Origin of the sequence: Desulfotruncus arcticus DSM 17038 (assembly GCF_900113335.1) — a bacterium.
GTDB classification, from domain to species: domain Bacteria; phylum Bacillota; class Desulfotomaculia; order Desulfotomaculales; family Desulfallaceae; genus Desulfotruncus; species Desulfotruncus arcticus.
This window is the reverse complement of the sequence record NZ_FOOX01000021.1, coordinates 57672-102913: the sequence shown is the minus strand read 5'-3', so window position 1 is coordinate 102913 and position 45242 is coordinate 57672. Positions and strand designations below refer to the sequence as shown.

The following is a 45242-nucleotide window of genomic DNA, read 5'->3' as shown; positions in this document are numbered from 1 at the left end:
ATATAACAGCCATTTAATTTTTCAATTTCTTTACAATCAATTTGCTTTAAAATTTGATATAGTTTATCTTCCTCATCGAAATTTTTAACTAAAACTTCAAAGGAAAAAAGCATTCCACCAAGAATATACATGTAGGGTTTCACCTCGCTTGTGTTTTTTGTTGTGGGAATGAAAAACACTTCTATAGCAATCGGGTGAAACCTTTTATTTTTGGCAGCTTTATTGAGATATTTTAACTTTTTTGGCTAGGGTAAATTTGTCTTCCTATGTTTAATGAGCCCTTGTGTTTTATGGGGTTAGAATTATGCAATTGGCTCATAGGAAAGAATATGGTCCTGAGTTAGTTTAAGGGCTTCAATTTGCTGCCTTTCGCTATCCTGGGGTTTATTTTTTGTAATAAGTTGTGAAGCTGTATCAGTAAAAATTCCAATGGCGGTTCCTTCTGCGTTACGTAAAATTTCGCCTCCTACTGGGTTAGAAGTGGTAGTGCCATTGGCATCAATATTTGCTATCTCCATAGCTTTAGAATTAACCCAAATAGCATGTCCGCAAACACGGGTTAATACTACAGGGTTATCAGGGGCAATTGCATCTAAATCCCAACGTGTTGGCCATACATCAGGATCCCATACTTCTTGATTCCAGCCACGACCAATAATCCATTCGCCTGGTTCTGCTTTAGCAACTGCTGCTGCTACAGCATCTAAAATTTCTTGTTTTGGTTTCCAGAAACAATCAATTTGCTGCATTACACGACCAACTCCGGAGTAGTGCAAATGTGAATCAATTAAACCCGGTAAAACTGTATTACCCTTTAAGTTAATAACCTTAGTACCTTTACCGATATAGTTGCCGATCGTAGCGTTAGAATCAACGTATATAAATTGACCATCCTTGATTGCAAAAGCAGATGCCTTACTAAAATCTTTATCAACAGTGTAGATATTACCATTAATATAAACTATGTCTGCAACGTCTTTACTGGGTTCTGCGGTTGCTACTGTTCCAAAAGAAATTATTGTAATTAATAAAATTAACAAAATTAAAGTCTTAGGTAATCTTTGTTTTGTAAAATGCATAAAACTTATCCCCTCCCCTTATTAAATATAAATTTCATTACCAATCTATTTTTTTCTATATAATCACCCCATTTCATTAATTAAATTGGATATTATTAATTCTATTACTCAAATTTAAAACCTTTGGCTTTTATTTACATGTGCAAATAAATTCTCCTACTTATTTCGACATCTACCTTTAGAAAACTTATAATTTCTATCGAAAAGACCTCCATCTAATATGGAGGTTACTCATAGACTAAATCTGGACTTAAAACTCCCAACTTAAAAACAAATATTAATACACGATAAAACATATTATTCAATTCTGCGCATACCTTAAACAACAAATTTTTCAGAATATTTTTGCTAAAATATAACATACGCCCCAAATTTAACAAAGGAGGTGTAAATTTTTCCTTTAATATGGGGTTATAATCCAATATTTGGAGGTATTGTTGTGAAAAAGTGGTTTATTTTATCTTTAATTTGTATAAGTTCCCTAATGCTACTTGCGTCAATAGCCTTTGCACAACCGCAGTCAAATCCCAATGGACCGTGGATAGAAGATAATCAAAATGTGTCTCTTAGCAGTGTTATGACTAACGCAGAACTATATAAAACACTTGAAAAGATACAAAGCGTATCAAAAGGAAGAATGACTTTAGAAATTGCCGGGTATTCTGATGCCCTAAATGGAGACCTAATGGAAGAAGCCGGCTATCCTCTTTATGTAGCAAAATTTGGACAAGCTGACCCCGATAAAAAAAGAGTACTAATCACGAGCCAAATTCACGGCAACGAAGTTCTCGGAACCGAAGCCGCAGTTGAATTAATGCAACAGTTAGCTGCTGGTGGCAATCAAGTTGATGAAATTTTAGATAACGTAAGCATTTGGTTTATGCCTAGAATTAACCCCGATGGAGCTATGCATCAAAGTGATGGCCAATGGCATCCCATTAGACAATGCTCTCAATTATGGGATCCTAAAGCTATCGGATTACCAGAAGGAACAAATGCGCCCTGGTACTACAATAGTCGATATGAAGGATACGACGAAAACAGGGACTATAATCCTAACCTAGACTTTAGAGTTGATAACTATCCAGCTGAGGAGGTTGCAGCTTTCTTAAATGACCGTACAGTTAATAATAGTGTTTATGGCGGTTTCTATGTAACCCCGGAAGCCAGAATCGTAACAAAAGTTTTCAAAGAAATGGACCCCTGAGGAAAGGAGTCGGCTTTTCATCATACAGGAGCTTGAAAACCGGCTTCACTTCAGCGGTCGTTTTGGTTATCTCAAATAATTTGAGGGATACCCGGCTGAGATTGCTTGAAACATCTTCAGCCATAATCTCGGTCCTGGCAACCTGAAACTTGTTCAAAGCGGTTATCAGCGCTTTATTATAAGCAATATCGCTTTCATTCTGGGCCATCTCGATCTCGATCCCGGCCAGAATTTTACCGGATTCACGGTACCCGGCAGCCCTTTCGTTAATCAGTTTTGCCTCATTTAATTCATTCCGCAGAGTATCAATATTGCCATACTAATAACAGATAGCTGCGGATACTTTTCACCATTCCGGCGGCTGTTTGGCGACTCTGAGGGGCCACACTTGCTAAGCTAAAGTAAAAATTTATAGTCTCTTTTGCCGCTAATAATACGCCTGATTTCGACCGTCCCGCTGTCCATCAGCAATTCTAGTATCCCATTGCCTTCTGTCCTTAAGTCTAGAACCTTCACGTTTTTATTGATTATTAAAAGCTTTCTAAGACATTTCTTCTTCTGTAAATACTTGATATTATGCCTATTGCTGCGCCATTAAAAATCAATTGCGATCCGCCAAAACTGATAAAAGGCAGCCCTACCCCGCTCACCGGCGCAAAACCTAAATTCATTAATATGTTCCACAGGAACTGAACGGCAAAGATGGCCGTAAAACCGCTTATGAGCACCCTGGCATAGCTGGTTTTAACTGCCGCTACAATACGCATCATGCGCAATATAAAAATAATTCCCAAAGCCGCTAATAGACCCCCTGCAACCCAGCCCAAACTTACAGTTATATAAGAAAAAATAAAATCGTTATGAACGTTAAAGCCGCTGCCCAAGTTATTATTTTCAGGATTAATAAATGCAATAAACTGATTATACCTATGAGGGGCGCTTATAAATGGCATCATAATCATGACTGCCATTAAACCTGTCATCAGCAGGGAATACCTGTGTTTTGCCCCTGAAGCCACTAACAGTGTAATGCAGGTTATGGAATAAATAAACTCCGCAGTCAATGAATTGCTTGCCACCAGAAGTATTAACGGCACCACACACAACAAAAAGCCCTGTAACCATTTTATAGGCTGGCTCCAATTCCAATTATTTAAAACTCCGGCCAAAGCCAAGCAAAGCAGCAGGGGACTGATTTCCGTAACATCTAAATAAATTCCCCCTAAACTTAAATAATGTTTACCATTAAAATTCTGGCCGAAAATAGTTGCCAAAACCAGTGCTGACACGGTACCCCAATATATGTGTCTGGAATAGGGCTCGAGTTTTTTATAATCAAATATATAGAACCCGGCTGCGATAACTGCTCCGATAACAGTGAAAACCAAACTTTTAGTGAAAATATGAATGGAGGACACAGTAAATAATGCTTGTCTTTCAATAAAATACATAGCTAGCAAACCGACGCAAGCAAAAAGAGTGCCTGGGCTTATGAATTCTGTTAAGCTGCTTTCCTACAACATCAGCACTCCCCATCTGATTAATTGCTTTGTTTACGGCCTCATTTTTAGATAATCCTTCTGACACATATTCTTCAACAATATCTTCAATATGGGCTTTTAGTTCAAGTTTAATTTCTTGGTGAATTTCGCGGAATTTAATCTGTGAACATACGTCATCGACATATGCTAGTATTCTTGTAGTCTGATATTCGAACATCTATACTCCCCCTGCGAGAACTTCATCTACTGCAGAGCGGAAGGTTTCCCATTCCTGTTGTTTTTCTTTTAAAAAAAGATTTCCTTTTTTAGTAATCCGATAATATTTTCTTTGTCGGCTGCCTTCGCTTCCCCACCAGTAGGATTCAATCATGCTATCGGCTTCCAGTGAGTGTAAAATTGGGTAAAGTGTTCCTTCCTTGAACATAAAAACCCCGTTGGATTTCTTTTCGATTTCTTTGATCATTTTGTATCCATACATCGGCTCACGATCCAGTAGACTTAAAACAAGTATGACTGTACTTCCCTTTAACAACTCTTTATTTACTTTCACGGCCATCCCCCTTTGGAATAAATTCCACATCAATATGTTGTATATCTAGGCAAAAGTGTATTCTGTATCCGTTCAAAAATTAATTCTCAAATAGGTAATCTATTCCATTCCCTGACTTCTCTTTCTGTGGATGTTTTTTCCACCTCTCACTTGTTATTTAAAATATCCAGTATCTCAGCGTTTATCACTTCCGGATGACTCCAATGAACGGCGTGCCCTGCTCCTTTGACAATAATTTGTTTGCTGTCGGTGGACCACTTCTTTAAATTCAGTTGGTTTTCTTTACTCTCTTTGTAATTATTCAGTTCTTCAGATGTAATTATTCTAAGAGGAATGTCTTTTATATAACCATTCGACAGTACTTTCAAAGCATTCTTCTCTTTGTTATTCCCCTCATCAACCTGGTTGCTGTTAAGACAAGTTCTTAAAAACATTGCTTCATCAAGCTTCACAAAACTGTCCGGCGCCAATGACAAATTATTTCTTGCGGTAGACAGTACTGTTGAAGAATAATTATACACTGTATTAAACAACAACCTGGAAATCCCGCTTTTATTAAGAAGAAAAATTGTCTTGTGGAATATTGAAGCACGTACGAAAGCAAATGTTGACGGCTTTACCCGATTCGAATACATGTCAGGGTTTGACCCGTCTATCAAAACAACACCCTTAACTTCATTTTTATAGATTTGGGCAAATCTTAACATTTCAAGTGAGCCTATAGAATGCCCGACAAGGATGTATGGTGGTTTTTCGCCTGACTTCTCCAGTAATTCATGAATTTCTGTTGTGATAGTATCAATATCTCTGGGAGTATCGGCCACATCACTCCACCCGTATCCCGGCCTGTCATAAACTGCTATTCTCGTACGCTTTGATATTTCATTATATAGTGGATAGAAGTCAACATATGGGCTTGGTACTGCCCACCCGGATGCAAAAACTACCGTTGCACGGCCCTCTCCTTCCGCAAAAATATGCATGTTATGTCCGTTTACGTTAATTAATTGCCCGACTGGTTTATATTTTATTTTGTCAGAATATTCTCCGGCTTGTTCACATACAACTCCCATCAATAATATTATAAGAATCCCTAATATTATTTTTTTCTTCCTGCTTATGGTTTTCTTATATTTCCTATTACCGTTTCTTACCTGTGCCTCCATAACTCAATTCACCCCTTGACTGATATGAAGTAACCCTACTGAAAACGCTCTTATTAACTTTTACGGCAATCCTCCTCTTGTAGTAGATTGTATATCTATGCATCGCGTAACTAGGTATCATCATATACTTGAATTGCATAAAAATCAATGGTTTTCGGTGTACTTGTTTATCTTATTGAAAAATTCTTTCCGTCGACCACCGTCGGCTGTGGCCAGAATCCACTCACAAAATCAACAAGGGCTTCTCACCTTTATCAGTGAGAAAGCCCTTGTCTTTCATGCTTTCTGGCGGAGAGTCAGGGATTCGAACCCTGGAGACCGCTCATCACAGCCTACTCGATTTCGAGTCGAGGGTGGTTTAAGCAAAATTATATATTATTGCCAGAACTCATCATTATGTTCTGGCATCACGTTAACGAATAGTATTAAAAAAATATCGTACATCATCACTATAAAGGGCCATTTTCTGTATTTCATGATCCGGGTGCACAAGACACTCCAACAAAAACTCCCAGTACGGCAAGTTTATGCACCAGGGAATCAAGCCGATTATATGCCTCCCACCCGCCAACGGCCAGCGATCTTTCGGTTGTGCGCACCAGCAGGGATAATATCCGGTTCGCTTCATCCACTCTTTGCCGAAGTTCCCGTTCGGCCTTACGCTTATTTTCCAGACGCGCCAAACTTTTTCTTACCGATGGTGTCAGGGATTCATTGTACAGGCCGCACAATCCCGGGCTATCATCCTGGCTGCTTGCAGGGGGGATACGTCAAGAATTCCGGCCAGAAAATCCGTAACATCACCATATGCGCCGCACCCAAAACACTTCCATCCATCACGGTACACAACAAATGAGGGGTAACTGTCTTCATGAAACGGGCAGCAAGCCATCCACCGTGAGCCACGTTTGTTAACTTCAAGTAGATCGTACTTTCTAATAACCGCCAACATGGGGATCTGTTTGACCAGCTGAAAAATATATTTTTATACTCCTTTCTTACCCTGGATGTCCGGGTAAATAAAGACAGAAAGGTCGCATCCAACAAACAGTTGAACACGACCCTCTTACGGTGTATGCAATTACCATTTACAATCGTTTACCAAACCTATTTTTTTACCGGTCAATTCTCTCCAGCTTTCCTTCACAAAAAGGACATTTAAATTTTGATTCTGATAAATTATCTAATATCTGCCCGCATGACTGGCATTTCTACTTCCATAGTTCAGGAGTTTGAGTAAAAGTAGCAACGGGCATACCGGATTGTGTGTAACGCAGTTCTGGGTCGGCAGTGAGACGCCCGATCAATATAACCTTGTTCAACATGTTATTCTCCTCCTTATTCCAGGGACACAGTCTCGGAGCCGTTCCCGCAAATTCTGATGATACCGGCTTTTCCTTCAATAGCTGCCTTGACAATCCTTCGGCAGATCCATGGAAGGGTTTCTGACCTGGCCATCTTCAAAGACAACGTCAAGGCGAACATACGCAATCCGTTCAGATATCTCAAAGCTTGTTTTTGCTGGCCGGGCCTTACATGGGCCACATAAGACATAATGGTCATCTTTCCCCTCCTTGTAAGCTCGTCAAGAGCGCCCCGGCACTTTAAAGCCCCCGGGGCAGGGCGTTTTTCATCCCATCCCGTTCAGAGCAAATATTTAGCAGAACAATATTTTTGCGTTTTCCTTTTCAAACGCAAAATTGATAAAGTCCACCACATCCTGCGCTTCATTTTTAATAACATCCACCGCTTTACTCCAGTCCCCGAAATATTTCTTCAAGGTTTCCGGGGGTAAGACCGGTTTCCGTATAAAAGCAAGAAGCAGGTCCCGGTTTTTGGTCAACCGTTCCCGCTCCTTCTTATCCGAAAGGTCAGGTCCTTCCCCATCGTTACCACCGTCCCAAGCAGGGAAAAGCATTTCGGACCAGCTGATTCCGAATACTGTCTTAAAAACTTCATCCCCAGGCTCCGAGGCTACCCCAACTTTGCCTGAGGTAACCGGCCTTGCCTACGCTTCTAAATCCGGTGATTTGCGCTTTTTGGTCCTGCTCCGACATGCCGGGCCATTTTATGTAAACATCCAAACCCATGATTTACTCCTTTCCCACTCACCGGGCATGGCGGCTAGTGAGTGACCGTCGTTTGTCCCCAGCGCGGGAAAATAAGAAACCGGCAAAAAACAAACTATATCTGATAATCAGTTTACTACCTGAGCATGTTCCTGCGCCTGATTACCGTTCATGAATCGCACATGCATACGGTTTTGTTTTGGAGCATCCGCAGGGCTGACACACTAACCTTCCTGGATGCCGCAAGTTTAATATTCAGTGCGGCAATTTCATTTTCCAGATCCGAAATCAAATCGTGGAGTCCGGTTACCCCAGCGAAACAAGCCCTTCAGCCGGCGGGCTAATTATCATACCTGTTTTGCCGGGTTCGGACCACTTTACTTTTTCGGAACCGTGCGCATTATCTTCAAATACCAGTCCAAAAGAAGCCAGCCTCGGATGAATGTAAAGCCCTGACATGGAAAAATTATCTTATGCCGGGCGGCAGCACCTTGCCGTTAACCCTGCGCCTGTCAAAGTTAAGACTCCTCCTGACCACAACGCTGACTCCCGGCTCAATGGAAATATCCCGAAAAGTTTTTTTGTCGCAGAGGCACGTAACCCCATCGGTAAACTTTACAAAAGCGCCCGAATGGTTTTCCCCGGTGACCGTCCCCCGGTGAATACTGCCGGGCACGTAACGTTCCGGGATAATCTTGAACGCTGACCAGTAAAACCCTACTGGTCGCATTTTCATTTTTAAACTCGTTTTTCTTCAGTACCTTCACCCTGATAATATCGCCCCGCCGGTAGTCCACGTCCTCGGTGTAATTGTGGGATACCTCTCCGACAGGCAGGATGGCGCGTATTGCCTCGATGTCAAGATATACCCTGTTTGCCAAACCGTTATCGGAACGGTCAACGCCGGTAACCACACCGTCCACAATGTCGCCTTCGTTGATATTCTTCCAGGCCCGGGAAGCATGGATCGCTTCCGCGCGGTCTCGGCGCAGGATTACAATATTGTTCTCCCGGTCCACGCTGACAGGCAGGACGCGCAGGAAGGGATAGTTCATCAGTGATTCGAGCTTTTCCCGCTCCCGGAGTCCGGCGTATTTTTCAGGTAGGATGCCCTTGACACCGGTAAGCGGGTCGGGAATATAGATTACTAAGCACTTCTTGTCCGCAATTTCTTCTATCGACATGGCCGGGTAATCCGTCAAGGGGTTATTGTTGCGAAGCGCGACGTAAATGAGCCGCCAGGCGTCGTCATCCGCCTCATGGGTATAAGTATTCTCCGTCTTACTTACGGTAGTTTCGGCATTCAGGTTTTTTGTTTCTTCGGGCTGCCGAGTTGTAATGACACTTCCGTTACCTTCTTCTCTAGGTTCATTAACAAGAAGCGTATCCTGCTTTGTTTCCTCCGTTTCAATATTAATGCAAAGTTCATCTTGCATTTATAAAACCTCCTTTGATAGATTTTTATCCCTATAAAATAGAAAATGGACCGGGAATCCGGCCCAAAATAAAGAAATAATTAGCGAAAAAATAATTTAATTTAATATGATGTATTTTGGGTCAAATTACCCACCGCCTACGCCCCTTATCATCTACATGAATCTTACCAATTGAGTTTACGGTAAATTGTTCCATAAGACACAGCCCTGCTCTTGTAAATAGAGTACAGGGCTGTGTCTTTATAGGGCTAGGCAACATGGCTTTACAAAAGAATTCCAAGGGAGCCCAGCCTCTCCTTCTCCCGCAGGGCCTCCAAATTTAGAAAACCAGCTTTTTTAACCACTAAGTTAATTTTGCTGGTGGGCTTAGTTAATAAGGCGTCCTAAATATATTCATCATCCACTAAATGTTGAAAATATACTGTTAGCTAATTTCAGACACTCATATATTCAGAGTCAGTCATGGAGGCTGCCCCTCAGTATGTTAATATAAAATTAAACTCAGGATAATCCGTATCCCCCTTCAACAAGTTTAGTTAGTTTAGAGAGAGCTCTCACTGCTGGGGCACCATCAATAACATCATGATCAACCAGAACTGTAATATAAAGATATTCTCTTACTTCTATCTTATCATTTACAATACCTGGTTTCTTAAAGATTGAACCGATTGCAAAACATAGTGGATGAATACTTACCGGTATCACCCATCCATTTATTTTGCCCACCATGCCTACCGAGGTTATCATAACAGTTCCCATGTTTTGTTTTATCAACATAGGGCTTCTCATTATACATTTCCATATCAAGTTCCTTATAAAGCCTGGCAGGTAATAATATATTTTCATGAAAATTCTATTCTTTTTTTCCTGGCCTAAAACATAATCTTCTTCACCCTCAATTGACTGTTTCTGGCCATTTTTTATTTCGTTACTAATATCAGAAATACTTTTTTCATTTGTTTTTCGAATAACATAAGGTAACGGTACTTTCTTTCCGTCAATTTCTCTTTCTATAACAATCGAAATGTCTATATCATCAAAGATAATTAATTTTCTCTTTCCTTTTCTTATACCTTGAATCTGCTTAAATTCTTCCACTGCATGACTTATACACTTGATTAACCATGAGTTGAAATTAATCTTTTCTTTTAGTTTCTTCTTTTCACGAATTAAGTTTCGAGGTTCTGTTACATCTAATTCGATTAATGCCTTAATATGGTGTTTCTTTAAGCCAGCTACACCAATATCAATGGTAGATATTCTGCTCATTGGAAACTCTTCTATCTGATACTCACCAATATTTTTCATAATAAACCCTCATTTACCCATTTCTTTGAAACCATTATATCTTAATTCAATCGCGGGCGAGCGGCTATTACATCCAAATCAGTCAACTTCTTATTACCGAAATTAGTTGGGTAAAAAATTCATCATAAGTAGTATATACGAAGCAGGTTCGCATTTATAACTTCTTTTAACGGAACGCTTTCGCTATAAGGCGATATAATGACGTAACGCTTCTTTTGAACCTCTGCTAATAGCATAAAAATTCAGAAGGGATTTGATTTATTATTCAATTTTTCTCACCAAATGTTCCAGTTAATTAACAAAGTTTTTATTTCCACCGCCCGGCCTTTTCGCTCACTAGCATCGCTTCCATCGCAAACCTCGAAGGCATTCTGTCCTCATTATGGTACCCTGTCACATAAAGCCTGGCCCTGGTCAGCGCCACGCAAAAGATACGCCTCTCTTCCTCGACATCGTCAGCCTTCACGCAAACAGCATCACCCTAGCCACCACGGTCATGGTCTTGCCGGAGCCCGCCGGGGCCAGCACCAGGGCGGGACCGGTAAAATGCGCAGCTCCCCGGTTCTGGTCCGGGTCGAGCGGCGGCGGTCAATAGCACGGATAAGTCCGGGAAATCCGGCATGTTTGTTTGTACGTGTTTGTTCAGACATTTTGGTCACCGAGACGCCGCCCCAGAAATCCCTGGCTTTAACCATGGGAAGGAAAGCGGAGGCGAGCATTGGCTCGCTATTTCCTTTCTTTCGTATTGCCAGCCGTTTTTTTTACTAGCACATGCATTTATCACCAGGATAGGTGCAGGCACCGTCTGCAGAAACTTCGCAATAAAAAAAGCAATTCACTCTGGCATGTGACAAGTGAGTTGCTTTTCATAACTTCATTTGAAAAACATATAAATATAATCTTCTTAAATGATTTCTCTGTTTTTAAAAACTTCCTTCGCAACGGCTACCGCATTTAATACTCTTGGAAATCCTACATAAGGAATACATTGTATAAATACCTCAACAATTTCATCAGGAGTTACACCTACATTTAACGCGCCATTAATATGCACGCGCAGTTGATTTTCTGTTCCGCCTAATGAAGCAAGACTGCTAATAGTAATAAGTTCTCGTTGTTTCAGATCTAAAACAGGCCGGGTATAAATATCCCCGAAGGCAAATTCGATAATAAATTTTCCCAGGTCAGGCGCTATGTCGTTTAATGATTTAATGACCTTATCTCCTTGCTCACCGTCTACTTCGGACAGTTTTTCAAAACCTGATTCGTAACGGCTTTTCCCCAAATCTTTCATCCCCTTTTTTTGATATAATCAAAGTGTAAATGCTAGAGTATACTCTATGTCAAACAGGTAACAGGAGTTGTTTTTATGTTTTATTCTATCGGAGAGTTTTCCAAAGTAACCGGACTGAGTATCCATACGCTTCGCTATTACGAAAAAGAAAAGTTAATTTATCCTGTGAGAGATAAAAAAAATAAACGTCAGTATACAGAAAAGGATAGAGCCTGGGTCGCCTTTATTTTAAAGCTTAAAGAGACAGCTATGCCAATTAGGGAAATTAAAAAATATGCCAAGTTAAGGTATGAGGGAAATTCCACTTTAAAAGAACGATTAAGAATGCTTCAATCCCACCGTTTGTTCATGCTTGAAGAGAAAAAAAAGCTTGAAAAGAATATTAAACATTTGGATGAAAAAATTAAAATCTATGAAAAGAACATTCTTCTTTATGAAAAATAATGATGCTTTTAGTTTTAATTCTTCCCCATGGCTTTAGCCAGGGGCTTAACGGCGCTTTCCGGTAAAAGCCGGTTACGCGGCTTGCGCCTTCTCTCCTGGCCAATGCTAACTTGTCATACCGGCACACTGCTCGTACAACCCCTACCTGCGGACTATCACCTCGGCACCGGAATTCCATCTTCGATTACAAAAACATTGCAGCCCTCGTGTGGCTGCATCAGGATATAGGTTATTTTGCTTTTATGCCTGAATTTCCGGTCCAGTGTTTCCGCTATCTCATCAAGCCGGGCCTTATCCCTGACCTGCATCAGGGTCTCCCCCGGCTTGCCGTATCTCGACCCCAGGCAGCTGCCGTAACGGTACACCCGCAGCAGCTCGGACACATTGCCGTCACTGCAGTCCGCCAGGTAATACGAATGCTCCCCGGCAGCCGCAACCAGCGGGGTTACCGGGTTGGGGTGCGCCGCCTGCCCGACGCGGTGTCGTTATAGGTTGAGGTAAGCGCCTCGGTCAACCAGGCGTAAGGTTTATGACCGTTGAAGCGGCGCGAGAGGTAATTCCTGCCGTCATTGTTTGTTAAAACATAAACGTTTTCAGGCAGGTCGTCCATGCTTCCGACAAGATGTTCAACCACGGGGCGGCGATCATTGTCCGTATGGCATAAAACAAGAAAGTCATTAAGACCCCTGGCCACCATGTTACTCATACTGGAGCGCAGGTAGTTCACCTCGTACTTTCCGGGGCGCGGGTCAAGCTGGCATATACACACGCCGCCAGCCCTGGCGTCCACCTTGGTATTGTGCGGCAGCCGCCGCTGTTCCCGTAGTTCCCTGCCGTAAAGCCACGGGACGTTGTTTTCATGTGCCATAAGGCGCAGCTCGCCAAGCCGCCAGCTATTCAGCACCTCATCCCGGCCGGGCTTGGCTTATGCGTACACGGGACTGCCTGGGCTCTTTACCCAGTAATTTTTCATAAACCTGTATGCCGAATTCAGTCAGCCGGTACAGCTTACCGATTATGCGGGGATTTTTTCTGCCTCGCTCCCTTACGGCGTATGTTTCGATATCCACAAGGTCCCGGCGGCGGACAAGGCCCATACGCTTTATCCTGTAGCTGGTGTGCCCGGGGAAATACAGTTTTTTGATGACGTGAACGGGAACCGTGTGACCGTAGTGTATCTCTCCGAGAATTCGCTGCTCCCTTTTGCCGAGCCTGAACCGCCTGACCCGCTCCTCGACCACGGTGGTGCGAAGCTCGACGACCGAGTTTCCACTGGATCGCAGTTCGAGGGCGGATTCCGGTTCTGTTATGTCTTTCAGCAATGTACTCACTCCTCTCTTAATATTCAAGAAATATTTATGTATTAAAAGAAGTTATATATAATGGCTATGTTTTTACCTTTCAGCCTTTATGGTTCGGAAAGAAGCCGGTTGATATTAAGGGAACAGAAAATGACAATAGCAGACTCATTTACGCTACCATCTTTGACAAAAACTATAGAACAGCTCTCTATGCGTTCAAGAGCAATGAGAGCTGTTCTTATTAGTTAAAACTATTTGATATATGTAATGAGGTTAGGCTTCCTGTCCGGTACATTAACAACGGCATCTTTCTTATACCCAAACACAGCAGAGTAGTAAGGCTTATAGCCCTCAGGTATTTTCAGTTCCTTTCGCAATTCTGAACCCTGTGGCGAATTAAACGCTAACATGACAAAGAATATCCAGCATGACCCCAGCCCGAGTGACTCAGCAGCGAGCAGTAAATTTTGTGTAGCCGCTGCGCAATCCGCTTCGAGAGGTACTGGGACCTGAACATTGCCAGAGACTATAATTAGTACCGGTGCACCATACAAACAATTAAACTTCTCATTATTCCCCAGTTCCCTTAAATGTTCCATATCCATATGTTTCGCGGCTTCTTTAGCTGCAAGGTTTAGTCTGTCCAGCAGTTCCTTGTTTTGTATTACTGTAAAATGCCACGCCTGGCCCCCGGCGTTGGGAGCATATAACCCCGCTTCCAGTATCGCCCGTAATTCTTCCTCCTTGATCTGTTCATCTTTATAACTTCTGATACTCCTACGCTGTTTAATGATTTTTAAAGCATCATTAACAATCATCAAATCATCCCTCCTATAGTTTCGATTCCTAAGAATATACCAGCCTTTGGCAGAATTATACGTTATTCAAGTATTTACCTTCTACCACAATGGATACCCTCTCAGACGGTGCGTCGTTCAGTTCTACACATAGGTTAATGCTTTTGAGCCCATGGAAGCATCCCACGCGAATTCTCTGGAGAGGTTTTTACCATTTCTTATAGGCAGCCGGTCTTTTCATGCGGGCCTCTTTGGAACTGGCCGGGTGACTTAAAAGGCGTCCGTGAAATAAGAGGGGGGCGAAGTGTTTAGGGGCAAAAGGTAACCTCTTTTGCCCCCAAACACTTCTGAAAGCTCATCGACCAGGTCGGTTCATGCGGCAACCACCAGGTTGTGCCCCAAGCCTTGAAAACACTGATTTTTATTCGGATACCAGGATATCCGTTTTCCGCTGTAACGGGATACTTTTTTGGTATTCATTAATGGTTATCAAAAGCCGGACCGTTTTTTTATGAGCTGTAGTTTAAAAACCGGCTGACCGTAGCCGTTATTTCAGGATTAATATTTACTTCAGGCGGGTCTTTGCTGCTTGCGCAACCGTTCATAAAAATAATTAGAACAACAGTAACGAGTAGTTTTTTCAAGTAAATCACCTCTAAAAAAGAAAACCCCGGGAAGTGTTTTTCCCGGGACAAGATGTTAATTGAGTTTCCAGACAGTTTTTGTCTTCGAGCCGACGTTGCCGGCCTCATCTTTTACGCTAACCGTGATAGCGTTAGGCCCAGAACTTGTTACCGGAGCTGATACTTTACCCTTTGCGGGTAGCGCCGCATATGTGCTGCCGTTAATACTGTATTGAAGGCTTGAACTAACATTATCCGTAGCAGTTATGACAATACTTATGCTTGAGCCGCCGGTTGCAGTGGCCCCAGAAACAGTAGCCCAATCAACGGCTGGAGGCGTTGTATCAGAAGCAATAGTGTTATTTATATTTGTTATGTTGGCTTCAAGGTTGGCTATTTTGTTAGATAGGTCAGGTAATTGCTGATTACGTATATAGGTTGCATCAGCAGCAGCGTTTGCCTTGTCATAGGTTGCAGAAAGGGATTTGCCGTTGTTGTTATATCCGTTGTTAACCGTAGTTTTTATATCCCTTGCTGTTTGTAATACCGTTCCATCTTTATCTCGTACTGCATCATAGATTTTTGTATCTATAGGCATATAAACACTGCTCGACGAAACTTTAGGTGTTCCATAAGAAAACCCATATTCTACCCTATATCAATTAACTGTACCTCTCACTGGTGCCATATCATTTACAGAAAAAGAAGAAGTAGTTATTCCTGATTTTGTAGCAATTACCCTGCCATCGTTATTATTTATTACTTTATAACTCAAACGGGAATTAGGGCTACTCTGGGTTACGGTAATTTTTATATAACCATCTTCGGTATTACTCACACTTACACTATCTATCGTAAATACATCAATTATTACAGAGTTCAATGTAGCGTCACCATAACCAAGAAATGCCTTTGCACTCACAGTCAAATTTTTTAAATATATATCAGAAACATCAAAACTCTGATGATCGTTATTAACAGTTAATCTAACACAAACATATTACTCATCAAACTATAAAGCCTGCTTATTGCAACATATGAATGTGAGCCACATTAACTACCCTCTCACATTGGCAATCACCCCCATAAAAAGTAGAAAACTTCGAGCGTTATACCCGAAGTTTTAAACAACTAGATTTCTTTTATTGTACGCGGAGGACAAATCTCGAGGTCCAGCCCACTGGTCGGACCATGTTTACCAGTAACAACTTAGTCCATTAGAATGCTCAGTTCTTTCCAACTTCCCCTACTGTTTAATCATAAACTTTCTACTAAATAACATCTATACAACTATAGCCCCGTTAGCTGAAGAAGTCTACTGCACAGTATCCTTATGATACGCAACAAAATTCACTTCTTCTTTCACCACCCTTTCGCCAATCATACAACTAAAAACGTTGCACTACAGATACATTTAGGTAACACTGTAAGTTCATGACATAAGCCCATGCAAGAATCTGTTAACCACCATTTACTGCCGACAAAGAGAATAATACCTTTCCGTAAAGGGATTATAGATAAGGTCTAGAACTAATTCTAGACCTTGTAAAAACTAATTAAGAAGATATAATTTAGCTACCTCTCTTCAAATTCATATCTTTTTAGTTAATATCTTGAAATGCATTTTTTAGGACAAGTAAGTTGACATGCACCGCAGTCAACACATCCAGATTCATTAATTAATCTTTTTCTATTTTCTTCTTGAGTTATACACCCAATAATACATACTCTTTGGCAGGTTCCACAACCTATACAATCTGATTTATTGATTTTTCTTGGCATAGTTTTTCCTCTTGAGTTTAATATTCCTTATAGTGTTTGTTTGCATGAGCTAACTGTAACTTCTAATGTTCTTGTAAGGAATGGACACTTTTCTTTCATCATCTTAAAGTTATCTCCATCTTTTAGGAATTTGGCAGTTCCTTCAAGTAAAAATCCAGTTCCCATATATTTGTAGCCCATTACTTCCTTACTACCAAGAGTCAATTTAACTTTAGGGTTAGCATTAATATTTTCCTCTGTTTTAATCATGGCAGCTGCAGGAATTAAGATCTTATTTTCTTCTACAACAATTAAATAACTGTTCCATGTATTAACGACATGAGCTTCATTATTTGCACAAGTTACAATAGAAACTACTCCTTCATGATTTAGTACCTCAAAAAATTGTTCTGTAAACATTTTACATTCCTTCTTTCTTTTGAATTATAGATAATAATTATCGTCGATAAAATCTGTCTTTAATCAAGAATATATTTTTTTTCCCCTTCTGTCAATAGAAATATTTTATAAAAGAGTATATATTTAATGATGTATGGATTATCTTGAATGAGAATAAATTAATAGGTTATTATTAATAAAAGAACGATAATATATCAAAGGAGTACGAAAAAATGAAATTTTCAGTAGGAGTAGAATATGCAATACATTGCTTATTATACATGGTAAACTCAGAAGAAGGTAAATCTGTGGGAATAAGGGATTTAGCGACATTTCAAGGTATCTCGGAAACTTATTTATCAAAAGTATATGCAAAATTAAGTAAGTCAGGAATTATAAAATCTATACCAGGTGTAAAAGGTGGTTATGCACTAGCTCGTAGTGCAGAAGAAATAACATTTTGGGATGTTGTTGAAGCAGTAGAAGGAAGTGAACCATTCTTTCAATGTGCAGAAATTAGACAAAATAATATATTATTAGACAAAGATAATTTGCCAGATACACATACCAAATGTCCTTGTTTAATAAAAGTTGTAATGTTAGAAGCAGAAGATGAAATGAGAAAATATTTAAGTAATAAAACATTGGCATGGCTATATGATGAGGTATATAATAAAATACTTCCTAAGGAAATGAAAAATGCAACAATTAAATGGTTTAATAATATAAGAAAGTAGTGATAAGGTGAACTACATCATAATGAGTTTCCTTATCGTAGATCTTTTTAATCAAATATTCCACAAAAAGTATATGGCTAGGATATAGATAAAATTAAATTACTTCTTATTAATAAATTGATTAACTAGACCTTTATGTAAAGCATTACATATTGAAAAGCGTCAATAATTTTATGCTTGTTGTCATAACGTTGCTTATAATAAGAAACTTAAGATTAAATAATAGTTTATCCAATAAATTGTGCCAGTTCCTTATTAAATTCATCACGTTGGTCATAGAACAATCCATGACCGCTATATTCAAACGGCACCAGCTTAGATTTCTTAATTCCTTCATTTTGAGCTACAGCCAATGGGAATGGACAAACTTTATCATGAATACCATGAAGAATTAAAGTGGGAACACGTATTGTTCCAAGATCAGTAAACAAGCTTTCGTCTCTAAGCGAAGCCGCAACTGCCGCAGTAGACCAACCCGCCGCCAGTAGTCCTAATTGAAAGAACCAATCTGAGAAAGGTTCTGTTAAATACTGGAAGAAAAACATGTCTCCAAATTCCTGCAACATTTTAGGACGGTCATTATATGTTTCCGCAATGAGTTTAGTTACATCTACTTTAGACATACCATAAGGGAAATCAGGGCGTTTAGTAAAGCTGGGAGCTGCAGCTGCAAAAAGTGCAAGATTTGATACCCCAAACCCGTTGTAGCGAGCCATGTATCGAATGGCAATCGCTCCCCCCACAGAATGACCTCCGAGTGTAAAATTTTGTAACCGAAGGAAGTCTACCACACCTCGAACATCATCTGCCAGTCGATCGTAGTTGTAGCCTCTCCAAGGCTTATCTGATTTACCAAATCCTCTGATATCCATTCCAATGCATCGATATCCCATGTTAGGAAGCTGATCAAACTGGTATTCAAATAGATTATGGTTTGCTGGCCAACCGTGTATAAAAAAGATTGTCTTCCTGCCCTCAGGGTTAATATCTTCTACATAAATATTTACACCAGGTTCTACGCCAATATAGTAGCCGGAATATATGTGTGATAATCTTGGGAGTTTTACTTTTCTATCCGTTAGATGAAGACTCTGCACGTTATTTAGCTACTACGCCACACGCAGGCTGTAAAGCTCGCTTACCATTTACTAAGGTAATGCGGGCTTTTCTAATGCCGTGCCACTTTGCAGAAAGTTTATTGCAATATATGAATGTAACTTACAGTACCATTGGCATCACCTCCCTAAAAGAAAAAACTCCGTATATCTACGGAGAGAAAAGCCTAATTTTAAACCCGATTTTTACTGGGTGCACCATCCGTTCTTTAGTTCGTTGGTTACATTTATGAAGTCCCTTTTTCTGCCCTTCAATTACATTTAAATCGTTTTATATGAGTTTTGAAAAACAACATGACCTGAATCTTTGGAATGAAGGTTATTATGCTGGGTATAATAATCCAAATTTCAAAAATGAGGAACCATATTATGGCACAAAGCTCAAAGCGTTCATACGCTTGGTCTATTTTAATAATTTTTCTGGTTGTCGGATGGATTTTTCCTGTTATCGGGATTGTTGCCCTGGTTTGCATGCTGGCACCAATAATGGTTGCGCTGTTCACTGGTAAAAGAAAATGGTGTGCGCTATTCTGCCCCCGGGGAATTTTTAGCGACGTTATACTGGCGAAATTGAGTCGTAACCGTAAAGCACCGGCAATTCTCACATCAAACGCCTTTAAAATAGGATTTTTAATTTTTTTAATAGCAAACCTGACCATTGGAATAATTTATGCCAGAGGTAATTGGGCAGCGATTGGGTTTGTCTTTATTAGGTTAGTATCATTAACCACAGCCATAGCCATTGTACTAGGATATATGTACAGCCAGCGTACTTGGTGTGGTTTTTGCCCCATGGGTTTCCTGGCCACTCAGACTATTAAAGCCAAGCGGTTATTGGGATTTGCCAGGAAGTTACCTGAAAACGCCGAAAGATTAAAACGAGGAGTTATATTATATACTGGTAAAGCTTGCCCTGCTTGTAAAAAGCTAAAAGAGCAACTTGACAGTTTAGGAACTGCTTACCAGGAAGTAAATATTGACCGTGACAAGACAGTGCGACAGCACATGGTAAAAGAATATGGCAGCGCCAATATACCTTCCTTGGTAATTGACAACAGGCTGATTAAAAATATTGATCAAGCTTCAATTCAAGCTATGTTTAATGAAAAACGTAGTGAGAGACATGTAATACTTATTAAAGACGAAAAGAATAATTATTCCGATGTTATTGAAAAAAGAGTCCCATGGAAAGATTGAGCCAAGGGACTCTTTTTCTAAATAACGTGTTGTTTAGCCAATTTTTAGGAATTTTTAAAATCTGCTTAATAAGCTGAAGCACATAGCTCTGATCAAAAGGTTTTTGTTTGGATACGCCCGATGTTGATAAGAAGTGATAAAGGCGAACAGGTATTTATGTAACTATCTGGGATTTATTTAAGGCTAATCGTATATCTTAAAAATATATAAATTTCTTTATTCTGCTGATGAACATTATTAACATACTGTTCATCATGTTGTTAAGCCCGCTTATCCTTTATCTCTAAGGAAATGCGGGCTTTTCTAATGGCGTTGGGGCTGCTTAATGCGATATATGGATGAAATCTACAATACCATTGGCATCACCCCCTTAAAAAGCTCCGTATCTGTACGGAGTTGGACAGTTTAATTTGTCACAGTATGGTTATTGAACGAAATCGCTATCACGATGGCTTTTAGAATATCTTTAACCGATACTTTAGTTTTATTTAAGTACCAAATTACAAAGTGGGGTGCTGCGAAATCTATGATATTTTTAGCCAAAGGAGTCAGGTCAGAACCAGCAGCTTATGAGCAACCCAGCAGACAATGAAAGTCCGAAGATGGTGTTGGTCTGGGCAGTTGCCTGCATAGCTGGCATCATTTCCACAGCCTGTTTTTTGCCGCGAAAGCCGAGAACCGCCTGACGGGCTTTAGGGATACTTACCAGGGAAAGCAAGGACCATGGTGAGGTTATGCTCATTAGCACCATCCCTATAATCAACCATTGGCATCCCCCCCCTCAAAAAAGAAAAAAATTCTTACAGAGATTGAAGCCTTGTTCGTTACACAGTTTGGTTGAAGAACGAAATCGCTAACGCGATGACTTTTACAGGATATCTTTAACCGATAATTTGGTTTTATTTAAGTTACTAATGTGCTTATAATTTAATTTTCTCTTGCCTTAAAATGGATTTGCTTCATAGAATGAGGCAAATTTTATTTTTTAGGGAGGAGAGCCTATTGACACCATTAAGAAAAGCTATGTTAAGAGAGATGGAGCTTAGGGGATTTCACAAAGTAACCCAAAGTGCATACATTCGACATGTTAAAAATTTTGCTCAATATTTCGGAAAGTCCCCTGAGCATCTTGGAGTAGAAGAAATTAAAGAGTATCTTCATTATTTACTTACTGGAGAGAAAAAGAACGGTACTTATTTAAATACCGTGTACAGTGCTTTAAAGTTTCTATATCTAACAACCCTTCAAAGAGACTGGAACTGGAATAAAATACCTCGCATTAAAAGAGAGCAAAGGTTACCATCAGTACTATCACAGTCAGAAATACAAGATATTTTTAATTCTGTTGAAAACTTAAAACACAAAACAATACTTATGACTATCTATGCAGTTGGATTAAGAGTAAGCGAAGCTGCCAACCTAAAAGTTACTGATATCGATAGCAAAAACACTCAAATTCATGTGTCTTTGGGAAAAGGCAAAAAAGATAGATATTGCTTGCTTGCCGAGACGAACCTGGAAATGTTAAGAACTTACTTTAAGCACTATAAGCCAGTCAATTGGTTATTTCCCGGAAAGTATGTTGACAGTCCTATATCAGTTCGTTCCATTCAACATATCTTTGAAAAAGCCAGAGTAAAAGCTGGTATTAATAAAAAAGTTAGTGTTCATTCACTGAGACATAGTTTTGCCACGCACTTATTGGAATCCGGGGCAAGCATCTATCAGGTTCAGCAACTTTTAGGTCATAGAAACATAAGGACTACTACCATCTACATTCATTTGCAACGAAAAGACTTACTAAATATCGTAAGTCCCCTTGATACGCTTGCAGGTGTTAAGTAATGGTAGAAGTAGCAGATGTCTTCCGAAATTATGGACAAGCTTACCGGAAAGAGCATAGTTTGCCTTACCATACACATAAAGTTATAAATGCCATTCAAAGCTGCAGAACGGCTGTGCTTGGTGGGCATAAGGATAAATGTAATGCGTGTGGTCACATTAGGGTTTCTTATAACTCTTGTCGTAACGGCATTGCCCTAAATGTCAGGGATCAGCACGGGAAAAGTGGTTGATTAATAGAAAAAAGGATCTGTTGCCAATCGGATATTTCCATGTTGTACTGACAATACCGGTCGAATTAAATCCATTGGTGTTACAAAATCAAAAACAACTATATGGTTTATTATTTAAGGCCGGTTCTGCTACTTTAATGGAACTTGCCTTGGATTCCAAGTATTTAGGAGCAGAGCCTGGATTAATATCTATTTTACACACCTGGGTCAAAACTTGATGCACCATCCCCATCTGCATTTTATTGTTACAGGCGGTGGCTTGTCTTATAAAGGTGACAAGTGGATTTCATCAAGGAAAAAATTTTTTCTCCCTGTTAAGGTTATTTCCCGGCTATTCCGAGGAAAGTTTATGTCTGAGCTAAAAAAGCTTAACCTTGATGGTAAGTTAACTTACAACGACAATATCGAATACTTGCAACAAACAAAACATTTTAAGGAATTGCTAAATACACTCTATAAAAAGGACTGGGTATCTTACTGCAAGCCACCATTCAACAACGCTGAACAGGTAATCGGATATTTAGGACGCTATACCCACAGAGTTGCAATTTCTAACAACAGAATTAAGAAATTGGAGAACGGTAAAGTATGCTTCCAGTGGAAGGACTATAAAGATGGTTGTAAAAACAAGCTTAGATTTCTTTTGCATATCTTACCAGATAAATTTGTGAAAATCCGTTATTATGGAATACTTAGTAATCGTAACCGAAAAAAGAAATTAAAAATATGCCGTAAATTACTAACTGTATCTAATAAAAATATACCAGCACAAGCTGGCCTTGAAGAGATGGAAAGAAAGTTTGACTATACCAAATGCCCACACTGCGGCATAGGGGTAATGGTTATACAAAAAGTTGTTTTACCTGGAAAAAATGCACCTGCTCAAAAAAGATCCTCATTAACTGCGTAACTATATGATTAATAGCTTTTTAACTACTTTTTAAACCAAGGGAGAAGTGTGCCTTTTTTTAGTTACACTATACAAACTAAAACAGAATTTTAGTTTTGCCTACTATTTGCAACAAATTTGGCTCAATTTTATCCTTTAAATCACCTTTAACACCGATTAGAACCAATTTTAAACCAGAAGATACAAGATTGAAAACCCATAGCTTTTCTGGTAAGGCTTCGTTCTTCAAATTGAATCTGAAATTGAATTTTATTTAATTAAGCAAGTTGGGTTGCTATCCGAACTTTCACTTCTAGCCCCAAACTTGCTTTTTAATCTCTCAACTTCAGATTCAATCTTTTATGAACTACGAACTAAGGTTTAATAATCCTGACAAGCAAAGTAACTTGCCAATTCCCTGATGCCTTAATTGTTACTATGCACTACCCTTTTAGGCTCTTCCGCTATCAGGAGCAACTGATTGACCAAACATGACCTGCCTATCGCCAGTAGTTTGGCCACATCTTTTTTCTCTAAATCGGTCATATTTGATATTGCATCATAATCTAAACCCAATATCTCACGTAGAACCACAACTAATCTTTCTTTATGCGGCAGCGACAAAAGGGCTTCCTGTACCTTGCCCATGCTGCAGTTATTACGGTATAACGGTTGGTCCAAATTTTTTGCGGCAGTTTTTATATAAACAGAACACAAACCTTTAAGTGCTGTGCTAAATTTAATTTTTTCACACCCGGTTAATGTATCAAAGGCGCTTAAAACAAGATCAGTTGTTTCCCGGTGGCTGCCGGTAAGCCTGAACCCTGTGTTATAAAGCAAATCAAGTATTTCTTCGGGAGAATAGAGCTGGGATAGCGGTTTGCCCATTAGGGGCATTGCGGTTCCCCCTTCCTTCCCTATTTATAAATTTAAACTGGCTACCGCGCAGCATCTAGCTGAAAATCAACCTTTGGCAACTTTTCCCCCACGCTGCTCAACTTCAAAATAACCTGATCAATTTCGGGTTGGGGGAAGGTAACCTTGATATTCTGCTCATCCAGCCATTCCAGACGGATATACCCTTGCCAGAATTCTTTATCTTTGATCTGAAAATCGGGACGGTAATAAAAAGGTGGCTTATTTTCTCCACCGCTAAATTTAAAGTACAGGGCAAGCTGGTTATCTTCTGCGGCAGCTCTTTCTAAAGCAAAAGTTACGGTACCGCTGCGCAAAACACCATTTAAGGCCTGTTCCCCCTGCCGTGGCAAGTTGTTGATCTTCAAAAGCTGTTCTTTTTCCGGGAAACGATATAGGTACAGTGGTGGAGAGGTAAGCTTTAATTCCCTGGCCGAGGGGTCTACCGGATCAAAGTGGAATGAACCCTCAATCCCGCCTGTTATTGAGTCGGTTTGGGTGCGGGTTTCGTTAAGTTTTATTCTTTTACCGTTGGTTACGTCAATTAAATCCGCCCAACTGCCAGATAGAAATGCACCGTATTCTTTGATCATCGGCTCAGGTGGAGTAAAACTGACCCGGCTTTCCGCACTGGATGGCCCATTGGGGCCCATTACAGTAAACATAGGCCGGTCCAGCCCAATGCCTACCCCGGCAATGGACGGGTCCTGCGACCAACGGGCCCGGAAGAAAATGATGCTTTCCGAAAGGCCAAGCACAGCCCTGTCCACAACCAGCTCTACCGGGCCCACTTTTGTTTTAAGATTTGGGTACAATTCCCGTGTGTTTTGGGCCACTATAGTTGGGTCAACCGGTATTTCAAACCGTGCCTCACCCGGCATCTGGCCAGTGCTGAAGGAGAGTGTTATTTTTTCTGTGTCCAGATTTACCGGGTCAAGATCGCATATAAAATATTTGCCGTGCAGCCCCCTGCCTCCCCGCAGGTCATATTGAACACCTTTATCATCTACCATGTTTATATTTATATTGTCATCTCCGTCTAATCCAGGTAAAACACTATAAAAAACTGTGGTACGGGCCGAATCCAATAGAATCTTGTTCACAGTGATGCTGTTTGTGCCAAGTTTTTGGGACTGATTAACTTCGGTAAATAGATCCATCTGCTCGGCCTGCCGGAAAGACGGGTCCCGCAAGGCTAGATTCCGCCCCGCCTGATAGGAAGCCCAGGCAATAGTTGAACCAGTAATTATAAGCCCGGCCATAAATACTACGGCTACCCGACGCAACCTGGCCCAAAATCCACCCATACCGGATCTGCAGGAAGCTTTATCAGCAGCCAGTACAGGAAGAGCAGGCTGGCGATACATTTCCAATAATTCACGACACCCGGCGCATTGTGCCAGATGCTGTTCCACCATTTTCAAGGTGGCAGCACTGGCCACACCGTCAGCGTATAGTGGCAGTAAATCTTTAATTATTTCGCATTCCCGGTCAATCATTATCATCACCTTCTAGCTGGTCAAATACTTGGCGATACTTTTTTTTGGCCCGGCAGAGGGTTACCCTTACTGTAGTTGGGGATTTACCCAATATCGCCCCTATCTCTTCAAAGGTCAAATCTTCCAATTCCCTTAGAACTATTACCGCCCGGTAATCTACGGGCAGCTGCTCCAAGGATAACCGGGCCATGCGCCAGTTTTCCGCATCATCCAAGTGCCGGGCGGGGTCATTTGCTGTATTCCAGTCAGGTATTTCATGGTTAAGAGGCAAATTTCGCTCCCGGGGACGGCCACGCAGATGCCCGGTATATACGTAATAAGCAATACGAAATAACCAGGTGGATAAAGTTGATTCACCACGGAAATTTTTTAGGGAAACAAAAGCCCGGTAAAAAGTTTCCTGGGTTAACTCCTCCGCCAGGTGGTAATCCCCGCCCATACGGTATAAATATCGAAAAATAGCTAATTTATAACGTTGATAAAGCTTCTCTAATTTTAATATGGCCATATCAGAAACCGCTCCTGATTATTGGTATCCGAATATCATAAAATGTTACAGCTGAGATAACATCTTTTCAACAAAAAAAACAGAGATACTTTTGTACAAAATTATCTCTGTCGTCAAGCTATTAAATTAAAAAGAAGTTGTAGCACCTTGCATACATTTAATAATACGTCCGGTTTATTAAATTAAAGGGTGCTACAGTTACTTTGCCTCCAAAGGGTAAGGACGATGGGGGTGATCGGCAAGGGTTAAAACTTTTTTGCCCATTGAAATTAGGCTGCGAGCAATGTATTTGCCGGTATAGCCAAATGCGCCAGTAACAATATTCATTGGTTTATTGGTAAACCTGGCCGGGAAGATATAACCCAATATATTTGGGACTGGTTAAACCAAAGATGCAAGCCGCCCCTCCGACACCAGATATGCCCCCAATTCAAAGCCAAACATAAGATTAATACGTTCGGCTTTTTTGTTTGAAACGTTAGCGTAAAACATAAGTGTAGAAAATTTATGCGTTATACAATCCTGCCCCGACATTAATATTCTAGAGGTTTCTTAGCACGAATAAAGGCACTGAGCACTGCACCGTTTGAATCCTTCCGTTCCGCCTCTGATAGACCAGGTAGAATTCTTTCTGCCTGTTGGCTACTAAAGTCATATACCCGAGTGGTCTGTAATTCTACCTCATTAAACCCTGCAGCAATGAGTTTATCACGATACTCCTGTTCCTGTAAAGCTCCGCCAATACAGCCGGCCCAGGCTAGCAGGTCCTGCTGCACATTTGGTGGCAGCGCCCTTGTTAGCACGATGTCAGATACTGCGAGCCTGCCACCTGGTTTCAACACCCGGAATGCTTCCTGAAGCACCCGGTCTTTGTCAGCCGATAGATTTATTACACAATTTGAAATGATTACGTCCACACTGTTCTCCGGCAAAGGAATTGACTCAATATGCCCCTTCAGAAATTCCACATTACTAAGTCCGGTACGTTTCTGGTTGGCTCTAGCCTCGGCCAGCATCTCGTCAGTCATATCCAGGCCATATGCTTTGCCGTTGGGGCCGACCCGACGGGCAGACAATAGAACATCTAATCCTGCGCCGCTTCCTAAATCCAGCACTACTTCACCGGGATGCAGTTCTGTTAATGCGGTGGGATTGCCGCAGCCAAAAGATGTTGCAACTAAGTCCCGGGGCAACCCATCCATTTCATGGGCCTGATACAGGTTTCCGGTGATCATGTCAACCTCTAAAGGGTCTCCTCCGCAGCAACTGCTACCGGAACCACAACAACTATTCTTTTGAGTAATGGCTTGAGCATACTTATGTTTTACTACTTCCCGAATATCTTCTTTCACATCCGGTCCCCCCCTCTTAAATCAACTTTTTTTGATTTGTCACTGTAAAAAAATTAGTCTAGCTTAAAATCTTCACTTAACTGCCGCATAAATTGTTTTAGTGTTTGTTCTTTAATAAAGTACATCTTCCACTTACCCCTCGGCTCTTCAGTAACTAAACCCGCCTCCGCCAATTCTTTCATATGGTACGAAACACGGGATTGAATCATGCCCAGCTTAGCCATAATTTCGCAATTACAAAGACCTGGTTTACCTTCCACTTCACCGGAAACCGGACAGCAACCCTCCTCACTACGGGCCAGCATAAGCATAATCTTATAGCGCATAGGGTCACTTAAAGCCCTGGCAACTTTTACTGCATCTTTCATGATATAAATCATATCAAATATATTTGATGCATGCAACAGGAATTTCTTACTGCAACAAAATTAAGCCCCCATTTCGCTAGTTTGAGAAATGGGGGGCTTATTAATATTAGTTATGGTTTAACATTCCTATATCATTAAGTGGATAATAACGGAATTCCGCCTTGCCGATTATATTACTAATTGGTAATGGCCCCCAAAACCTGCTATCATAACTATTGTTACGATTATCACCCATAACGAAAACCTGATCCTTTGGTATACGATAGGGCCCGAAATCATCTCGCGGTTTTTCTGCAATATATGGTTCTTCAATGGGTACCCCGTTAATTAAAACCGCACCATTTTTAACTGAAATGGTTTCACCTGATAAACCAACTACTCTTTTTATTAAAACCTTTTCCTCCAATTGAGCAGTGGGAGGTGGATTGAAAATTACAATGTCACCTCTTTTTATTCCCTCAATCTTATAAACAATTTTATCCATTATCAGGTGATCTCCAACCTTTAACGTAGGCATCATAGATTCACTTGGAATCCACGTGGCTTCAGCAACATAGGTTCTAAAAACAAAAGACAAAATAACGGCCAATACAATAGTTTTAACCCAATCAATTATCACAGCTTTTATATTTGATTTCATTATGGCCTCCTTCCCAAAGTTAGTCTATTAAGGGTGGTACTTTTTAATTCCTTCAACTATGCCCTGGACAATTTTGTTTTGATTTTCTTCATTCCACAGGAATGCTTCTTCCTGGGGATTACTGATAAACCCAGTTTCTATAAGTATAGAAGACATTTTGGTGTACTTTATGACATAATACCCGGCTTCTTTGACTTTTCTATTTATTTGACCTGTCTTAGCCAATATGGAATCTAACACAGCCTGGGCCAAACTATGGTCCGCACCATACATTGTATACACTTCCAACCCCTGCGCAGATGGTCCGGAAAAGCTGTTGGCATGAATACTAACGAAAGCAAAGGCATTAGTATTGTTGGCATAGATAACTCTGTTTTCCAAAGAAACAAAAGTATCGTCTGACCTGGTTAGCATTACAGAGTATCCGCTATTTTCAAGAGCAGTTTTTAATTTATCAGTTATTTGGAGAACCAAGTCCTTTTCATACTTGCCTGAATAACCAACGGCGCCAGTATCCGAACCCCCATGCCCCGCATCAAGAATTATTAATTTATTGCCGGTCCCCGGCGTTTCTTGTTGGGGTGGTTCTGACGATTGAGGCTGTTTTGATTCGGTTATGTTTACTACTAAAGAGTCCTTGTTTTGCTCTAGATGATAATCCACATCCTTTTTTAAATCCAAAACCACGCGGGTTGTAGTGCTGCTATACTGGCTTGTCCTGATTGAAGAAACCAAAGGGCTATTTAAATCAAGAATATCCCTGGCATTATTATTGGTATTTTGCAAATCTATAGCCAGGCGTTCTGGATTAACAAGCTCGTGTATTATGTTTACTCCGTCTTCTACTTCCAATTCCACAATGAAATTCAAGTCATTGCTGTCAGTTTTTATGTTTGTTAACATACGCATATTGCTTTGCAAGTTATCCGTTTTAATATAAATTTCTAAATTTGAAGAGGTGTTTTGAGTCTCTACAGTGCATCCCAATGTTTCACTAATAAACCGGAGAGGAACCATTGTCCGGCCATTTACTACTTGTGATGCCACATCCAATGTAATTAACTCATCGTTCTTATAAGCAACCTTTTCGTTGACAGGAAGCTGAATTGTCATATTATCTTTTTTCCCAAAGGAGGAATTTGTTACAGAATCATACCAAACCTCTGCCCCCAGGACTTCAAATATTTGTCGAAACGGTACAAGGGTTCTATTGGCTGAAGCATCCACAATTGGTGGTGAGTCGAAATTAACTTGTTGTCCATTAGCATAAACATTAACTGCAGCAATGGCCTGCAAAGGAGTTAGCATCCAAATTACTGCTATAGCTAGTATAAACGCCACATTTTTATAACGCAAACTTTTTAACCTCCAACTAATGTAATACTTAAGTAAATCTTCCATAGCTCGATTGGTGAAATACAAAAGACGGACTCTCCTGCCAAAGAAAAGTCCGGTCCTTGGGGATTTATATGCTTACAACAATCTAGTGAAAATTGTTGGTTTTTCTAATTGCATTGTTCTCTTTCCGGCTTTTTAATGCTACGAGAAGTTGGCATCTCCCCCTCTTTAGAATTGTACTACCCATCCTCTTCCCGAGATTTATTTTCTTCTTGGGTTGAATGCAAACAATAACCTATCATGATATATTGTACTATATAATTGTGGAGAAATTATCAATATATTGTGGGAAATTGTAAAAAAAACTGTATTTAGAAACTAACCTCCACCTTTACTGCTTGCCTGACCTGACCAATATGGGGAGACAACTGCTGGAAAATGGAACATATTACATGATTGACAAACCATCTGATCAGAACTATCATATAAATAAATTTAAATATGTTTATATGAATGGAGGTGTTGAAAATAAATCGAAATATAGAAATTCTTAAAGTTCTCGCTGATGGTACCCGCCTAAAAATTATTTTACTTTTATCTAAGCAAGAAATGGCGGTATGTGAACTTATAGCAGCTTTGAATTTATCCCAACCTGCTGTATCTCACCACTTAAAGCTGCTCAAGCAGGCGGGCTTAATCCAGGACAACCGGGAAGGCAAATGGATCCTATATACAATTAACAAAGAGAATTTCAACATTTGCACACAAGACTTAAAAACTTTTTTTGAAGAAGTACAAAACAATTTAGGCCGGGGCGTTACTCCGTCCTTAATTAGAACAGAGCCTTGTTTGTGTGACGCTTTAAAAACAAAAGGTGTTAAGACTTCAATAAGTGATCCATGTTAAAAGAAATGACATTTAAATTTCCCACAGAAAGAAGATGAAATAATGAGTGAACGAAAAAAACTCATTACCATGATAGCTATTTTTTTGATTGCCTTTTATATTCCGTTAAGTAATCCAAGAGTGCAGTCAGCTATACTGGAAGCTTTTTTTATGCTGCAGGATTACTCTCAAAAACACGTGCTGGCTTGCTTAATTCCTGCATTTTTTATAGCCGGAGCTATAGCAGTTTTTATATCTCAGACATCAGTATTAAAATATTTTGGGGCCGGGGCAAATAAAATTTTGTCCTATGGAGTGGCCTCCGTATCAGGCAGTGTTCTTGCCGTGTGCTCCTGCACCGTACTGCCCCTGTTTGCCGGTATCTATACTCGCGGCGCCGGTATTGGCCCTGCTACCGCCTTCCTGTATTCAGGGCCGGCTATTAACGTATTGGCCATAATTCTTACCGCCAGGATACTGGGACCCGATCTGGGCATAGCAAGAGCTGTGGGAGCAGTTTTCTTTTCGATTGTCATTGGACTAATTATGCACTTTCTGTTTCTTAAAGAAGAAAAGGAAAAAGAACAAGCATCCCTGGTATTACCTGATGATGAAGGTGACAGCCGGGCGCTCTGGCAGTACTCAGTGTTTTTTGGCACGATGATATTACTTTTAATTTTTGCAGCCTGGGGCAAACCGGCCCAACCGGTTGGATTTTTCAATGCGGTTTATGATATTCACTGGTACATTGCAGCAATGTTGCTGGTTATATTAGGTATAATTATTAAACTATGGTTTAACAAAGAAGAACTGGTGACATGGACAGATTCAACCTGGGGTTTTGTTAAGCAAATATTCCCGCTGCTGCTGGGCGGAGTGCTGGTAGCAGGGTTTTTAATGGGCAGGCCCGGCCTGGATGCCGGTATTATCCCCAACTCCTATGTGTCCACCTGGGTGGGAGGTAATTCTTTGGGTGCCAATTTCCTGGCTTCGATCCTGGGAGCTTTCATGTATTTTGCCACTTTAACAGAGGTGCCCATTTTGCAAGGATTGATCGGCAGCGGTATGGGCAAAGGGCCGGCACTGGCGCTGCTGCTGGCCGGCCCCGCACTCAGCCTGCCCAGTATGATTACCATTAGGAGCATCATGGGTACCAAGAAAACGATAATCTATATATCACTGGTAGTGGTTATGTCTACATTGTCAGGTTTCATTTTCGGCACATTTGCAGGTTAGTTAATAGTTTAATAAACATTCCTTGAGAGGAGGTGTACAATATGGAAATCAAAGTACTGGGACCTGGCTGCCCCAAGTGTCAGACATTGGAAAAGCTGGTTAAAGAAGTATTGAACGAAACCGGTATAGCTGCTGAGGTAAAGAAAATTACTGACCTAAAAGAAATTGCCAGCCATGGCATTATGCTGACACCGGGGTTGATTGTTAACGGTAAAATAAAATCAACTGGTAAGGTATTAAGCAAAGCAGACGTAAAAAAATTTATCGAACAGGAGCTATAACATTAAAAAAGGAGCGTTAATTCATGAGAATGCTTGCTGAATTCTTCCCGGAATTTGCCCAAAAGCTTGATGAGATGGATTCATTATATGCTGAGAAAAGAATGATCGATGAAAAAACCTATCAATTTATCTGCTTTGCACTCTCAGTAAAAGCCAGATCCAAACCCTGCGTTTTAAAACATTTCAAGGGCGCACTGGAGGCCGGGGCAACCGTCCAGGAACTTGCTTATATTCTTGCCCTGGTAATGCGGGAAGCGGCCGGTGCAGATGACTGCTGGACTCATGATGTAATTGGAGATTGGCAGGAAATTATTGCCGGGAATATCAAATGCGATTGTCAAAAATAAAAGTTTAAATACTGGCGTTTAATGCGCCAGTATTTTTATTCTCAGGCTGATACAGCTAAATCTCCGGTTGGCTTAGATAATCCCATGCAAACTGCCGCCTTTTGCACCGAGACGGTCTACCCGCCGGGAGATTTCCGGGGATTCAATCAGTGGCGGCGCATGGTGGGGTTTTAGCCGGGCGTCAATAATCAACGGTCCCCTGCAGCCCCAGTGTTTGTGGTCGATAAAGCTGTCCACCCCGTACACGTCATGAGAAGGGTTGGAGCGGGTAAAGGCAACCCACAGGAAATTGTTAATATGACGGGTGGCAAATTCGCTGTCTTCGGTGATTACCACCAGAGCGATATCGTCCGGATAACCGGCCTGGCCCAGGTAATCGGCCAGGAGCAGGACATCTTTTTCACTCGTCTCAGCATCCAAGCACGCCGGTGCACTGATTACAACCACACCGGGTAAGGCTAAAGCCGGACGATTAAAACCATCCGGCAATTTAAGCCGGTGGTCCAGAGCCCGGGCAAGGGTTCGCTTGGGCTCACCTGCCGCAGCCACGACCAGCTTGGAACCCTGGTTAAAGCCGGTACCCGAGTAGTCAAGGGTATCAATGGTGGTCCGGGTCTGAAAATGCAAATCCCGCCGCCAGTCGACCCGTTCCAGAACATGCGTAAAGTAAGCCTGGACATCGTTCACATCTAAATCAGAACGGTCTTCCAGGGCGGCAATAAATAGATACTTAGCCAGGGAGCATTGGCCAAAGCCAAGGATAGCATTGGCCAGGGTTAAAATTTGCCGTGGTTCGCGGGGTGCATAGGGAACGTACTGTTCCCGGCCCACCGCCAGAAGCAAAGGATGTACGCCCGCCGCATCCACCGCATGGATAGCTTCCACACCGGGGATGGAAGTTGGTACCACGGGTTTAGTGATTTCATGAATTAAAGTTCCAAAGATAGTGTCTTCCTGGGGAGGTCTTCCCACCACTGTAAAGGGCCAGACGGCGTCTTTACGGTGATAAACATGCTCTACATTTAAGTAGGGGAATTCATGCTGCAGAGAATAGTACCCCATATGATCGCCAAAGGGACCTTCGGGCTTGGTTTTTCCAGGTGTCACGGTACCTGTAACGCAGAAGTCGGCATCCGTCGAAATAGCGTATCCGTTCCGATAGGTATATCGGAAGCGATGCCCGGCCAGCATACCTGCAAAAGCCACTTCCGGCAATTGTTCCGGTAGGGGCATGATGGCCGCCAGGGTGTGACCGGGTGGTCCACCGACGAAAATGCTGACTTTTAGAGGTTCATCCTTTTTAAGGGCATGGGCATGATGAAGGCCGATATCCCTTTGGATTTGGTAATGCAGACCGATCTCTTGGTCTTTTATATACTGATTGCCAGCCATTTGAACCCGGTACATACCCAGATTAGAACGCATAATGCCGAGTTGCTCCGGGTCTTCGGAATAGACCTGGGGCAGCAAAATAAACGGCCCACCGTCGTCGGGCCAGCACTTAATCCCGGGCAACCGGCTTATTGTTGTTTCGCAGGCCAACACCGGCCCGTTTCTGACCTTCTTAGGCAGCGCTTTTAAACCGGTTATGGGCAATCCGGTATATTCCCAGGGCTGTTTCACAACTGTCATCGGATCAGCCGGGATTTGCATGAACTGCATCACTTTTTTCAGGGTTGATCGAAAGATGAACCTGGCCCGGTCCATAGTCCCGTAAAGATTAGAAACTGCCGGGAAAGGGCTGCCCTTTACACGTTCATATAATATGGCCGGCCCACCGACTTGATGCACCCGGCGGTGAATTTCAGCCATTTCCAGGTCAGGGTCGACTTCCTCATGCACCCGCACCAGGTGACCGTGCTTTTCAAGATCCAAAATACATTCTTTCATGCTTTTATATAGCATCCCGTTACTCCTCGTAAAGGCAAATACATCAACTATTTATTTTTAGCAGAAGGTTTTCTAAAGGGTATAACCTTGCCACTGTCTTGTTCTTGCGTCTTTTGTACAGGTAATTTAGCTTGGCAGGATTGACATCCATCACAGCCGGTTTTAAAGCCAGCGAATACTTTACGCCATGACACCTGCCACTTGTCTTCAACCTGCTCTACCCTGGTCTCCACTTCATACTGGGGACCACGTTGTTGGTTTACCAATCTGGATTCTGTAGTTGCAACAATACTTGCGGTTCTGAGCGCTTTCTCTTTAGAGTCATACAAAGTCTGCAGCGTTACCCATTCCATCATAAATCGCTCCCTTAAGCAAACATTTCTTTTAATCATATCAATTAACAGATTATGTTGGCAATGCATTTAAACATCTTTAACACTAACCTATTCCCGTGGCAATTTTAAATTTTACAATTTCCCATAAATTTTTGATATTTTGTCCGCATTTGCTTTATATATTATTAATATATCCACCAACTTTTTATCAATTGCGACTTTCAAAAACATTTTCAAATACCCCTGTGGACCGGACTCTCTAGCAAAAGAGTTCGGTCTTTTATAAAACAAGCACCCCTCTTGCGTAAAGGAGCCCGGGTTTTTGATATAATAAAGAAGACTTGGTTCAGGTGGGGTTTTTGACCCCACCTGAACCTTAGTCGCACTTATTTCGAGCTTACAGCCTGTTAATCCCCGACCTAAGAGGTCGGGGATTAACAGGCTGTGCGAAGATAAACAGAACCAGGAAAAAGGAGGATTTAGTAATGTTTCGTATTTTTCTGGTAGAAGATGAAATAAACTTAAACCAAATCTTAAAATCTTACTTAGAAAAAGAAGGTTGGGAAGTAAGCTCTTTTTATGATGGCAAATCTGCACGGCAAGCATTGGGAGCACACCCGCATCTATGGATTTTGGATATTATGCTGCCCGATATTGACGGTTACGAGCTGCTGCGCATCATCAAAGAAGACTCTCCCGGTATTCCGATAATATTTATATCTGCCCGCGATGCCGACTTTGATAGAATTAAAGGTTTAGAAATGGGAAGCGACGATTACCTGGCAAAGCCCTTCCTACCCCGTGAACTGGTTATTAGAACTCACCGGCTTTTAGAACGTGTCTATAAATCAGCTGACCAAGATACTTCTGTTATTAATCTTGGACCATATACTTTGCACGAAGATAAGCGTATTGTCCAGATTGGTCATGACATAGTTGATTTAACGTCAAAAGAATACGAATTGGCTTTATTGTTTGGCCAGCACAAGGGACAAGCCTTATCCAGGGAACAAATAATTGGCAATATCTGGGGTGATGATTATGTCGGCACCGACCGTTCCGTTGACGACCTGGTTCGCCGGTTAAGAAAAAAATTGAAGGATCTCCGTATTGAAACAATCTATGGCTTTGGATACAGGATGGTAGGCAAATGAAAAACATCTCTCTAACAGTAAAAATCTGGCTGGCACTATCTTTAGTCAGCTTGCTGTTATACCTGGTAGTAATATTTATTATGCCTTATTCAATTCGGAACTTTTTTACCAGTACCCTAATGGAACCGCGTCTGCCGTCCCCGAAACATTTTTCTATGCAAAACCAGTATATACCTCCTTTAATTATCCGGGGATTAAATATTCGGGAGTTCAATGTGCTGGAAGACGGTACCGTAATTCCATCAAATGTTATGGATTTATTCCCCAAGCCGCTGCTTCAACAAATAATACAAAATGCCTTATCCCAACAAGCCGCCCAGCAGTATTATGAGAATATTGACAGCCCCTCCCCAATTCGTTATGTAATTCGGAAAGACACTGTTTACGGGCATTATCTGTACCGGGTTATCCTGCTAAGAAAATCCGAAGAAGACCGATTTGTAAAGACCTTTTTATTTAATATTATGTTATTTGCGGGAATTGCACTGGTTATCAGCTTGTTCGCCTCTTTATATATTGCCCGTTACCTGACCCGCCCCCTGGTGCAAATGAAGCAGCATGTCAAACGCTTAGCCAACCGCAACTGGCATGAACCATTAAATTTAAAACAGGGGGACGAAATAGGCCAACTGGCAAGCTCTATTGAAACTATGCGCCAACAGCTTGTCAAACAGGATGAAGCACAGCAATCAATGCTGCAGAATATTTCTCATGAGCTGAAAACACCGGTTATGGTCATCCGCAGCTATGCCCAGGCCATTAAAGACGGAGTATACCCCAAAGGTAATTTAGAGGGCAGTATTCAGGTTATTGACGAGGAAGGCGCACGCCTGGAGAAGCTTATCAAGCAATTGCTTTACCTAACCCGCCTTGATTACTTGGCAGCCCAAAGTCCCGTTCAGAAAAAAATTGAGCTGGATAAATTGGTTGAAAAGATTTTTGAACGGTTATACCTGCAGCGACCGGAAATAACCTGCAAACTTGACCTGCAGCCGGCGATTATTGAAGGTGATGAGGAAATACTGCGTGTGCTGGTGGAAAACCTATTAGAGAATCACATTAGCCATGCAGCTTCGTGCATCAAAATTAGCCTGGAGATAAATAGCAACAAAACAGAAGTTGTCCTAAATTTTTGGAATGACGGCTCTAATATTGAGCCGAATATCTTGAATCAAATATTCCAGCCTTTCCAAAAAGGGCAGGAAGGCAAATACGGATTAGGCCTTACAATAGCCCATCGAATCGTAAAAATGTACCGGGGGCAAATTACCCTGCAAAATGAGCAAAACGGAGTATCCACCACTGTCAGGCTACCGCTGGCAGCAGATTAAGGCTCACCGAAATGCTTGCGGACCAAATTAAGATTAGCACGGTGTATATCTTTATAACTTGCCCTCATTTCCTCCAATGAACCATAATAGTCCTTCATACTGTCATCAAGAAAATCTTTATTTTTTGCCCGGGACATGATCCCGGATAGATAAGCGTAATTTGCATTAACCAATGTTTTATCATAGCCACCCTCGCAATATCTTCTTTTATTGCCATGGGATGGTATGATGCATTTAAGGTCAAATTTTTTCAGTTGGCCGATATTGTGAATATGGTCATTTAAATCTTCAACCTCGTCTATGAAAGGCAGGGGATCTTCAAGGGTATCTCCGGCAATAAGCAATTTTAGTTGAGGGATATAACCGATAATAGAATCCCTGCTATGGATAACAGTGTTAATCAACTCAATTTTAAGCTGATCCAAATATATTACAATCTTGTCGTCAAAAATTAAATTTGGGAGAAAAACAGGAAATCTTTCTGCCAACTCGTTTTTATTCCTCTCCATTGCTGCTTTGCACAGAGAATGGGCAATTATAGTGCAATTTTGATATAAAGAATTACCACCTACATGGTCCCAGTGCCAATGGGTATTTACAACTATAAAATGGGTAATTCCAAGCTGCTGAAGATGTCTTTTTACTTGCCCGCAGTTTTCAACATTATCCATAGTATCAAATAAAATGGCTTTATTACCCCTATATAAAGCAGTTGAAGTAATGGAGTACTCTTCTCCTTCCAAGTAAAATACCATAACACCTTCGTTAATTTTTATAGCTTCCATTTTTATAGCTTCCATGCTGATATCCTTTCTAACATGATATATTCAATTATTACGGATACTTATAGTACAATAACTACGGTATTCGGAACTATAGTACCAAAATTATTGCCAAAAGTCAGCATCTTACGAAAGCCTGGTCCTCCAGCCAGATGGCAGTTTTCTTCCCCCGAACTTGTCAAGGTACTAGTAGGCAAAGGTCAGGTGATCAATGATGGTGCTAATTTTGCGTGAACGCAGCTGTTTATTATTTACATCTGATTCAAAGAAGAACAGTGCACCATTTGTCGGGTCCGCTCCGCTTAAAGCTTCTTTCGCCGCCCGAATTGAATCAATACCTGCCGGACGGTTAATACTACCGTTGTAAACAGGTGTAAATTGGTACGTTTCGCCGTTTGTCTGGTAAATTACTTGCCTTATTGAATTAGGAAACTGCAAACTTTTGACTCGATTTATCACCACAGCACCTACAGCCACTTTTGCTTGATATTGTTCGATAGAAGCTTCCGCGTGAATCAAGCGGGCCAGAAGGTCTAGTTTTTCACGCTCTATGCCACCCCTGGAAACCTGATGGCCGGTTGCAGCACGGGAGGCTGGTATTACCAGTTTCTGTCCCGGTTTTATTAATGTAGAGTCAAGACCGTTGGCTCTCATCAATTCTGCTGATGTTACACTGTACTTTAACCCGATAGAGTAGAGGTTATCACCTGCAACCACACTATAAACCGCTTGCCCGTTCCGGGATGCAACTGAGGCTATGGCTACCCCTGAAAAACAAAAAACACTAAGCATTAACATCAACCCAATAGCACAAAAACTAATTCTTAACATATTTCCCTCCTGATGGCCTCCGGGGTTAGCTGACGGGTTCGGGCCCGCGGGTACCCTACCGGTTTGAACCTTTTAACACCTCCAAGTTTTCCGGATTCACCCCAAAAATAAAAATCCCCCGTATTTATATAAATTCGGCCATAAATTACCGGGCAAATAAATAACTTACCCGGTTCCTCATACAATTGTTCGAACTTCATACCTGTTTTAAAGGGTGACAAACGCTATATATTACCGGTAAATTATCCAATACGTGGAATTAGGCCTCATCGTCAAATTTTTTAACGATTAAATTTATAAAATAATTTACTTTAGTAAAAAATTATCACAAGTATCAATGGATAAAATCCAAAAAAGGAGATCTAATCAGCATGGGAATGTTTTGTAATCAATGCGAGCAAACCGCTAAAGGAACAGCCTGTACTATTGCCGGCGTATGTGGTAAGACTCCGGAAGTTTCGTCTCTTCAGGATTTATTGCTGCATGCAGTTAAAGGGTTATCATTACATGCCAATGAAGGGCGCAAACTTGGCATTGTGAATCAGCAAGTTAATGCCTTCACAGTCAAAGCCATTTTTTCCACACTTACAAATGTAGACTTTGACCCTGAAAGATTTCAGAGTTTAATTAATCGTTGTGTTGAACTCAGGGAGCAATTAAAAGGCCAGGTAAGCAATGCGGGCGGCAAGGTCGATTTTTCCGACCCTTCAGCTGCCTTTACACCTGACGCTGATCTAAACAGCCTCATTAAACAAGGTGAAGATATGGGCCTTATTATCGACCGCCAGGCTGACGAGGATATTCAGTCACTGCAGTTGATCCTTGTTTACGGTATCAAGGGTGTCTCAGCTTACGCCGACCATGCCCGCATTTTAGGCCAGGAAGATGACAGTATCTACGCTTTCATCCACGAAGCAATGGCGGCATTGACCAAAAAAGATCTTTCCATGAACGATTGGCTTAACATGGTGCTTAAATGCGGTGAGATTAACTTAAAAACCCTTGAACTTCTGGACAAAGCCAACACTGACGCTTTCGGACATCCGGTTCCCACCCCGGTACCTTTGGGGCATAAACAGGGCAAGTGTATTCTGGTATCCGGCCATGACCTTAAAGACTTATCCGACCTGCTTGAACAAACCGAAGGTAAAAATATAAACATTTATACCCACGGTGAATTGCTGCCTGCCCACGGTTATCCCGGCTTGAAAAAGCATCGGCATTTATACGGGCACTTTGGCACAGCCTGGCAAAACCAGAAAAAAGAGTTCCCCAATTTCCCCGGGGCCATTCTTATGACCACCAACTGCATGCAGGAGCCCCAAAAATCCTACCATGATAACATTTTCAGCACCGGCCTGGTGGGCTGGCCTGGTGTCAGGCACGTGGAAAACGGGCAGTTTAGCCCTGTCATCGAAAAAGCGCTGGAGCTGCCGGGCTTTCCTGTTGACGAAGATAAGGGGACAGTGATGGTTGGCTTTGGGCGCAGCGCTTTATTTGGTGTGTCGGATAAAATTATTGACCTGGTTAAGAAAGGTGCGATTAAACACTTCTTCCTGGTGGCAGGGTGTGACGGCGCCAAGCCCGGGCGCAATTACTTTACTGAATTTGTTCAAAAAGTGCCCGGTGACTCAGTGGTTTTAACCCTGGCTTGCGGCAAGTTCCGTTTCTTTGACTTAGACATGGGAGAAATTGAGGGCATACCCCGGCTTATTGACATTGGGCAATGCAACGATGCCTATTCAGCCATTCAGATTGCACTTGCCCTGGCCAAAGCATTTGACTGTGGGGTAAATGACCTGCCCCTGCACATGGTCTTATCCTGGTATGAACAAAAAGCGGTGGCCATCCTGCTCACGCTTCTTTATCTGGGAATTAAAGACATCCGTCTTGGCCCGAGCTTACCGGCTTTTATCTCACCCAACGTTTTGGATGTCCTGGTTCAAAACTTCAACATTAAGCCTATCACCACGCCTGACGAAGATCTGGCAGCAATTTTAAACAAAAATCACTAAGAATTTGGAGGATAAAATGAGTGAGTATCTGCAGAATCATGAATATAAGCAGAAAATCCTAAAAGGGCTGATCCAAGACCTGCATAACGGCAGGGATTTCAATGAGGTTAAAAAGGAATTTAGTGAACTTGTGCAAGGAATCGATGCGACAGAAATTGCCGATATGGAACAGCGGCTCATCACAGAAGGTATGCCGCCGGAGGAGATAAAAAAACTTTGCGACGTGCATGCCGCTGTTTTCAGGGATGCTTTATCCCAAAATGAACAACCTGAGTATCAACCAGGTCATCCTTTATATACGCTAAAGCATGAAAACGATGAAGCAAGAAAACTCCTTGACGAAATCGATGATCAAATCGAAGGGTTAACCGCGTCCGCCGGACAAAAGGTTCCTATTGGTGAATTACGTAAAAGTCTAGATTTCTTCAGCCAAAACTTGGACAAACATTTCAGCAAAAAAGAAAACATTATTTTCCCTTACCTTGAAAGACGTGGTATTACCGGCCCTCCCTCTGTCATGTGGTCGGTGGACGACGAAATTCGGGGCATGCTCAAAGAGTTAAAAAACAGCTTAAAAAATCTTGAGCAAGAAAATAGCCAAGCAACTACTACCGCAGAGGAGCTATTTTCAAAAATTAAAAATAAAGTGACTGAAATGTTTTATAAGGAAGAAGCTATTTTATCGCCAATGTTAAAGGAGTCCCTGACCGATCAGGAATGGGCGGAAATTAAAGAGCAGGAAGCAGAATTCGGGGAGGTATTTTCGGTACCGGGGGCGGATTTCTGGCAACCTGAGGCCACAGCCGCTAAGTTTACCGGTATTAATAATAAAAGCAGCGCGGTTGAACTTGATACCGGCGCATTGACTCCGCAACAGATCAATGCGCTTCTTACCAACCTGCCCGTGGATATTACCTTTGTTGATGAAAATGATGAAGTGCGTTATTTTTCCCAAACCAAGGAAAGGGTTTTTACCCGCACAAAATCTATTATCGGCCGGAAAGTGCAAAACTGCCACCCGCCTGAGAGCGTTCATGTTGTTGAGAAAATAGTAAACGACTTTAAAAGCGGCAAGCATAATACTGCTGATTTCTGGCTTGAACTAAACGGCAAGTTTATCTATATAAAATATTTGGCCGTTAAGGATGAGCACGGTAAATATATGGGGACAATGGAGGTAAGTCAGGACATAACGGCATTAAGAGCCCTGGAAGGAGAACGGAGATTATTACAATACGAAAAAAGCAATACTCCTCCAAATTAAAGTGGCATAAAAATTTTAATAGCTGCGCGGCTTATTGTATGCGCAGCTATTTATATTCCTCTCATTAATTGTTTCCATCATCTTCTTGGCCCTTTTGGTCTGTTTTTACCATTTGTTCCTTTTGTTCTTTTTGATAAGGTTGATAGTGGTTGTATTGACATTCAATTTCATATAATTTATTAAATTTCGCCAGGTGCACTTCCTCATCGCTGATAATCTCCGTTAAAGCTTCGTTTACGTATCCATAAGGAGATAATTTTATTATCTCAGAATACTCAGTTAAAGCATTTCTTTCTCCCTGAACGGCATGCGCAAGCCCTTCACAATAACTTTTGTATTTAGGGGGATAAACCAGCTGAACTGCCTCAGAAGGTGTCATTCCCGTTAACTCCTCAAGCAATTTGGTAATCTCCCTGGCGTGATCAAGCTCATCTTTACGGGCCTCCGCAAAAGCGTCAACTCCGGCAAATGACCTGGACATATCGCGCAACTGCGCATAAAAAATCACTGTTGACCGTTCATCTAACAAGGCGGCTTTTAAACCATGCACCACCTTTTGCCAATAATCATTATACACCCCATCATCCCTCCATGGAATAATATTTTTACATATTATTCCATGGAGGGATTAAAAGGTACCTCTGCTAATAATTTTCGTGCTTCATATGAAATCTTTTTTATCAACAAAGGCAGCGATTTACTTACCGGTTCTGAAAACCGGTTGCCTAGAAATACATACACAGGTTCAATTCCACAAATAATTATGTTTGTCGGAAGGTTGGTAATTTCCCTGGCCATTTTTATAATAGCAGGCAGTGACATGCCATGGGCATCTAGTGCTGCATTGGGCCAGTATTCTATATCATTAAAATTGAAGCGGTAGATCCTTCCGGGACGATAATCAAATCTGACCGCGTCTACGATAATAATATTTTGGGACCGGCTTATCTCCTCCAGATAATTAATTACGGAAGTCCCCACCTCTAATATTGACACCCCTGGCGGCCATTGCTGTTTTTTAAGTTCATTAACAGCGTAAACACCCAGGCCATCATCTGACATGATTAAATTACCCATTCCCAGTATCAGCACCCGATATTGTAAATTTTTCATATTAGAGATTATGCGGTGAAAATTATTTTCGAACTTTTTTTATCTGCCAAAACATATTTATAATAATAAATTTTTTCCGGGGAGTTATATATGCAAAAAGAAAAGTTTACCGAACTGTGCCGCAACCTGGCTCAAAGTGATGAGCATGAGCTTACCGGCACTATATTACCCATTGTTAAAGAGCACATGATAAAAAACAAAAGGAACAGGCTTCCTGTAATCTGGCTTGAGACAAATGACAGCGGCGATAATAACATTTCTTTCATGAATACAACTTTCCCCTATCTGGGCCAGGTTTTATCCGATATGATTGATCTTCATTTCAGTAATACCTTTATGGCTGCCCAAGGCCCGGATGCGCTTAATATACTGGAGCAAGTTTCCTTACTGTACAGGGACAGGTTTACACTCGTAGTCGAGGGCGCAATCCCCGTTAATAATAACGGCTTATTATGTTCTATTGCCCTGACTAATAACAGGCCTATTACCGCACTGGAAGCAGTAACAAACTTGGGAAATTTAGCCCAATACGTGGTGGCCATCGGCACCTGTGCCAGCTTTGGAGGTGTTTCTGCCGCCCGTCCTAATATCACAGGAAGCGTTGGTGTCAGAGATGTTCTCTCCAGAGAAGTTATTAACGTCAGCGGTTGTCCCGTCAATCCCGACTGGTTTGTGGGTACTTTAGCCCACCTTTTAATGTATGGTCTGCCAGAGCTTGACAGATTAAACAGACCGGCCCTATTTTACGGGTACACGGTGCACCGGCATTGCCAGCGCCGCTCATATTTTGACAAGCAAGATTATGCGGAAAAACCGGGAGATATAGAGTGCATGTTTTCCCAGGGTTGTATGGGACCTGTAACCGGCGCGGACTGCCCATACAGACAGTGGGTTAATTACACAAACTGGCCGGTCAAGGCAAATACACCCTGTATAGGCTGCACTAATGAAGATTTTCCCGACGGATCTGCACCTTTTTTTACTCCATTAAGCGAAAAAGCAGGTGAAAAAGATAGAAAGCCAGGCGCTTCCAATCTTTTTCAAGGGAAAGGAGTTTAATAATGAGCAAACAGCGGGTAATGTTCAGCCCTGTTACCCGGTTGAGCGGCCTTTTATCGGTGGATGTCGTAATCGAAAATGGCAGGGTTATTGATGCTAAAGCCGGCAGCACAATGTTCAGAGGCTTTGAGTATATTATGCGGGACAGAAAAGCCACTGACGCAGTGTATTTAACCCAAAGGGTATGCGGGATTTGTTCACTGGCCCACGGTGCTGTGGCCAGCTACCTGCTGGATGAGATCTATGACAACGACCTATCCGAAAACGCCCAGTACCTGCGTAATATTATGTATGCCGCAGACTTCTTGCAGAACCACATCAGGCATTTTTATTTATTCAGTATGCCTGACTTTGTAAAGATGCCGGAACGGCCTCCGTTTCAAGGACAGAACCTCACCGATGCCCGGTTAAATCCAGAGGATAACCAAAGATTGGTTGAACACTATTATGAAGCAATAAAGGCTGCTCAAAGATGCCATGAGATAGTTACCATCTTCGGTGGCAAAGCTCCCCACCAGCACAGTTTCCTGCACGGCGGTGTAGCTATAGCCCCAACTGCAGATAAGGTCAACAGGGCTATGTTTTTGCTGGATTCAATCAGCAATTTCGTCAAAAGCTGTATGGCGCCTGATACCGAATTAATAGCCAAGGCCTATGGCGATTACTTTACAATAGGGCTTACGCCTAAACGTTTGCTTTCCTTCGGGCTTTTTAGGTTTGGTCTTAAAAACGAAGTTTTTCTTCTAAAAGGCGGTGTATTGGAAGGCCATAATTTATCTGTCCCGAGATTGGATTTAATCAGCGAGAGTATTATAAACTCCTGGTATTCAATTAATAATCATGAATTACAGCCTGACCCCCATAAAGCCGGAGCTTATTCATACGTGATCGCAGTAAAATATGCCGGGCAATACTATCAAGTGGGACCGCTGGCACGAATGATTATCAATGGCCGGTATAACGGCGGCACTTCAACGATGGACCGGATATATGCCCGGACTTTAGAAACATTGCTAATAACTGAATTAATGCAAGATTGGCTGCAGAGACTTCAACCAGGCCCCCCGCCTATTGTACAAAAAAGCATCCCGGTTAAAACACATGCAACGGCAATTACTGATTCCATGCGGGGTACTCTTCTTCACAGCGC

57 protein-coding genes, 2 pseudogenes and 1 riboswitch (1 of these 60 only partly in view) are annotated in these 45242 nt (G+C 41.5%); of the genes and pseudogenes, 17 read left to right on the top strand and 42 right to left on the bottom strand.

Annotated elements, in window-relative coordinates:
- Nucleotides 1-302: 302 nt before the first annotated feature.
- The gene (locus BM056_RS22095) at nt 303-1079 is read right to left on the bottom strand and encodes an amidohydrolase (RefSeq protein ID WP_092474560.1); all 777 of its coding nucleotides are present in this window, start codon (nt 1077-1079) and stop codon (nt 303-305) included.
- 439 nt (nt 1080-1518) lie between these two features.
- On the opposite strand from BM056_RS22095, the gene BM056_RS22090 reads away from it, so the two are divergent.
- Nucleotides 1519-2286, top strand: coding sequence for a M14 family zinc carboxypeptidase (locus BM056_RS22090; RefSeq protein ID WP_092474559.1), 768 nt, complete (start codon nt 1519-1521; stop codon nt 2284-2286).
- Here BM056_RS22090 and BM056_RS22085 read toward each other — a convergent pair.
- The 14 genes and pseudogenes from BM056_RS22085 to BM056_RS22035 all read right to left on the bottom strand — a co-directional run bounded on the left by BM056_RS22085 (nt 2267) and on the right by BM056_RS22035 (nt 10317).
- Nucleotides 2267-2494 carry a hypothetical protein gene (locus BM056_RS22085; RefSeq protein WP_092474557.1) on the bottom strand — a complete coding sequence of 76 codons (228 nt, stop codon included), beginning with the start codon at nt 2492-2494 and terminating at the stop codon, nt 2267-2269. The two genes, BM056_RS22090 and BM056_RS22085, sit on opposite strands and share 20 nt — an antisense overlap.
- 322 nt (nt 2495-2816) lie before the next feature.
- Complete coding sequence (locus BM056_RS22080) at nt 2817-3737, bottom strand: FtsW/RodA/SpoVE family cell cycle protein (protein ID WP_238456606.1); 921 nt, start codon at nt 3735-3737, stop codon at nt 2817-2819.
- Nucleotides 3724-4005 carry a permease prefix domain 1-containing protein gene (locus BM056_RS27010; RefSeq protein ID WP_238456605.1) on the bottom strand — a complete coding sequence of 94 codons (282 nt, stop codon included), beginning with the start codon at nt 4003-4005 and terminating at the stop codon, nt 3724-3726. The genes BM056_RS22080 and BM056_RS27010 overlap by 14 nt, the downstream gene beginning before the upstream one ends.
- Nucleotides 4006-4338 carry a PadR family transcriptional regulator gene (locus BM056_RS22075; RefSeq protein WP_092474555.1) on the bottom strand — a complete coding sequence of 111 codons (333 nt, stop codon included), beginning with the start codon at nt 4336-4338 and terminating at the stop codon, nt 4006-4008.
- Nucleotides 4339-4484: 146 nt separating this feature from the next.
- Nucleotides 4485-5504: an alpha/beta fold hydrolase gene (locus BM056_RS22070; RefSeq protein ID WP_238456604.1), complete on the bottom strand. Its 1020-nt coding sequence runs from the start codon at nt 5502-5504 to the stop codon at nt 4485-4487.
- Between the two features lie 473 nt (nt 5505-5977).
- The gene (locus BM056_RS22065) at nt 5978-6235 is read right to left on the bottom strand and encodes a hypothetical protein (protein WP_092474553.1); all 258 of its coding nucleotides are present in this window, start codon (nt 6233-6235) and stop codon (nt 5978-5980) included.
- Nucleotides 6208-6456: a CHC2 zinc finger domain-containing protein gene (locus tag BM056_RS22060; RefSeq protein ID WP_092474552.1), complete on the bottom strand. Its 249-nt coding sequence runs from the start codon at nt 6454-6456 to the stop codon at nt 6208-6210. The genes BM056_RS22065 and BM056_RS22060 overlap by 28 nt, the downstream gene beginning before the upstream one ends.
- A 283-nt stretch (nt 6457-6739) precedes the next feature.
- A pseudogene (locus BM056_RS22055) lies at nt 6740-6829 on the bottom strand (single-stranded DNA-binding protein); the annotation flags it as partial.
- 13 nt (nt 6830-6842) lie between these two features.
- Nucleotides 6843-7067, bottom strand: a complete 225-nt coding sequence (locus BM056_RS22050; protein ID WP_092474550.1) for a hypothetical protein — start codon at nt 7065-7067, stop codon at nt 6843-6845.
- Between the two features lie 94 nt (nt 7068-7161).
- Complete coding sequence (locus BM056_RS22045; protein ID WP_092474548.1) at nt 7162-7422, bottom strand: hypothetical protein; 261 nt, start codon at nt 7420-7422, stop codon at nt 7162-7164.
- Between the two features lie 37 nt (nt 7423-7459).
- Complete coding sequence (locus BM056_RS27400; protein WP_274377578.1) at nt 7460-7594, bottom strand: hypothetical protein; 135 nt, start codon at nt 7592-7594, stop codon at nt 7460-7462.
- Between the two features lie 285 nt (nt 7595-7879).
- A complete protein-coding gene (locus BM056_RS26405) occupies nt 7880-8032 on the bottom strand; it encodes a hypothetical protein (protein ID WP_165613663.1) in 153 nt (50 codons plus the stop codon).
- Between the two features lie 95 nt (nt 8033-8127).
- On the bottom strand, nt 8128-9009 hold the full coding sequence (locus BM056_RS22040) for a S1 RNA-binding domain-containing protein (RefSeq protein ID WP_092474546.1): 882 nt from the start codon (nt 9007-9009) through the stop codon (nt 8128-8130).
- Nucleotides 9010-9510: 501 nt separating this feature from the next.
- Nucleotides 9511-10317 (bottom strand): 2-oxo acid dehydrogenase subunit E2, encoded by an 807-nt coding sequence (locus tag BM056_RS22035; RefSeq protein WP_092474544.1) that lies wholly within the window; start codon nt 10315-10317, stop codon nt 9511-9513.
- Nucleotides 10318-10599: 282 nt separating this feature from the next.
- Between BM056_RS22035 and BM056_RS27790 the strand changes: the two genes are divergently transcribed.
- The gene (locus BM056_RS27790) at nt 10600-11085 is read left to right on the top strand and encodes a hypothetical protein (protein ID WP_238456603.1); all 486 of its coding nucleotides are present in this window, start codon (nt 10600-10602) and stop codon (nt 11083-11085) included.
- Nucleotides 11086-11221: 136 nt separating this feature from the next.
- Here BM056_RS27790 and BM056_RS22025 read toward each other — a convergent pair whose 3' ends face one another.
- The gene (locus tag BM056_RS22025; RefSeq protein ID WP_092474541.1) at nt 11222-11611 is read right to left on the bottom strand and encodes a carboxymuconolactone decarboxylase family protein; all 390 of its coding nucleotides are present in this window, start codon (nt 11609-11611) and stop codon (nt 11222-11224) included.
- A gap of 75 nt (nt 11612-11686) precedes the next feature.
- Here BM056_RS22025 and BM056_RS22020 point away from each other — a divergent pair, with 75 nt between their 5' ends.
- Nucleotides 11687-12055 (top strand): MerR family transcriptional regulator, encoded by a 369-nt coding sequence (locus BM056_RS22020; protein WP_092474540.1) that lies wholly within the window; start codon nt 11687-11689, stop codon nt 12053-12055.
- Between the two features lie 155 nt (nt 12056-12210).
- On the opposite strand, the gene BM056_RS22015 is transcribed toward BM056_RS22020, so the two are convergent.
- The 9 genes from BM056_RS22015 to BM056_RS21985 all read right to left on the bottom strand — a co-directional run bounded on the left by BM056_RS22015 (nt 12211) and on the right by BM056_RS21985 (nt 16957).
- The gene (locus BM056_RS22015; protein WP_092474538.1) at nt 12211-12438 is read right to left on the bottom strand and encodes a hypothetical protein; all 228 of its coding nucleotides are present in this window, start codon (nt 12436-12438) and stop codon (nt 12211-12213) included.
- 62 nt (nt 12439-12500) lie between these two features.
- Nucleotides 12501-12959, bottom strand: a complete 459-nt coding sequence (locus tag BM056_RS22010; RefSeq protein WP_092474536.1) for a hypothetical protein — start codon at nt 12957-12959, stop codon at nt 12501-12503.
- 1 nt (nt 12960) lies between these two features.
- Nucleotides 12961-13377 carry a hypothetical protein gene (locus BM056_RS22005; protein WP_092474534.1) on the bottom strand — a complete coding sequence of 139 codons (417 nt, stop codon included), beginning with the start codon at nt 13375-13377 and terminating at the stop codon, nt 12961-12963.
- Between the two features lie 230 nt (nt 13378-13607).
- Nucleotides 13608-14174, bottom strand: coding sequence for a nitroreductase family protein (locus BM056_RS22000; RefSeq protein WP_092474532.1), 567 nt, complete (start codon nt 14172-14174; stop codon nt 13608-13610).
- 488 nt (nt 14175-14662) lie between these two features.
- Complete coding sequence (locus BM056_RS27395) at nt 14663-14797, bottom strand: hypothetical protein (RefSeq protein ID WP_274377577.1); 135 nt, start codon at nt 14795-14797, stop codon at nt 14663-14665.
- Between the two features lie 55 nt (nt 14798-14852).
- Nucleotides 14853-15374: an Ig-like domain-containing protein gene (locus BM056_RS21995; protein ID WP_092474530.1), complete on the bottom strand. Its 522-nt coding sequence runs from the start codon at nt 15372-15374 to the stop codon at nt 14853-14855.
- A 60-nt stretch (nt 15375-15434) separates the two neighbouring features.
- Nucleotides 15435-15698, bottom strand: a complete 264-nt coding sequence (locus BM056_RS25910) for a hypothetical protein (protein WP_131820818.1) — start codon at nt 15696-15698, stop codon at nt 15435-15437.
- Between the two features lie 683 nt (nt 15699-16381).
- A complete protein-coding gene (locus tag BM056_RS21990; RefSeq protein WP_092474528.1) occupies nt 16382-16558 on the bottom strand; it encodes a 4Fe-4S binding protein in 177 nt (58 codons plus the stop codon).
- A 27-nt stretch (nt 16559-16585) separates the two neighbouring features.
- A complete protein-coding gene (locus tag BM056_RS21985) occupies nt 16586-16957 on the bottom strand; it encodes a pyridoxamine 5'-phosphate oxidase family protein (protein WP_092474527.1) in 372 nt (123 codons plus the stop codon).
- Between the two features lie 212 nt (nt 16958-17169).
- Here BM056_RS21985 and BM056_RS21980 point away from each other — a divergent pair, with 212 nt between their 5' ends.
- A complete protein-coding gene (locus BM056_RS21980) occupies nt 17170-17673 on the top strand; it encodes an RrF2 family transcriptional regulator (RefSeq protein ID WP_092474524.1) in 504 nt (167 codons plus the stop codon).
- Between the two features lie 227 nt (nt 17674-17900).
- On the opposite strand, the gene BM056_RS21975 is transcribed toward BM056_RS21980, so the two are convergent.
- Nucleotides 17901-18716, bottom strand: a complete 816-nt coding sequence (locus tag BM056_RS21975) for an alpha/beta fold hydrolase (RefSeq protein ID WP_092474574.1) — start codon at nt 18714-18716, stop codon at nt 17901-17903.
- Between the two features lie 441 nt (nt 18717-19157).
- Here BM056_RS21975 and BM056_RS21970 point away from each other — a divergent pair, with 441 nt between their 5' ends.
- On the top strand, nt 19158-19985 hold the full coding sequence (locus tag BM056_RS21970; protein WP_165613662.1) for a glutaredoxin domain-containing protein: 828 nt from the start codon (nt 19158-19160) through the stop codon (nt 19983-19985).
- 553 nt (nt 19986-20538) lie between these two features.
- Here the strand turns inward: BM056_RS21970 and BM056_RS21965 are convergent.
- The gene (locus BM056_RS21965) at nt 20539-20727 is read right to left on the bottom strand and encodes a UbiA prenyltransferase family protein (protein ID WP_174549995.1); all 189 of its coding nucleotides are present in this window, start codon (nt 20725-20727) and stop codon (nt 20539-20541) included.
- A 260-nt stretch (nt 20728-20987) separates the two neighbouring features.
- Here BM056_RS21965 and BM056_RS21960 point away from each other — a divergent pair, with 260 nt between their 5' ends.
- Both BM056_RS21960 and BM056_RS27785 read left to right on the top strand, forming a co-directional pair.
- Nucleotides 20988-21830 (top strand): tyrosine-type recombinase/integrase, encoded by an 843-nt coding sequence (locus BM056_RS21960; protein ID WP_092474520.1) that lies wholly within the window; start codon nt 20988-20990, stop codon nt 21828-21830.
- Nucleotides 21830-22970: pseudogene (locus BM056_RS27785) on the top strand (IS91 family transposase). Before BM056_RS21960 ends, BM056_RS27785 begins: the two are co-directional and overlap by 1 nt.
- 76 nt (nt 22971-23046) lie before the next feature.
- Here the strand turns inward: BM056_RS27785 and BM056_RS26400 are convergent.
- The 9 genes from BM056_RS26400 to BM056_RS21920 form a co-directional block, all read right to left on the bottom strand.
- Nucleotides 23047-23199 carry a hypothetical protein gene (locus BM056_RS26400; protein ID WP_165613661.1) on the bottom strand — a complete coding sequence of 51 codons (153 nt, stop codon included), beginning with the start codon at nt 23197-23199 and terminating at the stop codon, nt 23047-23049.
- 176 nt (nt 23200-23375) lie between these two features.
- Nucleotides 23376-23846: an RNA polymerase sigma factor gene (locus tag BM056_RS21950; protein WP_092474518.1), complete on the bottom strand. Its 471-nt coding sequence runs from the start codon at nt 23844-23846 to the stop codon at nt 23376-23378.
- A gap of 41 nt (nt 23847-23887) precedes the next feature.
- Nucleotides 23888-25363, bottom strand: a complete 1476-nt coding sequence (locus BM056_RS21945; protein WP_238456602.1) for a zf-HC2 domain-containing protein — start codon at nt 25361-25363, stop codon at nt 23888-23890.
- Nucleotides 25356-25871: an RNA polymerase sigma factor gene (locus tag BM056_RS21940; protein ID WP_092474514.1), complete on the bottom strand. Its 516-nt coding sequence runs from the start codon at nt 25869-25871 to the stop codon at nt 25356-25358. Before BM056_RS21940 ends, BM056_RS21945 begins: the two co-directional genes overlap by 8 nt.
- A 198-nt stretch (nt 25872-26069) precedes the next feature.
- Nucleotides 26070-26198 carry a hypothetical protein gene (locus BM056_RS27390; RefSeq protein ID WP_274377575.1) on the bottom strand — a complete coding sequence of 43 codons (129 nt, stop codon included), beginning with the start codon at nt 26196-26198 and terminating at the stop codon, nt 26070-26072.
- Between the two features lie 206 nt (nt 26199-26404).
- Complete coding sequence (locus BM056_RS21935) at nt 26405-27223, bottom strand: arsenite methyltransferase (RefSeq protein WP_092474512.1); 819 nt, start codon at nt 27221-27223, stop codon at nt 26405-26407.
- Between the two features lie 53 nt (nt 27224-27276).
- Nucleotides 27277-27591: an ArsR/SmtB family transcription factor gene (locus BM056_RS21930; RefSeq protein WP_092474572.1), complete on the bottom strand. Its 315-nt coding sequence runs from the start codon at nt 27589-27591 to the stop codon at nt 27277-27279.
- 106 nt (nt 27592-27697) lie between these two features.
- Nucleotides 27698-28231, bottom strand: a complete 534-nt coding sequence (lepB, locus tag BM056_RS21925; protein ID WP_092474511.1) for a signal peptidase I — start codon at nt 28229-28231, stop codon at nt 27698-27700.
- A 27-nt stretch (nt 28232-28258) separates the two neighbouring features.
- Nucleotides 28259-29632, bottom strand: a complete 1374-nt coding sequence (locus BM056_RS21920) for an N-acetylmuramoyl-L-alanine amidase family protein (RefSeq protein WP_131820817.1) — start codon at nt 29630-29632, stop codon at nt 28259-28261.
- Nucleotides 29633-30082: 450 nt separating this feature from the next.
- Here BM056_RS21920 and BM056_RS21915 point away from each other — a divergent pair, with 450 nt between their 5' ends.
- Genes BM056_RS21915 through BM056_RS21900 form a run of 4 tightly spaced genes read left to right on the top strand, consistent with a single transcriptional unit; the run spans nt 30083 to nt 32318 of the window.
- Entirely contained in the window at nt 30083-30475 is a 393-nt protein-coding gene (locus BM056_RS21915) for an ArsR/SmtB family transcription factor (protein WP_092474507.1), read from the top strand.
- Nucleotides 30476-30517: 42 nt separating this feature from the next.
- The gene (locus BM056_RS21910; RefSeq protein ID WP_092474504.1) at nt 30518-31690 is read left to right on the top strand and encodes a permease; all 1173 of its coding nucleotides are present in this window, start codon (nt 30518-30520) and stop codon (nt 31688-31690) included.
- A 41-nt stretch (nt 31691-31731) separates the two neighbouring features.
- Entirely contained in the window at nt 31732-31971 is a 240-nt protein-coding gene (locus BM056_RS21905; RefSeq protein WP_092474502.1) for a thioredoxin family protein, read from the top strand.
- Nucleotides 31972-31994: 23 nt separating this feature from the next.
- Nucleotides 31995-32318: a carboxymuconolactone decarboxylase family protein gene (locus BM056_RS21900; RefSeq protein ID WP_092474500.1), complete on the top strand. Its 324-nt coding sequence runs from the start codon at nt 31995-31997 to the stop codon at nt 32316-32318.
- 72 nt (nt 32319-32390) lie between these two features.
- On the opposite strand, the gene BM056_RS21895 is transcribed toward BM056_RS21900, so the two are convergent.
- Both BM056_RS21895 and BM056_RS21890 read right to left on the bottom strand, forming a co-directional pair.
- Entirely contained in the window at nt 32391-34223 is a 1833-nt protein-coding gene (locus tag BM056_RS21895; RefSeq protein WP_092474498.1) for a UbiD family decarboxylase, read from the bottom strand.
- A gap of 32 nt (nt 34224-34255) precedes the next feature.
- Complete coding sequence (locus BM056_RS21890) at nt 34256-34564, bottom strand: hypothetical protein (RefSeq protein WP_238456601.1); 309 nt, start codon at nt 34562-34564, stop codon at nt 34256-34258.
- Between the two features lie 464 nt (nt 34565-35028).
- On the opposite strand from BM056_RS21890, the gene BM056_RS21885 reads away from it, so the two are divergent.
- Nucleotides 35029-35697 carry a response regulator transcription factor gene (locus BM056_RS21885; protein ID WP_092474495.1) on the top strand — a complete coding sequence of 223 codons (669 nt, stop codon included), beginning with the start codon at nt 35029-35031 and terminating at the stop codon, nt 35695-35697.
- The gene (locus BM056_RS21880) at nt 35694-37028 is read left to right on the top strand and encodes a sensor histidine kinase (protein ID WP_092474493.1); all 1335 of its coding nucleotides are present in this window, start codon (nt 35694-35696) and stop codon (nt 37026-37028) included. The genes BM056_RS21885 and BM056_RS21880 overlap by 4 nt, the downstream gene beginning before the upstream one ends.
- On the opposite strand, the gene BM056_RS21875 is transcribed toward BM056_RS21880, so the two are convergent.
- Nucleotides 37025-37828 carry an MBL fold metallo-hydrolase gene (locus BM056_RS21875; RefSeq protein WP_092474491.1) on the bottom strand — a complete coding sequence of 268 codons (804 nt, stop codon included), beginning with the start codon at nt 37826-37828 and terminating at the stop codon, nt 37025-37027. The two genes, BM056_RS21880 and BM056_RS21875, sit on opposite strands and share 4 nt — an antisense overlap.
- A 168-nt stretch (nt 37829-37996) precedes the next feature.
- The gene (locus tag BM056_RS21870; RefSeq protein WP_092474489.1) at nt 37997-38641 is read right to left on the bottom strand and encodes a cell wall hydrolase; all 645 of its coding nucleotides are present in this window, start codon (nt 38639-38641) and stop codon (nt 37997-37999) included.
- Nucleotides 38641-38791, bottom strand: a riboswitch (cyclic di-AMP (ydaO/yuaA leader). (Overlaps the previous gene by 1 nt.)
- A gap of 227 nt (nt 38792-39018) precedes the next feature.
- Between BM056_RS21870 and hcp the strand changes: the two genes are divergently transcribed.
- Nucleotides 39019-40656 (top strand): hydroxylamine reductase, encoded by a 1638-nt coding sequence (gene hcp, locus BM056_RS21860; RefSeq protein ID WP_092474570.1) that lies wholly within the window; start codon nt 39019-39021, stop codon nt 40654-40656.
- A 16-nt stretch (nt 40657-40672) separates the two neighbouring features.
- Nucleotides 40673-41920, top strand: coding sequence for a DUF438 domain-containing protein (locus tag BM056_RS21855; protein ID WP_092474485.1), 1248 nt, complete (start codon nt 40673-40675; stop codon nt 41918-41920).
- A gap of 64 nt (nt 41921-41984) precedes the next feature.
- On the opposite strand, the gene BM056_RS21850 is transcribed toward BM056_RS21855, so the two are convergent.
- Nucleotides 41985-42497 carry a ferritin-like domain-containing protein gene (locus tag BM056_RS21850; protein ID WP_114319308.1) on the bottom strand — a complete coding sequence of 171 codons (513 nt, stop codon included), beginning with the start codon at nt 42495-42497 and terminating at the stop codon, nt 41985-41987.
- A gap of 35 nt (nt 42498-42532) precedes the next feature.
- A complete protein-coding gene (locus BM056_RS21845; protein WP_092474483.1) occupies nt 42533-43033 on the bottom strand; it encodes a hydrogenase maturation protease in 501 nt (166 codons plus the stop codon).
- Nucleotides 43034-43123: 90 nt separating this feature from the next.
- Between BM056_RS21845 and BM056_RS21840 the strand changes: the two genes are divergently transcribed.
- Both BM056_RS21840 and BM056_RS21835 read left to right on the top strand, forming a co-directional pair.
- Nucleotides 43124-44092 (top strand): hydrogenase small subunit, encoded by a 969-nt coding sequence (locus BM056_RS21840; RefSeq protein ID WP_092474481.1) that lies wholly within the window; start codon nt 43124-43126, stop codon nt 44090-44092.
- 2 nt (nt 44093-44094) lie between these two features.
- Nucleotides 44095-45242 carry the 5' portion of a nickel-dependent hydrogenase large subunit gene (locus BM056_RS21835; protein WP_092474479.1) on the top strand. It continues 247 nt past the right edge of the window, so 1148 of the gene's 1395 nt are visible here — the first part of the coding sequence; the start codon lies at nt 44095-44097; its stop codon lies off the right edge, out of view.

Excerpts from the sequence above, each read along its gene's own strand:
- BM056_RS22095 (WP_092474560.1), bottom strand. The coding sequence starts at position 1,079 with ATGCATTTTACAAAACAAAGATTACCTAAGACTTTAATTTTGTTAATT.
- BM056_RS22085 (WP_092474557.1), bottom strand. The coding sequence starts at position 2,494 with ATGGCCCAGAATGAAAGCGATATTGCTTATAATAAAGCGCTGATAACC.
- BM056_RS22080 (WP_238456606.1), bottom strand. The coding sequence starts at position 3,737 with ATGTATTTTATTGAAAGACAAGCATTATTTACTGTGTCCTCCATTCAT.
- BM056_RS27010 (WP_238456605.1), bottom strand. The coding sequence starts at position 4,005 with ATGTTCGAATATCAGACTACAAGAATACTAGCATATGTCGATGACGTA.
- BM056_RS22070 (WP_238456604.1), bottom strand. The coding sequence starts at position 5,504 with ATGGAGGCACAGGTAAGAAACGGTAATAGGAAATATAAGAAAACCATA.
- BM056_RS22060 (WP_092474552.1), bottom strand. The coding sequence starts at position 6,456 with ATGTTGGCGGTTATTAGAAAGTACGATCTACTTGAAGTTAACAAACGT.
- BM056_RS22050 (WP_092474550.1), bottom strand. The coding sequence starts at position 7,067 with ATGACCATTATGTCTTATGTGGCCCATGTAAGGCCCGGCCAGCAAAAA.
- BM056_RS22045 (WP_092474548.1), bottom strand. The coding sequence starts at position 7,422 with ATGCTTTTCCCTGCTTGGGACGGTGGTAACGATGGGGAAGGACCTGAC.
- BM056_RS27400 (WP_274377578.1), bottom strand. The coding sequence starts at position 7,594 with ATGGGTTTGGATGTTTACATAAAATGGCCCGGCATGTCGGAGCAGGAC.
- BM056_RS26405 (WP_165613663.1), bottom strand. The coding sequence starts at position 8,032 with ATGTCAGGGCTTTACATTCATCCGAGGCTGGCTTCTTTTGGACTGGTA.
- BM056_RS22040 (WP_092474546.1), bottom strand. The coding sequence starts at position 9,009 with ATGCAAGATGAACTTTGCATTAATATTGAAACGGAGGAAACAAAGCAG.
- BM056_RS22035 (WP_092474544.1), bottom strand. The coding sequence starts at position 10,317 with ATGAAAAATATTGGTGAGTATCAGATAGAAGAGTTTCCAATGAGCAGA.
- BM056_RS27790 (WP_238456603.1), top strand. The coding sequence starts at position 10,600 with ATGTTCCAGTTAATTAACAAAGTTTTTATTTCCACCGCCCGGCCTTTT.
- BM056_RS22025 (WP_092474541.1), bottom strand. The coding sequence starts at position 11,611 with ATGAAAGATTTGGGGAAAAGCCGTTACGAATCAGGTTTTGAAAAACTG.
- BM056_RS22020 (WP_092474540.1), top strand. The coding sequence starts at position 11,687 with ATGTTTTATTCTATCGGAGAGTTTTCCAAAGTAACCGGACTGAGTATC.
- BM056_RS22000 (WP_092474532.1), bottom strand. The coding sequence starts at position 14,174 with ATGATTGTTAATGATGCTTTAAAAATCATTAAACAGCGTAGGAGTATC.
- BM056_RS21995 (WP_092474530.1), bottom strand. The coding sequence starts at position 15,374 with ATGCCTATAGATACAAAAATCTATGATGCAGTACGAGATAAAGATGGA.
- BM056_RS21990 (WP_092474528.1), bottom strand. The coding sequence starts at position 16,558 with ATGCCAAGAAAAATCAATAAATCAGATTGTATAGGTTGTGGAACCTGC.
- BM056_RS21985 (WP_092474527.1), bottom strand. The coding sequence starts at position 16,957 with ATGTTTACAGAACAATTTTTTGAGGTACTAAATCATGAAGGAGTAGTT.
- BM056_RS21980 (WP_092474524.1), top strand. The coding sequence starts at position 17,170 with ATGAAATTTTCAGTAGGAGTAGAATATGCAATACATTGCTTATTATAC.
- BM056_RS21970 (WP_165613662.1), top strand. The coding sequence starts at position 19,158 with ATGGCACAAAGCTCAAAGCGTTCATACGCTTGGTCTATTTTAATAATT.
- BM056_RS21965 (WP_174549995.1), bottom strand. The coding sequence starts at position 20,727 with ATGAGCATAACCTCACCATGGTCCTTGCTTTCCCTGGTAAGTATCCCT.
- BM056_RS21950 (WP_092474518.1), bottom strand. The coding sequence starts at position 23,846 with ATGCCCCTAATGGGCAAACCGCTATCCCAGCTCTATTCTCCCGAAGAA.
- BM056_RS21945 (WP_238456602.1), bottom strand. The coding sequence starts at position 25,363 with ATGATTGACCGGGAATGCGAAATAATTAAAGATTTACTGCCACTATAC.
- BM056_RS21940 (WP_092474514.1), bottom strand. The coding sequence starts at position 25,871 with ATGGCCATATTAAAATTAGAGAAGCTTTATCAACGTTATAAATTAGCT.
- BM056_RS27390 (WP_274377575.1), bottom strand. The coding sequence starts at position 26,198 with ATGAATATTGTTACTGGCGCATTTGGCTATACCGGCAAATACATTGCT.
- BM056_RS21930 (WP_092474572.1), bottom strand. The coding sequence starts at position 27,591 with ATGAAAGATGCAGTAAAAGTTGCCAGGGCTTTAAGTGACCCTATGCGC.
- lepB (WP_092474511.1), bottom strand. The coding sequence starts at position 28,231 with ATGAAATCAAATATAAAAGCTGTGATAATTGATTGGGTTAAAACTATT.
- BM056_RS21920 (WP_131820817.1), bottom strand. The coding sequence starts at position 29,632 with ATGGAAGATTTACTTAAGTATTACATTAGTTGGAGGTTAAAAAGTTTG.
- BM056_RS21915 (WP_092474507.1), top strand. The coding sequence starts at position 30,083 with ATGGAGGTGTTGAAAATAAATCGAAATATAGAAATTCTTAAAGTTCTC.
- BM056_RS21910 (WP_092474504.1), top strand. The coding sequence starts at position 30,518 with ATGAGTGAACGAAAAAAACTCATTACCATGATAGCTATTTTTTTGATT.
- BM056_RS21905 (WP_092474502.1), top strand. The coding sequence starts at position 31,732 with ATGGAAATCAAAGTACTGGGACCTGGCTGCCCCAAGTGTCAGACATTG.
- BM056_RS21900 (WP_092474500.1), top strand. The coding sequence starts at position 31,995 with ATGAGAATGCTTGCTGAATTCTTCCCGGAATTTGCCCAAAAGCTTGAT.
- BM056_RS21895 (WP_092474498.1), bottom strand. The coding sequence starts at position 34,223 with ATGCTATATAAAAGCATGAAAGAATGTATTTTGGATCTTGAAAAGCAC.
- BM056_RS21890 (WP_238456601.1), bottom strand. The coding sequence starts at position 34,564 with ATGATGGAATGGGTAACGCTGCAGACTTTGTATGACTCTAAAGAGAAA.
- BM056_RS21885 (WP_092474495.1), top strand. The coding sequence starts at position 35,029 with ATGTTTCGTATTTTTCTGGTAGAAGATGAAATAAACTTAAACCAAATC.
- BM056_RS21880 (WP_092474493.1), top strand. The coding sequence starts at position 35,694 with ATGAAAAACATCTCTCTAACAGTAAAAATCTGGCTGGCACTATCTTTA.
- BM056_RS21875 (WP_092474491.1), bottom strand. The coding sequence starts at position 37,828 with ATGGAAGCTATAAAAATGGAAGCTATAAAAATTAACGAAGGTGTTATG.
- BM056_RS21870 (WP_092474489.1), bottom strand. The coding sequence starts at position 38,641 with ATGTTAAGAATTAGTTTTTGTGCTATTGGGTTGATGTTAATGCTTAGT.
- hcp (WP_092474570.1), top strand. The coding sequence starts at position 39,019 with ATGTTTTGTAATCAATGCGAGCAAACCGCTAAAGGAACAGCCTGTACT.
- BM056_RS21855 (WP_092474485.1), top strand. The coding sequence starts at position 40,673 with ATGAGTGAGTATCTGCAGAATCATGAATATAAGCAGAAAATCCTAAAA.
- BM056_RS21845 (WP_092474483.1), bottom strand. The coding sequence starts at position 43,033 with ATGAAAAATTTACAATATCGGGTGCTGATACTGGGAATGGGTAATTTA.
- BM056_RS21840 (WP_092474481.1), top strand. The coding sequence starts at position 43,124 with ATGCAAAAAGAAAAGTTTACCGAACTGTGCCGCAACCTGGCTCAAAGT.